38 protein-coding genes and 2 tRNA genes are annotated in these 41,953 nt (G+C 57.3%); 28 read left to right on the top strand and 12 right to left on the bottom strand.

Going from position 1 to position 41,953, the window contains the following annotated elements:
• The 6 genes from SHM7688_RS08220 to SHM7688_RS08195 all read left to right on the top strand — a co-directional run.
• Positions 1-345: EF-Tu C-terminal domain-related protein (locus tag SHM7688_RS08220; RefSeq protein ID WP_503167633.1), on the top strand; the 345-nt coding region annotated here is incomplete at its 5' end.
• A gap of 217 nt (positions 346-562) precedes the next feature.
• On the top strand, positions 563-2,128 hold the full coding sequence (locus tag SHM7688_RS08215; RefSeq protein WP_058239460.1) for an ABC transporter substrate-binding protein: 1,566 nt from the start codon (positions 563-565) through the stop codon (positions 2,126-2,128).
• 110 nt (positions 2,129-2,238) lie between these two features.
• The gene (locus SHM7688_RS08210; RefSeq protein WP_058239459.1) at positions 2,239-3,219 is read left to right on the top strand and encodes an ABC transporter permease; all 981 of its coding nucleotides are present in this window, start codon (positions 2,239-2,241) and stop codon (positions 3,217-3,219) included.
• A complete protein-coding gene (locus SHM7688_RS08205) occupies positions 3,219-4,160 on the top strand; it encodes an ABC transporter permease (RefSeq protein WP_058239458.1) in 942 nt (313 codons plus the stop codon). Before SHM7688_RS08210 ends, SHM7688_RS08205 begins: the two co-directional genes overlap by 1 nt.
• Positions 4,160-5,878, top strand: coding sequence for an ABC transporter ATP-binding protein (locus SHM7688_RS08200; protein ID WP_058239457.1), 1,719 nt, complete (start codon positions 4,160-4,162; stop codon positions 5,876-5,878). The genes SHM7688_RS08205 and SHM7688_RS08200 overlap by 1 nt, the downstream gene beginning before the upstream one ends.
• Before the next feature lie 104 nt (positions 5,879-5,982).
• A complete protein-coding gene (locus SHM7688_RS08195; protein ID WP_199556615.1) occupies positions 5,983-6,498 on the top strand; it encodes an SAM-dependent methyltransferase in 516 nt (171 codons plus the stop codon).
• A 485-nt stretch (positions 6,499-6,983) separates the two neighbouring features.
• Here the strand turns inward: SHM7688_RS08195 and SHM7688_RS08185 are convergent.
• The 6 genes from SHM7688_RS08185 to SHM7688_RS08160 all read right to left on the bottom strand — a co-directional run bounded on the left by SHM7688_RS08185 (position 6,984) and on the right by SHM7688_RS08160 (position 11,923).
• Positions 6,984-7,058, bottom strand: a tRNA-Glu gene (locus tag SHM7688_RS08185).
• Between the two features lie 44 nt (positions 7,059-7,102).
• A tRNA-Glu gene (locus tag SHM7688_RS08180) sits at positions 7,103-7,177 on the bottom strand.
• Positions 7,178-7,369: 192 nt separating this feature from the next.
• The gene (gene recJ, locus SHM7688_RS08175) at positions 7,370-9,118 is read right to left on the bottom strand and encodes a single-stranded-DNA-specific exonuclease RecJ (protein ID WP_058239455.1); all 1,749 of its coding nucleotides are present in this window, start codon (positions 9,116-9,118) and stop codon (positions 7,370-7,372) included.
• Positions 9,119-9,209: 91 nt separating this feature from the next.
• Entirely contained in the window at positions 9,210-10,184 is a 975-nt protein-coding gene (gene glpX / locus SHM7688_RS08170) for a class II fructose-bisphosphatase (protein ID WP_058239454.1), read from the bottom strand.
• A gap of 101 nt (positions 10,185-10,285) precedes the next feature.
• The gene (locus tag SHM7688_RS08165; protein WP_058239453.1) at positions 10,286-11,584 is read right to left on the bottom strand and encodes a homoserine dehydrogenase; all 1,299 of its coding nucleotides are present in this window, start codon (positions 11,582-11,584) and stop codon (positions 10,286-10,288) included.
• 96 nt (positions 11,585-11,680) lie between these two features.
• Entirely contained in the window at positions 11,681-11,923 is a 243-nt protein-coding gene (locus SHM7688_RS08160) for a hypothetical protein (RefSeq protein WP_058239452.1), read from the bottom strand.
• Positions 11,924-12,064: 141 nt separating this feature from the next.
• On the opposite strand from SHM7688_RS08160, the gene SHM7688_RS08155 reads away from it, so the two are divergent.
• Complete coding sequence (locus SHM7688_RS08155; RefSeq protein WP_058239451.1) at positions 12,065-12,652, top strand: TetR/AcrR family transcriptional regulator; 588 nt, start codon at positions 12,065-12,067, stop codon at positions 12,650-12,652.
• A 72-nt stretch (positions 12,653-12,724) separates the two neighbouring features.
• Here the strand turns inward: SHM7688_RS08155 and SHM7688_RS08150 are convergent, their stop codons facing one another.
• Positions 12,725-13,636: a pirin family protein gene (locus SHM7688_RS08150; RefSeq protein WP_058239450.1), complete on the bottom strand. Its 912-nt coding sequence runs from the start codon at positions 13,634-13,636 to the stop codon at positions 12,725-12,727.
• 217 nt (positions 13,637-13,853) lie between these two features.
• Here SHM7688_RS08150 and SHM7688_RS08145 point away from each other — a divergent pair, with 217 nt between their 5' ends.
• From SHM7688_RS08145 to SHM7688_RS08115, 7 genes are all read left to right on the top strand, one after another.
• Complete coding sequence (locus SHM7688_RS08145) at positions 13,854-15,479, top strand: long-chain-fatty-acid--CoA ligase (protein WP_058239449.1); 1,626 nt, start codon at positions 13,854-13,856, stop codon at positions 15,477-15,479.
• A gap of 3 nt (positions 15,480-15,482) precedes the next feature.
• A complete protein-coding gene (locus SHM7688_RS08140; protein ID WP_058239448.1) occupies positions 15,483-16,376 on the top strand; it encodes an alpha/beta fold hydrolase in 894 nt (297 codons plus the stop codon).
• A gap of 159 nt (positions 16,377-16,535) precedes the next feature.
• A complete protein-coding gene (locus SHM7688_RS08135) occupies positions 16,536-17,525 on the top strand; it encodes an NAD(P)H-dependent flavin oxidoreductase (protein ID WP_058239447.1) in 990 nt (329 codons plus the stop codon).
• A gap of 5 nt (positions 17,526-17,530) precedes the next feature.
• The gene (locus SHM7688_RS08130) at positions 17,531-18,193 is read left to right on the top strand and encodes a histidine phosphatase family protein (RefSeq protein ID WP_058239446.1); all 663 of its coding nucleotides are present in this window, start codon (positions 17,531-17,533) and stop codon (positions 18,191-18,193) included.
• Positions 18,194-18,228: 35 nt separating this feature from the next.
• Complete coding sequence (locus tag SHM7688_RS08125; protein ID WP_058239445.1) at positions 18,229-19,254, top strand: phosphotransferase family protein; 1,026 nt, start codon at positions 18,229-18,231, stop codon at positions 19,252-19,254.
• A gap of 1 nt (position 19,255) precedes the next feature.
• On the top strand, positions 19,256-20,032 hold the full coding sequence (locus SHM7688_RS08120) for an SDR family NAD(P)-dependent oxidoreductase (RefSeq protein WP_144432526.1): 777 nt from the start codon (positions 19,256-19,258) through the stop codon (positions 20,030-20,032).
• 63 nt (positions 20,033-20,095) lie between these two features.
• Entirely contained in the window at positions 20,096-20,515 is a 420-nt protein-coding gene (locus tag SHM7688_RS08115) for a PaaI family thioesterase (RefSeq protein ID WP_058239443.1), read from the top strand.
• 9 nt (positions 20,516-20,524) lie between these two features.
• Here the strand turns inward: SHM7688_RS08115 and SHM7688_RS08110 are convergent, their stop codons facing one another.
• Positions 20,525-21,931, bottom strand: a complete 1,407-nt coding sequence (locus tag SHM7688_RS08110) for an aminotransferase class V-fold PLP-dependent enzyme (RefSeq protein WP_058239463.1) — start codon at positions 21,929-21,931, stop codon at positions 20,525-20,527.
• A 108-nt stretch (positions 21,932-22,039) separates the two neighbouring features.
• Between SHM7688_RS08110 and SHM7688_RS08105 the strand changes: the two genes are divergently transcribed.
• The 6 genes from SHM7688_RS08105 to arsJ all read left to right on the top strand — a co-directional run bounded on the left by SHM7688_RS08105 (position 22,040) and on the right by arsJ (position 26,996).
• Positions 22,040-22,504, top strand: a complete 465-nt coding sequence (locus tag SHM7688_RS08105) for an Lrp/AsnC family transcriptional regulator (protein ID WP_058239462.1) — start codon at positions 22,040-22,042, stop codon at positions 22,502-22,504.
• A 95-nt stretch (positions 22,505-22,599) separates the two neighbouring features.
• The gene (locus tag SHM7688_RS08100; RefSeq protein ID WP_058239442.1) at positions 22,600-22,929 is read left to right on the top strand and encodes an ArsR/SmtB family transcription factor; all 330 of its coding nucleotides are present in this window, start codon (positions 22,600-22,602) and stop codon (positions 22,927-22,929) included.
• A 16-nt stretch (positions 22,930-22,945) separates the two neighbouring features.
• On the top strand, positions 22,946-23,494 hold the full coding sequence (locus tag SHM7688_RS08095; protein WP_058239441.1) for an arsenate reductase ArsC: 549 nt from the start codon (positions 22,946-22,948) through the stop codon (positions 23,492-23,494).
• Position 23,495: 1 nt separating this feature from the next.
• Positions 23,496-24,545, top strand: a complete 1,050-nt coding sequence (gene arsB / locus SHM7688_RS08090; protein ID WP_058239440.1) for an ACR3 family arsenite efflux transporter — start codon at positions 23,496-23,498, stop codon at positions 24,543-24,545.
• Between the two features lie 12 nt (positions 24,546-24,557).
• On the top strand, positions 24,558-25,568 hold the full coding sequence (locus SHM7688_RS08085) for an ArsJ-associated glyceraldehyde-3-phosphate dehydrogenase (RefSeq protein ID WP_058239439.1): 1,011 nt from the start codon (positions 24,558-24,560) through the stop codon (positions 25,566-25,568).
• 171 nt (positions 25,569-25,739) lie between these two features.
• The gene (gene arsJ, locus SHM7688_RS08080) at positions 25,740-26,996 is read left to right on the top strand and encodes an organoarsenical effux MFS transporter ArsJ (RefSeq protein WP_058239438.1); all 1,257 of its coding nucleotides are present in this window, start codon (positions 25,740-25,742) and stop codon (positions 26,994-26,996) included.
• Here arsJ and SHM7688_RS08075 read toward each other — a convergent pair.
• Together SHM7688_RS08075 and SHM7688_RS20025 are read right to left on the bottom strand one after the other, a co-directional pair.
• The gene (locus SHM7688_RS08075) at positions 26,993-28,651 is read right to left on the bottom strand and encodes an adenylate/guanylate cyclase domain-containing protein (protein ID WP_058239437.1); all 1,659 of its coding nucleotides are present in this window, start codon (positions 28,649-28,651) and stop codon (positions 26,993-26,995) included. The genes arsJ and SHM7688_RS08075 overlap by 4 nt on opposite strands.
• Positions 28,652-29,154: 503 nt before the next feature.
• On the bottom strand, positions 29,155-30,636 hold the full coding sequence (locus SHM7688_RS20025) for a hypothetical protein (protein WP_223229292.1): 1,482 nt from the start codon (positions 30,634-30,636) through the stop codon (positions 29,155-29,157).
• Positions 30,637-30,725: 89 nt separating this feature from the next.
• Between SHM7688_RS20025 and lepA the strand changes: the two genes are divergently transcribed.
• From lepA to SHM7688_RS20020, 7 genes are all read left to right on the top strand, one after another.
• A complete protein-coding gene (lepA, locus tag SHM7688_RS08065; RefSeq protein ID WP_058239436.1) occupies positions 30,726-32,528 on the top strand; it encodes a translation elongation factor 4 in 1,803 nt (600 codons plus the stop codon).
• The gene (locus SHM7688_RS08060; protein WP_058239435.1) at positions 32,525-33,301 is read left to right on the top strand and encodes a sulfotransferase; all 777 of its coding nucleotides are present in this window, start codon (positions 32,525-32,527) and stop codon (positions 33,299-33,301) included. The genes lepA and SHM7688_RS08060 overlap by 4 nt, the downstream gene beginning before the upstream one ends.
• 480 nt (positions 33,302-33,781) lie before the next feature.
• Positions 33,782-34,879, top strand: a complete 1,098-nt coding sequence (locus tag SHM7688_RS08055) for a hypothetical protein (RefSeq protein WP_144432525.1) — start codon at positions 33,782-33,784, stop codon at positions 34,877-34,879.
• 267 nt (positions 34,880-35,146) lie between these two features.
• On the top strand, positions 35,147-35,539 hold the full coding sequence (locus tag SHM7688_RS08050) for a rhodanese-like domain-containing protein (protein ID WP_058239433.1): 393 nt from the start codon (positions 35,147-35,149) through the stop codon (positions 35,537-35,539).
• A 168-nt stretch (positions 35,540-35,707) separates the two neighbouring features.
• Positions 35,708-35,992 carry an acyl carrier protein gene (locus SHM7688_RS08045; RefSeq protein ID WP_083498993.1) on the top strand — a complete coding sequence of 95 codons (285 nt, stop codon included), beginning with the start codon at positions 35,708-35,710 and terminating at the stop codon, positions 35,990-35,992.
• A complete protein-coding gene (locus SHM7688_RS08040) occupies positions 35,989-37,203 on the top strand; it encodes a beta-ketoacyl-[acyl-carrier-protein] synthase family protein (RefSeq protein ID WP_199556614.1) in 1,215 nt (404 codons plus the stop codon). The genes SHM7688_RS08045 and SHM7688_RS08040 overlap by 4 nt, the downstream gene beginning before the upstream one ends.
• A 253-nt stretch (positions 37,204-37,456) precedes the next feature.
• Positions 37,457-37,984, top strand: coding sequence for a MaoC family dehydratase (locus SHM7688_RS20020; RefSeq protein ID WP_306341261.1), 528 nt, complete (start codon positions 37,457-37,459; stop codon positions 37,982-37,984).
• 7 nt (positions 37,985-37,991) lie between these two features.
• Here the strand turns inward: SHM7688_RS20020 and SHM7688_RS08030 are convergent, their stop codons facing one another.
• Positions 37,992-38,396, bottom strand: coding sequence for a DUF3307 domain-containing protein (locus SHM7688_RS08030; RefSeq protein ID WP_058239429.1), 405 nt, complete (start codon positions 38,394-38,396; stop codon positions 37,992-37,994).
• A gap of 256 nt (positions 38,397-38,652) precedes the next feature.
• Between SHM7688_RS08030 and SHM7688_RS08025 the strand changes: the two genes are divergently transcribed.
• Positions 38,653-41,655: a cyclic nucleotide-binding domain-containing protein gene (locus SHM7688_RS08025; protein WP_058239428.1), complete on the top strand. Its 3,003-nt coding sequence runs from the start codon at positions 38,653-38,655 to the stop codon at positions 41,653-41,655.
• 78 nt (positions 41,656-41,733) lie between these two features.
• Here SHM7688_RS08025 and SHM7688_RS20015 read toward each other — a convergent pair.
• Positions 41,734-41,953: hypothetical protein (locus SHM7688_RS20015; protein WP_233486602.1), on the bottom strand; the 220-nt coding region annotated here is incomplete at its 5' end.

Here is a 41,953-nt window from a genome sequence, read left to right as displayed (position 1 = left end):
GGTGTTGACCGTGAAGCGGTTGAGCGTGGTCAGGTTCTCTGTAAGCCAGGTTCCGTGAACCCACACACCAAGTTCGAAGCAGAAGCCTACATTCTGACCAAAGACGAAGGTGGCCGTCACACCCCGTTCTTCGCGAACTACCGTCCACAGTTCTACTTCCGTACAACTGACGTGACCGGCACTGTTGAACTGCCAGCGGGCACCGAAATGGTGATGCCTGGCGACAACCTGAAGTTCAACGTTGAGCTGATCGCACCGATCGCAATGGAAGCCGGCCTGCGCTTCGCGATCCGTGAAGGCGGCCGCACCGTTGGTTCCGGTGTTGTGTCCAAAATCGTCGAGTAATCAGAGCTTCTGATACGCGAAACGAAAGAGCCGCCCAACGGGGCGGCTCTTTTGCGTTGGGACAGTTGTTTGGCATCATTCCCCTTGGTGATCTGACCGGCCGCGTTGCGGGTTAACATGTTCACAAAAATGTGTGGCGACCTTGCTTTTCACGACTTGGTGAGGTGACATGGCGCATGCCCCGTCAGGAGCGGCGGGTTGAAAACAGGGGACAACAATGAAACGCGCACTCTCTGCGGCCTTGGCTGCTGCAATCTGTGCCGCACCAGTTGCGGCCGAAGACTTCAAATGGGCGGGGACCACCGACCCGCAAACCATGGACCCGCATGCGGTGAACTCCGCGCCGGTTCTGGGCTTTCTCAACAACGTTTATGAAGGGCTTGTGCGCCGGGGCAAAGATATGTCCATTGAGCCTGCGCTGGCCACAAGCTGGGAGCCGATTGGCGCGGGCGAAGGCTGGCGCTTCTACCTACGCGATGGCGTGACTTTCCACGACGGCAGCACCTTTGATGCGGAAGATGTGTTGTTTTCCTATCAGCGTGCCTCGAGCGAGGTGTCTGACACGCGCAGCTGGTTTGCGCCGGTGTCTGAGGTCAAAATGGTGGACGCTCAAACCATCGAGATCTACACCACTGCGCCCAACCCGATTTTCCCTGACAGCATCGCCAATTGGATGATCATGGATAAGGGCTGGGCTGAGACCAATAGCGCGGCGCGGCCAGACAAGGAAAACGGCAACTATGCCACGCTCAACACCAATGGCACCGGTGCCTTTATGGTCACTGCGCGTGAGCCGGGCCTGCGCACAGAGCTGGCCCCGCATGATGGCTGGTGGGACGAAGCCACCCACAACATCACCAAAGCGGAATTCACCCCGATTCAGAATGCGGCCACCGCCGTGGCGGCGCTGCTCTCGGGCGAAGTGGATATGATCAACCCGGTGCCGATTCAGGACGCTGCGCGACTGCAAGGTCAGGATGGCGTGCAGATCATTCAGGGCATTGAGGCCCGCGTGATCATGTTGGGCTTTGCACAGGATGCTGAGACCCTGAAATACGGTGCAGACGCAGGCAAGCCGAACCCTTTCCAAGATGCGCGCGTGCGGAAAGCTGTGGCGAAAGCGGTGAATGTGGATGCGATCCTCAAAACCATCATGCGCGGCAATGCCGAACCGGCAAGTCAGTTGGTCAGTCCGGCCATGCGTGGCTATTCCGAGGCGCACTCCACACGTCCGGCTTTTGACGTGGACGGTGCCAAGGCTCTGCTCGCGGAGGCAGGCTATGCTGATGGGTTTGCGTTTGGTCTCAAGTGCCCCAACAACCGCTATCTGAATGATGAGGCGGTCTGTCAGGCGGTGACATCTATGCTTGCAAAGGTGGGGATCACGGCACAGCTTGATGCGATGCCGGTGCAAAACTACTGGCCGGAACTGCGCGCCGATAACTTTGACATGTATCTGCTGGGCTGGTCCCCAGGCACATTTGATGCAGAGCATCCCATCCGCTTCCTTGCGGCCACGCCAAATGCTGAGAAAAAGCTGGGCAGCTGGAACTTTGGTGGCTATTCCAACGCGCGCATTGATGCGCTTTTGCCGATGATCCAATCCGAGATTGATGATGGAAAACGTCAGGCGATGCTGGATGAATCGGCTCAGATTCTACAGGAAGAGACCGCTTATGTGCCGATGTATGTGCAACCTCTGGTTTGGGGCACACGGGACAATATCTCTCTGACTCAGAGACCGGATAACTTCTTTATTCTGCGTTGGGTCAACGTGCAATAATCCTGCAAATACAGAGGGCGCCGGGCAACACTCCGGCGCCTTATTTCCTTGTCTTGACCCCACCTGAAGAAGAGCGCAAGGAACGCCGATAATCATAAAAGGACGCAGTGATGTTGACGTATGTCATAAAGAGAGTCTTGCAGTCCGCCTTGGTGCTTCTGATCGTCGGACTTGTTGCTTTCAGCATGTTCCGATTTGTTGGCGACCCGATTGACAATTTGCTGGGTCAGGAACGCACCGATGCCGACATCGCCCGCCTGCGGGTGGAACTGGGGCTGGATCAGCCGTTTCCCGTACAATACTACAAATTCCTCGAAGGGGCCGTTCAGGGCGATTTTGGCGTGAGCTATCGTCAGGGGCGCCCGGTGGGGGAAATCCTGCTGGAGCGCGCACCGGCCACGCTGGAACTCGCGGCGGTGAGCGGTTTTCTTGCCATCAGTATTGGTATTGGCCTTGGGGTCTTTACGGCGATCCGCAAAGATGGGTTTCTGGCCAATGCGATCATGTCGATCTCTCTGATTGGGGTGTCTCTGCCGACCTTCCTCATCGGTATCCTTCTCATATATGTCTTTGCGGTGGAGTTGGGGTGGCTGCCCTCGTTTGGGAGGGGAGATGTGGTGCAGTTTGGCTGGTGGAGCACGGGGCTTTTGACCGCGTCGGGCCTGAAGGCCATTGTCTTGCCGGCGATCACGCTGGGGCTTTACCAGATGACGCTGATCATGCGTCTGGTGCGCTCTGAGATGCTGGAAGTGCTGCGTCAGGATTACGTGCGCTTTGCCCGCGCCCGTGGCCTGAAGGCGCGCACAGTGAACTTCCGCCATGCGCTGAAAAACACGCTGGTGCCGGTGATCACCGTCACGGGTCTTCAGCTGGGCTCAATCATCGCCTTTGCGATCATCACCGAAACGGTCTTCCAATGGCCCGGTGTGGGGCTTCTGTTCATCAACGCGATCCAGTTTGTCGACATCCCGGTGATGGCCGCCTACCTGATGCTGATTTCGGTGATGTTTGTGGCGATCAACCTGATTGTTGACCTGCTGTATTTTGCAATTGATCCGCGCCTGCGCACGGATGGTAAGGGGGCGCACTGATGTCTGACCAAACTTCAACCGCGCCGCAATCCCGTCTGGCGCAAGCCTGGGACAGCGATTTTGCATATAGTTTCCGCCGCTCGCCGGTGGCTGTGGTGTCTTTCCTTGTGGTGATGCTGTTGGTGCTGAGCGCGATCTTCGCCCCGCTGATTGCGCCATATGATCCGTTTGATCCGGCCTCGCTCGACTTGATGAACGGCTTCACCGCGCCGATGGCCGCCAATGACTTCACCGGAGACACCTTCTGGCTGGGCACCGATGATCAGGGGCGTGATGTGTTTTCCACCATCCTTTACGGCATGCGGATTTCGCTGTTTGTGGGCTTCTCTGCTGTGCTTTTTGCCATGGTGCTGGGCATCACGCTGGGCCTGATTGCCGGCTATGTCGGCGGCTGGGTGGAAACGCTCATCATGCGTGCCGCAGATGTGCAGCTGACCTTCCCCGCCATTCTGGTGGCCATGCTGATCTTTGGCATCGCCAAAGGCATCACGCCGATTGAGCATCAGGACACCATGGCGATCTGGGTGCTGATCCTTGCGATTGGTCTGTCAGACTGGGTGCAGTTTGCCCGCGTGGTGCGTGGTGCAACGCTGGTTGAAAAGGACAAAGAATATGTGCAGGCCGCGCGTATGATGGGGCGGGGCCGTGGTATTATCATGCTGCGTCACATCCTGCCCAATGTTCTGTCGCCGGTGTTGGTGATTGCCACCATTTCGCTTGCTCTTGCGATCATCGCTGAGGCAACGCTGTCGTTTCTTGGTGTGGGCGCACCACCAACCCAACCGTCACTGGGCACGCTGATCCGCATCGGGCAACAGTTCCTGTTTTCCGGCGAATGGTGGATTTTGCTGTTCCCCTCCGCCACGCTTCTGGCGCTGGCGCTGTCTGTGAACCTGCTGGGCGACTGGCTGCGTGATGCATTGAACCCGAGGCTGCAGTGATGAGCGACACACTTCTTGATATCGAGGGCCTGTCGGTCCACTTCCCGACCCGTCGCAAGCTGTTTGTGGCAGTGAACAAAGCCAACCTCGCGGTGGAGCCCGGCGAAATCCACGGTCTTGTGGGCGAATCCGGGGCTGGTAAATCTACCATCGGGGCCGCCGTGATGGGTTTGCTGGATCGGCCGGGCCATATCGCCGAGGGCACCGTTCGCTTCAAGGGCGAAGCCATCAGTGGGCGGGATGCGGAAGGCATGCGCGCGCTGCGCGGGGCCAAGATCTCTATGATCTTTCAGGATCCTCTGACCTCGCTGAACCCGCTTTTGACCGTGGGCCAGCAGCTGGAGGAAACCATCCAGTTCCACCTCAAGCTTTCCGATGCGGACAGCAAGGCCCGCGCGATTGAACTGCTGGATCGGGTGGGCATTCCCAACCCGAGCGAGCGCATCAATCAATATCCGCACCAATTCTCTGGCGGTATGCGTCAGCGGGTGGTGATTGCGCTTGCGCTTTGTTCGGAGCCGGATGTGATCATCGCGGACGAGCCCACCACGGCGCTGGACGTTTCCATTCAGGCGCAGATCCTTGATCTGATCAAGGAGCTGGCGCGGGAGCGGCAGACCGGCGTGATCCTGATCACCCACGACATGGGTGTGATTGCGGACACCACCGACAAGGTGACCGTGATGTATCAGGGTGAGGTTGTGGAAAGCGGCAGCACCGAGCAGGTGCTGGGCGCCCCGCAGCATGAGTATACCAAATCGCTCATTGCAGCCGTGCCACGCCCCACGCTGAAGGTGCATCGTTTCCCGCAGCTCTCTTACGGGGGGCGTCAGATCACCTTTGAGATCGAAGATCTTGCGCGCAACTGGAAGCGCCCGGAGCCAACCAAATCCGGCACGCTTCTGAAGGTTGAGGGGCTCACCAAAACCTTCCTGCAAAGCGGGTCGATCATTCCGTCGCGGCGCAAGTATTTCACCGCTGTGGATCAGGTCAGCTTTGACATCCGCGAAGGCGAGGTCTTTGGCATTGTGGGCGAAAGCGGCTCGGGCAAATCCACTGTCGCGCGCATGATCGCCACGCTGTATCAGACCAATGGCGGCAAGATCTTCTTTGACGATCGGGAGGTCACCAGCCTCAAGACTGCCAAGGATCTGGAAAGCTATCGCCGCCAGATCCAAATGATCTTTCAGGATCCCTTCTCAAGCCTCAACCCGCGCATGCGGGTGGATGAGATCATTGCGGAGCCCGTGCGCCACCACAAGCTGCTGGAAGGCGACGCCATTCAGCACCGTGTGGATGAGTTGCTGGAGCGTGTGGGCCTTGGCTCAGAGGCCGGGCGCAAATACCCGCATGAGTTCTCCGGCGGTCAGCGCCAGCGGATCTCGATTGCGCGGGCGCTGGCCACCCAGCCGCGCTTCTTGATCTGTGACGAGCCGACCTCGGCGCTGGATGTCTCCATTCAGGCGCAAATCCTGAACATCCTGAAGGATCTTCAGGAGCATCTGGGCCTGACCATGCTCTTCATCAGCCACGACCTGCCGGTGGTGCGACAGATGTGTGACCGTGTGGGCGTAATGCGTCAGGGGCAGATGGTGGAGGTGGACGACACCGAAACCCTCTTTGCCAACCCGCAACAGGCCTATACGCAGGAGCTTCTGAGCCTCATGCCAAGGCTTGAGGGGCTCTCCACCGAAGGGCTTGAAGGCGAGATCGTCTAACCGTCAGAAACACCCACAGAAAGCGCCGCCATTGAGCGGCGCTTTTTTATGGCGCAGGGGGCTGCTGTTGGGCAGGATGACGGCGGACAGCAAAGGAGAGCGCCATGTCTGACATCCTGCCTGACATCCTGCCTGAGACCTTGCCTGAAATGCGCGACGGGGAAAGCCTGTTGGGGTTTGACCCGCTGGGCCGCGTGGATGCAGAGCTGCGCTTCATTGGCCGCATTCACACCCCGTGGCAGCGCGGCAATTGCCCCAAGAATGTCACCCGCGCCCGTGAGAGCGGGCAGGGGGCGTCGATCACGCTGGAGCCGGGATTCGCGGAAGGTCTGACCGGGCTGTCTGTGGGGGATGGGATTTTGCTGTTTTACTGGATGCATCAGGCGCGGCGCGATCTGATCACCCAGCGGCCCCGGCATCTGACAGAGGCACGTGGCAGCTTCGCCCTGCGTGCACCCAACCGCCCCAATCCGATTTCGCTGGCGGCGGTGCGGATCACATCACTGGATCTCGCGGCGGGCCGGATCGGCATTGATGCCATCGACTGTTTTGATGGCACACCGCTCTTGGACATCAAACCCAGTGCACCTGCCGTGGATGTGCCGCCGGAACTCGGCTGATATACGTGCGGAAACGCGCTAGCGGCCTGTATTTGCCGTGGGCCGTGTGGGGGAAGTGAAAGGCCAGAGACGTCCGTTATGATTACAAGCCACCGGCGGGGTCATCTTGAAATCGCTGGTGTGATATGATGCCAGCAGGAAGGCCCCTGTGCGCCGGTGTTTCGGCGCGCGGCCTTTGTCACGAGGTACCCTTTTCAGGGGCGCGGCTTGTGGCAGAATCCAAACCGACATGTTCATTTTCTGTATCCCCATCCTTGGAAGTGCTGCTGGTGCTGCCCTTGCGACAGGCACAGGCGTCTACATCAGGTGATTCCAGTGATACCGAAAATTGGTTAATGAAATCTCATGTCAGGACTGTGGAGATCTTGCGGGGGCAGATCTTTTACAAGCGGTATTATCTGTCACACATGCGCACAGGTAGGTCCCTGCGGCACAGATCACAGGTGCGCGTATCAGTGAGCATTTCTATAAGTTGTGAGGTGAAATGGCATCCCGTAGGGGAATCGAACCCCTCTTTCCAGGTTGAAAACCTGGCGTCCTAACCGATAGACGAACGGGACGCTCTTGGGTGCGTCAGGAAGTTGCCTTCCAACCCGAACTTCACTGGCATCCCGTAGGGGAATCGAACCCCTCTTTCCAGGTTGAAAACCTGGCGTCCTAACCGATAGACGAACGGGACGCGCTGTGAAGCGTGAGGCGTATCTAGTGAATGGGACGGATGGGCGCAAGCGGAAATTTGACGCTTGCGGCGATTTTTTCAAGAAAGCTGTATGCACCTGTTTGGGGCGCCGCGTTGGGGGCTTTGCCCCCAACGCGGCGCGGCCGCGATTCCCCCAGGATATTTCAGTCAAGAGGAAGCGGAGAGGTTGGTTCAGCCCGCTTTTGCGGCGTCTTCCAGGCGCAGTTGCACAGATTGACGCCCGCCCCAGGTGTTGATTTCAAGGCGTCCGGCGAGATGGAAACGGCCCCCGCCGTGTGTTTCCAGTGCGGGCCCCAATGCGGTGTCATAAGCCCCAAAGGCTATGGCGTCGATACGTGCGCCGAAACCGTCGCCGAAAGTCAGTTTGAGGTGGCTTTCGCCGACGCGTTTGGTGAAGCGAATCTCTACGTCCGGAAAGGCAAAGCGCGGCGCTGGGGCCCCGGCGCCAAAGGGCCCTGCCTTTTCAATGTCGCTGATCAGTTCCACGGAGGCGGCGGTGGGCATCAGCAGACTGTCGAGTTTCAGGTCCGCAGGCCCCATGTCGCCAGCGCCCTGTTTTGCCATCAACTCTGTCAGGCGCTGCATGGCGGGTTCCAGTTGATCGCGGGCGACGGTGAGACCTGCGGCCATCTTGTGCCCGCCACCTTTGATTAACAGCCCTTCGGCGGCGAGTTTCTGAATGGAGACGCCCAGATCCACGCCCGAGACGGACCGACCTGAGCCCTTGCCTTCTGCGCCATCAAGGCCAATCACGATGGCGGGGCGGTTGGTGGCCTCTTTCAAGCGCGATGCCACGATGCCCACTACACCGGGATGCCAGCCTTCGCCTGCCGCCCAGACCAGCGGTGCGTCCAGACCGCGCTCTTCGGCCTGTGCCATGGCGGCGGCGCGTACGGCGGCTTCGATATCGCGCCGTTCTGTGTTGAGTTCATCCATACGGGCCGCGATGGCCTGTGCCTCTTGCGGGTTGTCCGTGGACAGCAGGCGCGCGCCCAGATCGGCCTGACCGATGCGGCCACCGGCATTGACGCGCGGCCCCAGAAGGAAGCCGAGGTGGTAGCTGTTGGGCGCGCTGTCCATGCGGCTGACATCAGAAAGCGCCACGACGCCGGGGCGTTCGCGTCGGGCCATGACTTTCAGCCCTTGACGCACCAGCGCGCGGTTCACCCCAATCAGGGGCGCCACATCGGCAACTGTGCCCAGGGCCACCAGATCGAGCATCGCCATCAGATCCGGCCCCCGTGTGCCATCGGCCTCGCGCATCTGGCGATTCGCTTCCACCAGCATGAGGAACACCACCGAGGCGGCGCAGAGATGGGCAAGATCGCCACTTTCATCCTGTCGGTTGGGGTTCACCACGGCAACGCAGTCCGGCAGGGTTTCGCCGCCGAGGTGGTGATCCAGCACAATCACATCGGCGCCTTTGGCAGCGGCGATGGGCGCGTGGCTGAGGGTGCCGCAGTCCACACAGATGATCAGGTCATGGTCTTTGGCCAAGGCCGCCATGGCAGGTTCATTGGGGCCATAGCCTTCATCAATGCGATCCGGCACATAGAGCGTTGCAGGCAGGTCCATCGTGCGCAGCCAGGTGATCAGCAGGGCGGCTGAGGTGCCGCCATCCACATCGTAGTCGGCAAAGACGGCGATGCGCTGGCGTTGGCGCACAGAGGCCAGAAACCGCTGTGCGGCGGCCTCCATGTCTTTGATTGTGCGCGGATCCGGCAGCAGGTCCACCAGCTTGGGGTCAAGAAACCCTGCGGCTTCGGCTGCGGACACGCCCCGGCGTGCAAGCACCGCACAGAGTGCTGGCGGCAGCGCCGTGTCCTGTGCCAGCAGTTCGGCGGCGCGCGTTGTTTCGACATCTGGTCCCACCCAACGTCGTCCGGTCAGGCTTTCAGAAACACCAAGGAAGTCAGTCATGGAGGGGCTTTCATCTTGTGAAAAGGCCCGCCAGAAGGCGGGCCATCAAAGGCGGGCGCGTGGCCCAGTCAATCAAGGATGCGGATCAGGTTCAAGAGGTCTGATCTACTGGCGCGCGGTAGGTCACGCGCCGGACAGAACCGGATTTGGAGCGCATCAGCAGGGTTTCGGTTTCGATCCAGCCGGGGGTGCGTTTGATACGGGGCAGCAGCGAGCCGCCGGTCACGCCGGTTGCGGCAAAGATGACGTCCTGTGTGACCATCTCGTCCCGAGAATAAATGCGATCCAGATCGGTGATGCCGGTTTTGGCGGCACGGGCGCGCTCATCATCATTGCGGAACACCAGACGGCCCCACATCTGGCCGCCCATGCATTTCAGTGCGGCAGCGGCCAGAACACCCTCTGGTGCGCCGCCGCGGCCCATATACATGTCGATGCCGGTTTCTTCCGATTCGGCGCAGTGCATCACACCAGCCACATCGCCATCAGTGATGAGGCGAATGGAAGCACCGGTGGCGCGGACTTCGTCGATCATGTCTTCGTGGCGCGGACGCTCCAGAATGCAGACGGTGATATCCGTGGTTTCGCAGCCTTTGGCCTTGGCCAGGGCTTGGACGCGTTCTTTGGGGCTCATGTCCAGGGACACGACATTTTCGGGGTAGCCCGGGCCAATGGCCAGCTTGTCCATATAAGTGTCTGGGGCGTGCAGCATGGAGCCACGCGGGCCCATGGCGATCACGGTCAGCGCGTTGGGCATGTCTTTGGCGGTCAGCGTGGTGCCTTCCAGCGGGTCCAGCGCGATGTCCACGCCGGGGCCTTCGCCGGTGCCCACTTCTTCGCCAATGTAGAGCATGGGCGCTTCGTCGCGCTCGCCTTCGCCGATCACCACCACGCCGGCGATGTCCAGCAGGTTCAACTGTTCGCGCATGGCGTTTACGGCGGCCTGATCGGCGGCCTTCTCATCGCCGTTGCCGATCAGGGCAGCGGAGGCGATGGCGGCTTGCTCGGCCACACGGGCCAAGCCAAGGGACAACATGCGGTCGTGAAATTCCGGCTTTTGAGACATTGGGAGGAGGTCCTTATATGCGTGTTAAAATACCGATTATCGTAGGGGCGCGCCGCTCACAAGTCTGCCGTGCGCCCCTTTGGGGCTGAAAATCCGTCTACTTAAATCTGTTCAATGCGCAGGGCCACCGGATCTGCGGCCATCACGCCGGTGGCGCGCATGGCTTCAATGGCAGCGTCCAGGTCGGCGCGCTGGGTTTTGTGAGTCACGATAAGCACCGGCGCATGGGCTTCAGCATGGCGTGTTTGACGCATGCGATCAATGCTGATGCCGTTGTCTCCAAGGGCTGTCGCGATCTTTGCCATGGCGCCGGGGCGATCTTGCAGCGCGAGGCGCAAATAATAGGGCGCTGGAGAATTGGAACGCGCGGCCTTTGCGGTGACAAGCGCCTTTGCGGGCACGCCAAACGTCGAGAGGCGCAGGCCACGGGCAATATCACAGACGTCGCCCATCACAGCGCTGGCGGTGGGGCCTTCGCCGGCGCCGGGACCGCGCAAGACCACCTGTTCCACCGCATCGCCTTCGATCACCACCATATTGGTGCCTCCGGTGAGCTGGCCCAGAGGGCTTTCAGCAGGCACAAGGCAGGGGGACATACGCTGTTCCAGACCGCGGCCTGTCATTTGCGTGACGCCAAGCAGTTTGATTTTATACCCGAGTTCAGCGGCCTGATGGATGTCTTCGATGGAGATGCGCTGAATGCCTTCCAGCTCAACGCCGTCAAAATCCACCTGTGTGCCAAAAGCGATGGCGGAGAGCAGGGAGAGCTTATGGCCGGCATCTATGCCGCCGACATCCAGATTTGGATCTGCCTCCAGATAGCCCAAAGCATCGGCTTCGGCAAAAACCTCATCATAGGGCAGGCCCGCATCCTGCATCCGGGTCAGGATATAGTTGCAGGTGCCGTTCATCACGCCCATGACGCGGGTGATTTCGTTGCCAGCAAGACCTTCAGTGAGGGCTTTGATCACCGGGATGCCGCCGGCCACGGCCGCTTCAAAGCGGATGACCGCGCCTTTGTCTTCAGCAGTTTCGGCCAAGGCCTGACCATGGTGGGCCAGCAGTGCCTTGTTGGCGGTCACCACATCTTTGCCCAGTGCCAGAGCCGCTTCGATGGCGTCTTTGGCGGGGCCGTTTTCGCCCCCCATCAGTTCGACAAAAACGTCCACATCGTCGCGCTTTGCCAGGGCGACAGGATCCTCCTCCCAAGCATATCCGGCCAGAGATACGCCGCGGTCTTTATCCTTGGAACGGGCGCTGACGGCGGTGATTTCAATGGGGCGGCCTGTGCGGGCGGCCAGAAGATTGGCCTTTTGGCGCACAATCTTGATCACGCCAACGCCGACGGTGCCCAGTCCGGCAATCCCAAGGCGAAGCGGAGAAGGCTGGGAGTTGGTCATGGGGCACGTCCTCAAAAAGTGGTGGTCTGGTTGATTGTGTTGATGTGCCGTGTATCGGCTCTTGGCGGGCTGCGCAACGCAGCGCAGGCCTGATCTTTACTGCAAAGCGGCGGCGCGGCGTTCGAGACGGGCGCGTCGGGCTTCCAGCTCGGCCTCGGTGGTTTCCGTGAGCCGAGGTGGCGCTGGAGTGGGTAGCTCTGAGGCGGGGAGGATATCGGGATATTCCGTGCCTGCATTGCGCTCTTCCAGTGCCGCATCGAGACCGGGAATTTGACCGCAGCTTGCAAGGCTTGCAAGCACAGCCAAAAGGCCGCTATGGCATTTCAAAAGACGGATCACCCTGTGCTCCTCATGCTGCTTTGTCGGCATGGTTATGGACTGGAGAAGAGGCGTCATACAAGTCACCAATAGCCCAGAACGTCGGTTTGCACACCGATTGGCAGGGTTTTAAAGGAACGTATGTTCAGATAGCCTGAGGAAATGGCACGAACACAAGGCTCTCATTCCGGTATCACCGGTCCTCGCGTGCGCAAGGCCGCGCTCACGTTGTTTGCGCGACATGGCTATGCGGCCGTGTCGATGCGCCAGATTGCGCGCGATGTTGGGGTGCAGGCGGGGGCGCTTTATAATTACACACCAGACAAACAGAGCTTGCTGTTTGATCTTATGAAAACCCATATGGACGAGTTGCTGGCCTCTCGGGCGGCCCTGGCGGCACCTCCGTCGCCTGCGGCAGCGCTGGAAAGCTTCACGCGCATGCACATTCGGTTTCACTCCGAACGCCCTGACGCGGTTTTTATTGCCTATATGGAACTGCGCAATCTGAGCCCTGAAAATTTCGCAGCGATTGAAGCACTGCGCCGTGTCTATGAGGACCAACTGGAAGAGATCCTGCGGGCGGGAGTGATCAGCGGGGATTTTACCGTGGCGGACCCGAAGGTCACCACCATGGCGGTGATCGCCATGCTGACCGGAGTGAATACATGGTTTCGTGAGGGGGGGCGCCTGTCTCTGGAAGAGGTGGAGCAGATCTATTGGGATATGGTGCGCAAAGCGGTTGGGGCGTGATACCTGCGATGGATCTTTGACGCGCGCTGCAAAGCCTTGACGGCTGGTGGAGGTCTGCCCCCGCCAGCTTGTTCAGTGGGCTGGTTTGATGAATGTGCCATTGCGCAGCTCAGTAAAAGCCTGTTGCAACTCCGCTTGGGTGTTCATGACAATTGGACCGTGCCACGCCACGGGCTCCTGAATGGGCTGGCCTGAAACCAGAAGAAAGCGCACGCCTTGCTCTCCGGCCTGCACGGTGACCTCGTCGCCGGATCCGAAGCGAATGAGCGTGCGGTCTCCGCTCATGTCGCGGATGTTGAGCTCTTCGCCTGCCACCTCTTTTTCGAGCAAGATGCCGGTCGGTTGGCTGGCATCGGCAAAGGCGGCATCGCCTTCAAAAACATAGGCAAAGGCTCGGCGGCGGGTGTCGATCGGGAAGGTCTTTTTTGCGCCTGATGGCACGGTGACATCCAGAAACATGGGATCCGCGGCAATTCCATCCACAGGCCCTCGTTGCCCCCAAAAGCTGCCGATGATCACGCGCACTTTGGTGCCGTCATCTTCGATGATCTCCGGGATTTCTCTGGATGTGACATCCTGATAGCGGGGATCGGTCATTTTCAGATCACGCGGCAGGTTGGCCCAGAGCTGAAAACCGTGGTTCACACCCTGTGCATTGGCGGTGGGCATTTCCTGATGCAGGATACCGCGCCCGGCGGTCATCCATTGCACGTCGCCCGCTCCCAGGTTGCCGGTGTTGCCCAAGCTGTCCTGATGTTCCACAGCGCCATCAATCACATAGGTGATGGTTTCAATGCCGCGATGCGGATGCCACGGAAAGCCTGCCTCAAACAGGCGTGGATCATCATTTCGGAAGTGATCCATCATCAGAAAGGGATCAAGCTCGGTAGGGTCCTGAAACCCAAACACGCGGTGCAGATGCACTCCGGCACCTTCCATGGCTGCGACGGCCTTGCGCTGTTCCAATACGGGTCTGATTGACATGATGTCTCTCCTTTCCCCAGCAAGTTAGGAGCGGGAAGGCTTGCGGAAAACGGACGTGGCCGCGCGGTCACTGTGTGTATGCGCACAGTGATTGGTCCCGCAGAAATGCAAAACTTTAGCGCGAGCGACGTAGCGGCATTTTGCAACCGTGCTTCCCTCTCTCATGCGCGAAGCCTATGTTTTGCAGCACATGACAATCTCAGGCAGGGAGGCCTCGATGCTAGGGTCTATGATGATGCGTCCGCTCAATATTGCGGACATTCTCAAGTTTGCGGCGGAAATTCACCCAACAGGCGAAGTGGTTTCGGTACGTACCGAAGGCGATCTGCACCGTCAGACCTATGCTGAAATGGCGTTGCGTGTGGCGCGGCTTGCCAATGCCCTTCAGGCGGAGGGTATGCAGGTGGGGGATCGTATCGCCACTTTGGCATGGAACGGTTACCGCCATCTTGAGCTCTACTACGCCATTTCCGGTGCCGGAGGCGTGTGCCATACAATCAACCCGCGCCTGTCAGCGGAACAGATGACCTATATCGTCACGCATGCCAAAGATACCATGCTGTTTGTGGACACGACCTTTGTGCCGCTGGTCAATGCACTGCGCGCGCAATGGCCTGAAAGCCTCAAAGTGGTGGTGATGACAGATCGGGACCATATGCCGGAGGGGGACTTCCTCTGTTATGAGGAGTTGCTCGCGGCGCAATCTGAGAGTTTTGATTGGCCGGAGCTGCCGGAAGATACGGCCGCAGGTCTGTGCTATACCTCAGGCACCACTGGGAACCCAAAGGGCACGCTTTATACCCATCGCTCCACTGTGTTGCATGCGATGACAGTGGGGCTCTCGATGCCGCATGTCTGTCAGCCGGGCAAACGCATTCTGCCGGTGGTGCCGCTCTTCCACGTGAACGCATGGGGGCTGCCATTTATTGCGTTGCTGACGGGCGCATCGCTTGTGTTCCCGGGCGGCGCTCTGGATGGGGCGAGCCTGTTTGACCTGATGGAAAACGAAGATGTCTATTCCGCTTGGGGTGTGCCGACGGTGTGGCTGGGCCTTCAGGGAGAGATGGCCAAGCGGGGCCGCATGCCGCATGGGCTGGGGGATCTGGTGATCGGCGGCTCCGCTGCGCCAGCCAGTATGATCACCTATTTTGAGGAAAACGGCGTCAACGTCTGTCACGCCTGGGGTATGACGGAAATGAGCCCGGTAGGCACTTTGGGCAACCTTCCCGTGCATCTGGAAGACCGCACATTGGAAGAGCGTGTGGCGATCAAATCCTGTCAGGGGCGGCGGATCTTTGGTGTGGATCTGAAAATTGTTGATGAAGATGGCAAACGTCTGCCCCATGACGGCGAAGCCGCTGGCGAGTTGTTTGTGCGCGGCAACAACATCACGGCGGGTTATTTTGAGAACGAAGAGGCCAACGCAGGGGCCTTTGATGCCGATGGCTGGTTTGGCACCGGGGATGTGGCGACCATTGATGGCCATGGCTACCTGACCATCACCGACCGTGCCAAAGACCTGATCAAATCAGGGGGGGAGTGGATCAGTTCGCTCGATCTGGAAAATACCGTGATGGCACATCCAAAGGTGGCAAATTGTGCCGTGATCGCCGTGGCCCATCCCAAGTGGGACGAGCGCCCGTTGCTGGTTGTGGTGCCGGGGCCGGACGGCACCCCGGAGGTTAGTGAACTGATGGCGCTGCTGGAAGAGCATTTTGCCAAATGGCAGTTGCCTGACGATGTGGTGTTTGTAGAAGAACTGCCGATGACGGCCACTGGCAAAGTCTCCAAACTCACGCTGCGAAAGCAGTTTGCCGACCATAAGCTGCCTGACATGGTGTAACGCTTGCGCAGCGAAACGCTCACTATCGCTGGCCATGACTTTCATGTTGTCGTGGCCGGTGATCCTGCCAAGCCTGCGATCCTAATGTTGCACGGCTTTCCGGAGTATTCCGGTGCCTTTTTTGATCTGATCCCGCATTTGCAAGATGATTTTTTCTGCATTGCTCCGGATCAGCGAGGCTATGGGCAAAGCTGGCGCCCCGCCAAGGTTGCAGATTATGCGCCAAGCAAGCTGATTGCGGATGCGGCGGCTGTATTGAACCATTTCAGCCCTGCCAAACCGATCGCAGCGGTCTTGGGGCATGATTGGGGAGCGGCGGTGGCCTATGGTCTGGCCTTTCGGCATCCGGAGCGCTTTGCGCGGCTGATGATCGCCAATGGCGTGCATCCCATCCCGTTTCAGCATGCGCTTGCGGCGGGTGGGGCGCAGTCTGAGGCCAGTCAGTATATTGACTGGCTGCGCGCCGAAGGTTCAGAGGAAAAACTCTGCGCCAATGATCATGCCCGTCTGTTGGGGCTGTTTTCTGATCAAATGGATATGTCTTGGATGACCGCAGAAAAGCGGGGTGCCTATCAGGCCGCTTGGGGCGATGCACGCCAACTGCGGGGTATGGTCAACTGGTATCGCGCCTCAAGCCTGAAAGTGGCATCCCCGGGTGTTCCGCTTACTGCGGAGGATTTGCCGAACCTGCCTGCTGAGATGCTGCGTGTGGCGATGCCACATCTCTTGCTTTGGGGAGAAAACGACACAGCGTTGTTGCCCGAAAGCTATGAGGGGCTGTCGGAGCTCTGTGAAGATCTGACACAGCGAAGCATTGCTGGCGCGGACCACTGGCTCTTGCATCAGAAACCGGGCGAGGTTGCGGAGCAGATCCGCGCGTTCTTGCGGCAAGCCTGATGTGCAGGGGCTTGGCCTCCTGTTTCAGCCGTTCTTTCGGGGATGTTTGAGGCTGCGCTCCGCGGATCTCCGATGATGTGACGTCATGTTACTTTTGCAGGCTCTTGTTTGTCCGCGTGGCAGGGGGCCTTATCCTGCCACCAAACACAGGAGTTAATCATGTCTGGTGACAGCCACCTTCCAAAGGCTCTGCAAGGTCTGCGTATCCCCGCAGTTGCTTCGCCTTTGTTTATCATTTCCGTACCCGCACTGGTCATTGCCCAGTGTAAGGCAGGCATCATAGGCAGTTTCCCCGCGCTGAACGCACGCGAAGGCGAGGGCGACCACCCACTTCTGGACACCTGGCTCACGCAGATCCGCGAAGAGCTGGACCGTCACAATCAAGAAAACCCGGACCGCCCGGCCGCACCATTTGCGGTCAATCAGATCGTGCATCGCTCCAACACCCGGCTGGAGCGCGACATTGAGCTTTGCCACAAGCATAAGGTGCCTGTCTGGATCACCTCGCTTGGGGCGCGCAAAGAGGTCAATGATGCGGCCCATGATTGCGGCGGTATCGCGCTGCACGACATCATCAACAACTTTTTTGCCAAGAAGGCGATTGAGAAAGGCGCTGATGGTCTGATCGCGGTGGCCGCTGGTGCCGGTGGGCATGCAGGTCCGCAGTCCCCCCTCGCTCTCATCAGTGAAATTCGCGAGTGGTTTGATGGGCCTCTGCTGTTGTCGGGCTCCATTGGCACAGGGGCATCGCTTTTGGCTGCGCAGGCCATGGGCGCAGATCTCGGCTATATTGGCTCGCCGTTCATCGCGACCGAGGAGGCCAATGCGGTGCAGGGCTATAAGGATATGATCGTGGATAGCGGTGCGGATGACATTGTCTATTCCTCGCTCTTTACCGGCGTCTGGGGCAATTATCTTAAGGGATCTGTGGAGAACGCAGGCATGGATCCGGACAACCTGCCTATGGGCAGTGTCAAAGATATGGACTTTGGCGGTGACAAGGAGAAGCCCAAAGCCTGGAAAACCATCTGGGGGTCTGGTCAGGGTATCGGTGCCGTCAAAGAGGTGGGGCCTGTGTCCCAGCTGGTGGATCGGCTTGAGCGCGAATATATCGCGGCTTGGGAGCGGCTTCAGGACCGTATGAAGTGAGCCAGATGTTCCACCTCATACGCCATGCTCAGGCAAGTTTTGGTGCGGCCGATTATGACAATTTGTCAGACCTCGGCCATCGCCAGTCTGAGGCTTTGGGCGCTGCTCTGAAACGTCAGGGTGTCATGCCGGATGCGGTGTTTATCGGGGCGCAGAAACGCCATCGACAGACCTGGGAAGGCCTTGAACGCGCTCTGGGCAGCGGGATGACCCCGATTGTGGTGCCGGAGTGGAACGAATTTGATTTTGGCGGGCTTTTGGAGGCGCGGTATCAAACCCGCGTCGACAAGCCCGCCGATCTGCACAGCGATCGCAAAACCCATTTTCGCATTCTGCGCGATACGGTTTTGGAGTGGCAGCGCGACGAAATTGAAAATCCACCGGAAAGTTTTGCGGCTTTCACCAACCGGGTCCGTGAGGCGCGCGCTATTGTGGCCGCCTCCGATGCGAAGACCGCACTTGCCGTGAGTTCTGGTGGTGCCATTGGCCGGACGGTTGCCGATGTGCTGGATGCGCCGGCCGCGCAGATGATCCTTTTGCAATTGCAGGTGAAAAACTGTGCTGTGGCCCGGTTTGTGATGGCCAAAGGCCAAGTCTGGCTGAATGGGTTTAATGACACACCGCACATTGAGGCAAGCAATGAAGACGAAATGCTGACCTATAGCTGAGCTATTGGGGCGGCGTGGCATGGAGCGAGGGTGCTATGGACGCAACGACATTGGATACCAAGGCTGTTGAACGGTGGTTGGAGGGGCAGCTTGAGGGCTTTTCCGGTCCGATTGAGGCGACAAAATTTGATGTGGGCCAATCCAATCCAACCTTTCGGCTGGACAGCGCGTCAGGGCAGTATGTGCTGCGCCGCAAGCCCCCCGGTGTTTTGCTGAAATCCGCGCATGCGGTGGATCGTGAGTTCCGGGTGCAAAAGGCCCTTGCGGGCACAGAGGTGCCGGTCGCCAAGATGCACATGTTGTGCGAAGACGATGATGTGATCGGATCTGCCTTTTATGTCATGGACTTCGTTGAGGGGCGCAATTTTGACGACCCACGCTTGCCAGATCTCACCACATCAGAACGCGCGGCGGTGATTGATGAGATGGGCCGCGTGCTGGCCGCGATCCATTCTGTGGATATTGCGGCGGTGGGCCTGTCGGATTACGGCCCTGAGGGAAATTACTTTGAGCGTCAGGTCGGGCGCTGGACCAAGCAGTACCGCGCCTCTGAGACCGAGGCTGTGCCGCAGATGGATGCGTTGATTGACTGGCTTGCGGCCAATATTCCCGCAGATGATGGCAAACGTACCTTGGTGCATGGGGATTACCGCATCGATAATATGCTGTTTGCCAGGGATCGCGCTGAAGTTCTGGCGGTGTTGGATTGGGAGCTTTCCACCATCGGGCATCCCTATGCGGATCTCGCCGCAGTGATCATGCAGTGGCAGATGCCGCCGGGCCATGAGGGACGGGGGCTTGCTGGCGTGGATCGTGCGGCTTTGGGGTTGCCGACGGACGAAGAGTTCATCGCGTCCTATTGTGTGCGGATGGGACTGCCGGGTATTGAAAAATTCGGCTTCTATCTGGCGTTTTGCTTCTTTCGCATGGCGGCCATTATTCAGGGGGTCAAAAAACGCGCGCTGGATGGCAATGCGTCGGATCCTGAACGCGCGGCCAAGCTTGGAAGCTTTGTGCCCATGTTTGCCATGGCCGGATTGGAGGCGACACAACGTGGATAAGATGTATCAGGACAAGGTGGTGATGATCACCGGGGCGGCCAGCGGTTTTGGTGCGATGGCAGCCAAGAGATTTGCCGCGCAGGGGGCGAAGCTGGGTCTTTCAGACATCAACGAAGTCGCGTTGCGCGATGTTGTGGTAGGGCTTGAAAGCGACGGTGTCGAGGTCGTGAGTGATGTGGTGAATGTTGCTGAGGAGGCGCAGGTTGCGCAGCATGTGGCGCATATTTCGCAGCGATTTGGGGGCATTGATGTGGGGATCAACAATGCGGGCATCGGTCATGATGTGCGCCCGCTGCAATTTCTCACCACCGACGACTTTGACGTGATGATGAATGTGAATGCCAAAGGGGTGTTCCTGTGTATGAAGTATCAGATCCCGCTGATGCAGCAGGCCGGGGTGGGTGCGATCCTGAATGTGGCCTCTGCGGCCGGACTTGTTGGGGCGGCGCATTTGTCGCTTTATGCCGCCGCCAAACATGCAGTTGTTGGGTTGACCAAAGCTGCGGCGGATGAAAACGCCACCCGTGGCATCCGTGTGAACGCGCTGTGCCCGTCGTTTTCAGCGACGCCGATGGTGGATGAAATGGCAGAGGTTGTCGGCACCCGAACAGGGCTGAACCGGGAAGACACGTTGAAACAGATCGCCAGCCGTGTGCCCATGCGCCGTGTGTCTGAGCCGGAGGAGGTGGTGCAAGCCATGTTGTGGATCAATGCGCCGGAGAACAGTTTTATGACCGGCCAAGCGATTGCCATAGACGGTGGCCTGACGGCTGTTTGACCGACATAACAGAGGGCAAGGCCCGGCGATGCCGGGCGCTGCAACTTTTAGACGGACCTGTGCATGACTTATGCCCCCTTTGATCCAGCACTCGACGAAACGCCTTATGGGTTGCAAAAGCACCTCGGATTTGAGCTCACCCATTGGGATGAGGATTACGCACGCCTTGAGTTGCCGCTGGCACCGCATCTGATGAACCGTGCAGGCATTCCGCATGGCGGCATCTATGCGACGCTGCTTGATACGGTGATGGGGTTTGCCGGGTGCTACACCGGCACAGCGGATCATAAAAAGCTTGCGCTCACGCTATCGCTGACCACGAATTTTCTATCGCGTCCCAGAGGGGGGCGGTTGATCGCGGAAGGTTGGCGCACGGGTGGCGGCGCCAAGACCTTTTTCGCAGAGGGCAGCATTTGTGATGAGACAGGGGAGAGCATCGCGCGCGGCTCGGGGGCTTTTAAGGTCCGGGCCACGACGCTTTAGGCGTTTATCTCAGCCAGCAAGGGCCTGTGGTGTTTCCTGTGCCCAAGTGTGGGCCAACTCTGTGACCGCGTTGAGAATGTAATCGACCGTCTCATCTGTCATTAGAACGCTGAGGTTGAGGCGCACAAACCCCGGTTTGCGCGCGCCCTCGCCAAAGAGAATGTCTTTGCGGATGTCGGCAGATTGCGGATCGTCGATATTCAGCAGGGCATGCACATAGGGGCCCGCGCAGGAGCAGCCGCCCCGCGCCTGAATGCCATAGCGCTCAGACAGGGCGCGGGTGAAGGCGTTGTGATCAATGCGGGCGCCATGGTGGTCACGCGGCACAAAAGACAAGATTGGCAGACGCGTGTCGCGTTGGGCTGCGAGCAGGTCGACGTGCGGGGAAGGGCCCCACGCTTCAAAAGCGCGCGCGGTCAGAGCGGCATTGCGTTCATTCATTTGGGCCGCGCCGATGACGTCTTTCACCGTCAGTGCCAACCCCACTCGAATATCACCAATGACATTGGGCGTGCCGCCTTCTTCGCGCTGTTCCAGCTGCGCAACGTAGTCGTGTTCGTGGGCGTTCACAAAGGCCACCGTGCCGCCGCCGGGGCGATAGGGGATCTCGGATCGTACCACATCTTTGCGCAGCACCAACACGCCGCTGGCACCGGGGCCACCGATGAATTTATGAGGCGAAAACACCAGTGCATCAACTTCCGCCCCTTTGGTGGGGGACATGGTCATGGGCAGGTACGGACCGCCGCCTGCGTAGTCCCAGACCATCAGGGCATCATAGGCTTTGACCAGCCGTGTGATGGCAGCCACATCCGTGCAGACGCCGGTGACATTGGCAGCGGCGCTCATGGCGACAATCACCCGCCCGTTCAGCCCGTGCTCTGCCAGCGCTTTGGTCAGGGCGGAGCGATCTGGGCCCGGAAGAACCCCTTCAGGGATTTCGATGACCTTGGCGCCGCTTTCGCGCCATGGCAGCAGGTTTGAGTGATGCTCATAGGGGCCCACAATGACGGTGTCTTTAGCGCCAATCTGCATCAGATGGACCAGTTGGTTGAGGCCCGAGGTGGCCCCGGCACCAGCAAAGATCACGGCATGGTCATCCGCATCTGCGCCGCAGTGAGTGCGCACCACCGCCCGTGCGCCTTCTCGCAGAGCGCCCATGCGGGCTCCACAAAGGGAGGCGTCTGTGTGGGTGTTGGCGTAGTAGGGCAGCACCTGTTCCATGACGAAAGTCTCTACCTGCCGCAAGGCACGCCCGGAGGCCACGTAGTCGGCATAGACCAGTTTGCGTGGTCCTGAGGGAGTATCGATGTGAATATCACCGCCAATCAGACCATCACGCAGGTCGTCAATCGCATCGGAGGCGGTGCGTAGGCTGTCGGCAAAAAGCGTGTAGGGGCGGGTGAGATCGGACATTGAGGCCTCTTTTGTAAGGGTTTGGTGAATATTACCCAAGAAATCTTTCAAAAAACTCACCTATATTTTGCATTTTTCGTTTCAATGTGGGTCATGCGATCTATAAATATGCGCAATATGGACGATCTTGATCGAAAAATACTGGATGTATTGCAACGAGACGCGGCCTTGTCGCAGCGGGAAATTGCAGAGCGCGTGGGGATGTCTCAAAATGCGCTTTGGCGCAGGCTGAAACGTTTGGAGGAAAGCGGTGTCCTGCGCGGGGCTCGGATGCGGATTGATCCTGCTGCGGTGGGCTTGGATTTGACCGTTTTTGTCATGGTACGCACGCGCAACCATTCGGTGGAATGGGCAGAGGCATTTAAAGCGCATGTGGCACGTATTCCTCAAGTTTCAGAAATGCATCGCATTGGGGGAGACTGGGACTACATGCTGAAGATCGTGACCTCCGGCATGGCAGGCTATGATGCGGTGTATCGCCGCTTGACCACCGGGTTTGAGCTCGACACGGTCACCGGATATTTTTCGATGGAAACCATGTTGGAGGATCGGCCCTTAGATGTGCATGGCTGAGGTGTGCCGCTGAATAAGGGACTGTCATTAAAATGTCATCGCTTACAGGCAATCAGGGCTTGCACTTTGTATTATATTTCCATAATTCACGATATATGGATAAAAAATCAGCTCTCGCGGCTTTTGCCGCACTGTCTCAGCCCACGCGCCTTGATGCGTTCCGCCTGTTGATACAGGCAGGAGATGCAGGATTGGCCGCCGGTGAAATTGCCGATGCTTTGGATGTGCGCCAGAACACGCTTTCTGCGAATCTCTCCGTCTTGTTGCAGGCCGATCTTCTGCGCAATCAGCGTGAGGGGCGCAGCATTCGCTATTTTGCCGATACGGAAGGCGTGCGCGGGCTGCTCGGCTTTCTGCTGGAAGATTGCTGTGGCGGTCGTCCTGATCTTTGCCAGCCGCTTATCAAAGATCTCACCTGTGGCTAATGAAGAGGGCACAGCTATGACACAAGAAACCTACAATGTGCTGTTTCTCTGTACCGGCAATTCTGCGCGTTCCATTCTTGCAGAAGCCATTCTCGAACGTGAGGCCATGGGGCGGTTCAAAGGATTTTCCGCTGGGTCGCATCCCAAGGGGCGCCCACACCCATATGCATTGGATCTGCTTCAGCGGCTCAATCATGACACCAGCTTTGCCCGCTCCAAAAGTTGGTATGAGTTTGCAATTGCCGATGGTCCGCATATGGATTTTGTCTTTACTGTCTGCGATCAGGCCGCGCAGGAAGAGTGTCCGGTCTGGCCCGGACAGCCGATCTCCGCGCATTGGGGGATGCCCGATCCCGCAGTGATGCAGGGATCTGAGGCTGAAAAGCGCGTTGCCTTTTCAGAGGCGTACCGGATGCTGCGTAACCGGATTTCGGCTTTCGTGAATTTGCCCATGGATGGGCTGAATGCTGTGGCATTGAAATCCAGGCTTGAAGACATCGGCAATCGGGATGGTGAGGATATTCTCACGGCTATTCGGAAACATAGGGAGAAGACCCTTGGGTGAAATGGTTGATCAGCGGAGTGCCGGTTTGGGCACTTTTGAACGTATGTTGTCGCTCTGGGTCGCGCTTGCAATTGCTGCAGGATTGCTGCTTGGCAGCGGTCTTCCGGCCGTGTTTGGCAGTCTTGCAGCGCTGGAAGTGGCTTCTGTCAACCTGCCGGTTGCCGTCCTGATCTGGGCTATGGTTTACCCGATGATGGTCGGCATTGATTTTGGCGCGTTGACGGATGTGGGGCGCAAACCCAAAGGGCTGGTGATCACTTTGGTGGTCAACTGGCTGATCAAACCCTTTTCCATGGCGGCGCTGGGCGTCTTGTTTTTTGAGCATGTTTTTGCGGCTTGGATAGATCCGGAAACCGCCAGTGAATACCTCGCCGGGGTGATCCTGCTGGGCGCGGCGCCCTGCACAGCGATGGTGTTTGTCTGGTCCAACCTTGTGCGAGGCGACGCCAATTACACGCTGGTACAGGTCAGCGTGAACGATCTGATAATGGTGATCGCATTTGCGCCCATCGTGGCCTTCCTGCTTGGCGTGGCCAATATCACTGTACCGTGGGAAACCCTGATCCTGTCGGCCGTGCTCTACATCCTGTTGCCGCTGATTGCCGGCTACATCACCCGCAAGCGCCTGATGGGGCAGGGCGGTGAGGCGGCGGTTGAGGCCTTCCGCAACCGCCTGCGCCCCAGCTCTGTGGGTGGCCTGTTGTTGACCGTGGTGTTGCTCTTCGGCTTTCAGGCGCAGACCATTCTCAGTCAACCTTTCAACATCCTGCTGATCGCCATCCCGCTGCTGATCCAGACCTACGGCATCTTCTTCATTGCCTATGGCGCAGCGCGGCTCTGGAAAGTGCCCTTTGAGGTCGCCGCCCCCTGCGCGCTGATCGGCACGTCCAACTTCTTTGAACTGGCGGTGGCTGTGGCCATCTCGCTCTTCGGCCTTGGCTCGGGTGCCGCACTCGCCACCGTTGTCGGTGTGCTGGTGGAAGTGCCCGTGATGCTCAGCCTTGTTGCTTTCGCCAACCGCACCCGCGGCTGGTTTCCAACACAATCCTGAAGGATCTGATTTATGACCAAAATCGCAATCAATGGCCTTGGCCGCATGGGCAAGCTGGTGATCCGCAGCTTCTTTGACCTCGGTCTGGATGCCGAAATCGTGCTGCTGAACGACCCCTCCGGCGATGCCGAGTTGCACGCGCATCTCTTGGAGTTTGATACGGTCCACGGCCGCTGGCGTGCTGACTTTGCGTATGATGAAAACAGCATCACCATCGACGGCCACCAGATGCACAAAACCGAAGCTTGGTCGATCGAAGAGCTCCCGCTTAAAGAGCTGGGCGTTGATCTGGTGGTGGATTGCACCGGTGTGTTTAAAACCAACGCCAAATTGCAGCCCTACTTTGACGCGGGTGTGAAAAAGGTCGTGGTTTCTGCCCCTGTGAAAGAGGAAGACGTGGCCAATATCGTCTATGGCGTGAATGACGCCACCTATGATGCGGCCACTCACAGGGTCATCACCGCCGCCTCCTGCACCACCAACTGCATCGCGCCGGTGGTCAAGGTGATCCGCGAAAAACTGGGCATCGAGCAGGCCAGCTTCACCACCATCCACGACGTGACCAACACGCAGACCATCGTGGACCGCGCCCACAAAGACCCGCGCCGCGCCCGCTCTGCTCTCAATTCCCTGATTCCAACCACCACCGGATCCGCCAAGGCAATCATCCAGATCTTCCCCGATATGGACGGCAAGATCGACGGCCACGCCGTGCGCGTGCCGCTGTTGAATGCCTCGCTCACCGACATTGTCTTTGACGTGAGCCGCGACACCACGGTCGAGGAGGTCAACGCCTTCTTTGCCGAAGCCGCCGCAGGCGAACTGGACGGTATTCTGGGCTATGAAACCCGCCCACTGGTGAGCTGTGATTTCACCAATGATGACCGCTCCACCATTGTTGATGCGCTCTCCACCCGCGTGGTCAACAACCGCCATGTGAAAGTCTATGCGTGGTATGACAACGAGTGGGGCTATGCCTTCCGTCTGGCGGATGTCACCCGCATGGTGCTCGCCAGCCTCTAACTCTAATGGCTCGTGCCGCAGGCACGGGCCGCGCCCGACCCTCCCCCCCCCAAGGAGGGCGCATGTGCGACGTTGCATCAACCTCAGGTGTAGATTGTTGTGTCGCCCGGGTGGCAATTCCAATTGTTCCTTGCGCCCACCTAGGCTCGGGCGCGCCCCTCAGAGGCCGCCATGACCAACGCCCAAACCCAGAAACCAGACGGCCTCGCGGCCTATATCACCGTCACCGCCGCCTATTGGGCCTTTATGCTCACTGACGGCGCGCTGCGGATGCTGGTGCTTTTGCATTTCAACGGGCTGGGCTTCTCCCCGATCCAGCTGGCCTATCTGTTCCTGCTCTACGAGGTCATGGGCATTGTCACCAACCTCTCCGCCGGCTGGATCGCTGCGCGTTTTGGGCTGACCTCCACGCTCTATGCGGGGCTCACCATCCAGATCGCCGCCCTGATCGCTCTGGCACAGCTTGACCCGGTATGGGGTGTCACCGCTTCCGTGATCTTTGTGATGTGCGTGCAGGGGGCTTCCGGCGTCGCCAAAGACCTCTCCAAAATGTCTTCAAAGTCGGCGGTCAAACTGCTCGCCCCCAAAGAGGGCGGCGAGCTCTTCCGCTGGGTGGCGTTGCTCACGGGCTCCAAGAATGCGGTCAAAGGCTGCGGCTTCTTTCTGGGTGCCGCGCTGCTGGCGCTCTGGGGCTTTCAGGCCTCGGTCTGGGGCATGGCCACCATCCTCGCGGTGATCCTTGCAGGGGTGGTGACCTTCATGCCCTCAGGCCTGCCGCAGGGCTCCAAAAAGGCCAAGTTCTCGCAGGTCTTCTCCAAAGACCCCAATGTGAACCGCCTCTCCTTGGCGCGCATGTTCCTGTTCGGCGCGCGCGACGTGTGGTTTGTGGTGGGCATCCCGGTCTATTTCAACGCGGTGCTCTCTGATGGCACCGCCGAGGGCCGCCGCGAAGCCTTCTTCATGATCGGCATCTTCATGGCGGTCTGGATCATCCTCTACGGCGCGGTGCAGGGCAACGCCCCGCGCATCCTGAAAGCCGCCAATGCCAGCACCGATGAGGTGGTCGGCAAAGCCATCAATTGGGTTGGCTACCTCACCCTGATCCCACTGGCGCTCACCGCCGCTGTGCTGATGCTTGACACCTCCGCAATGCTCACCGCCATTCTGATCGTGGGGCTGTTGGTGTTTGGCTTTGTCTTTGCTGTGAACTCCTCGGTACACAGCTATCTGATCCTCGCCTTCACCTCAGACGAACGGGTCACCATGGATGTGGGATTTTACTATATGTCTAACGCGGCTGGGCGGCTGCTCGGCACCTTGCTCTCAGGCCTCAGCTATCAGATCGGCGGCTTGTGGCTTTGTCTGTTGACAGCTTCAGTGATGTCCGCGCTCAGTTGGTGGGCGGCAAAACGGCTGCGCGCGGTTTAGAGTGGTTCGGCCTCTGGATGTAGCGCAGCGTTGATCCATGCCATTTCTTCGGGCAGGGCCAATTCGTTGATGGCGATCGAGGGCTGTTTGGGCAGCGTCGCCGCGGCCCGGCGCGCCGCCGCAAGCCCGCGCGCGTCACCAGTCTTGTGACAGGCCAGCGCTTTGAGCAATTGCAAGCCACGGTCGGTGGGACGCAGATCGGCCGCTTCCAGTGCGGTCACACGCGCCATCGCATAATCGCCCGCAGCCAGATAGACCCGTGAGGTGAAGGCGAGGCGGGTTACGCGAAACGGATCATTGCTGCTGCTCTGCACATAGCTTGCCAGCGCCTCGACCGCTTTTTGCGGTTTGCTTTCAAGCAGCGCCAATTGCGTGAGCAAGTCCACAAAGCCGAGGAACGTGGGGTTGATGCGCCGCGAATGTTCGATGTCTGCCGCCGCGCCTTTGAGATCGCGCAGCACCCGCAGGCGATAGGCCCCACGCGCCCAAAAGACAAAATCACTGTTGGGCGCTTCTGCGATGGCAACATCCAGATCCTGCCCGATTTCGGTCAGTTCCGGCTCGCTCAGCGTTTGAAAGCGAATGTTGGCCAGGTTCAGGCGACTTTGCGCGCGCATGGCCAGTGACATGCCGTCTTTTGGGCTGAGCAGCACGGCACGGTCCAGCGCCGCATAGCCCTCCTCCCAGGAGGGCAGTGTTTGTTTTAAAAACAGTCCGGCGGCGCGGGCGCGCAGTTCAGAGACGCTCAGTTGCGAATTTTTCAGATGTGCCAGCCGGTTGCCATCATATTGGATGGTCTGCATGCGCAGATCGGAACTCACCGTTGGCAGGATCTCATCCACAAATGCAAAGGGGTCATCCAGATCCCCATCGTAGCTTTCGGTCCAGAGCGTGGTCATATCCCGGCGCAGGATCAGGGAGACGGTGAAACGGGCCCGATTGCCCGCGACACGAAGCCGACCATGCACCAGAAACAGGGTAGGGGTTGCTTCAACGCTGGCGGTATCCACTGTGGTGATGCCGGTGCGTTTCATGGAGAGCTGCACCATACCATCGTGCAGATCCTGTGCCACGGCGGCGGTCTCCGACGTATCTGGGGCGGCGACAAAGCTCTCAAAGCCGATGGTGGGCAGCGTGCCTGTGTTGGGCGCCGTTGTCAGGTTGGCCGGGCGCCATTGATAGAGGCGCATGGGGGTGGCGATATTCTTGAGATTGAACATGCCCACATCGCTGAGTTCCTGCTGACGGGCCTCAGAGAGCTGGCGGAACAGATCTTCGGAGAACATGGCCCCACCGGGAGGCGCTTCTGTCTCAATGCGCTGCGCGATGTTGACGCCATTGCCGTAGAAATCCGCCTCATCTTCGACAATCTCGCCGATATGACAGCCAATGCGCAGCTTGATCACCTTGTGATCGGCCAGATTGCCCTGCACCTCTTCGGCGCAGTCCAATGCCTCTTCCACGCTGGGGAACGACAGGATCCAGCCATCCCCCATACGCTTGAGCACCTCACCGCCATGGATGGCCGCGACAGGCTCCAGATGGGTTTTGCGCAGCTCCTGAACGGAGGCCACAGCCAGCGCCTCATTTTCTCCCATGAGGGCGGAATAGCCAACCAGATCCGCACACATCAATGTGGTCAAACGACGGCGCATGGGAGAGTTCCTTGATGATTGGCTGCCAGAGCAGCATCGCTCCGGGTAGCTTAATAGTCGAAGTATGATTGGTCTAGAATCTTGGGCTTGCCGAGGGCAGGTTCAAGAGCGGCGTGTTCTATTTTCTTTCTATCTGCGTGACAAGGGCCTGTCACACTGCTCACGAAGGCATGATCGGGGTGCAGCGCAATACCCAACACGCGCTCTTTTTAGCTCGGCTCTTAACGCTACCCCTTACCCGGATCACCTGTGATCCGGATCGCACCCGACCCTGCCCCCCCAGGGCGGGTGCGATTTTGCCATGGCCGAGTGAGATAAGAGCTGGGCCTTTGCGGAGAGCGGTTTGCCAACCTGACAGCCGCCCTCGGTGCCGGGCGTGATCCTCTGTTGCCGCTCCTCAACAAAGGCCCCCTACAGCTCGGCTCCGCCGAGCCGCGCCCGACCCTCCCCACGGGAGGGCGCATTCGCTTCCTCCCAGGCTCAGGCGCGGCTCTCGGTGGTTTCTAAATCACGCCCAACATACGAAGGCCGATTTCAACTAGCTTATAAAGAAATCCGACGGCACCTGCGCCTAGGCCGACCGTAACCCCGGCTAGCCGAATGGTTTTGACGAGATCGCTGTCAAAGGCCTCCGCCCCCTTCTGAAGTCCTTTCTTAGTCTTATCGACCAACAACGCCATTTTGGAGACTCGGTTAAAAACACGCGTTGAGGCGTCTGCCCCCGGCAGTTTTGGCGCACCAGATGGAAGGGGCAGCAATGCGTCGTTGATCAACTCAGGAATGTCTTCTGCAAAATCCTCGGCCATAGCGCCTTCGCTGATCGCTGACAGAACCGGCGCTGCCTTCTCAAGTGTTTCGCGATCTTCAGGGTTCAGTTCCTTAAACGCGATTTGTGCAAGCTGTTCTCGATTTGCCGCCACCTCCGGGTGGTTCGCGCGAATGCCACGAACACCGTCCTCAACCGAGTTTAATAGCGCGATATTGTCCGAGCTGTCTGGTAGCTCGTGCGTTTCATGCAACTGCCGTCGCAAGTTTTTTGCTACGGTTGTGAGCGTCAGTTCTGCTTGCTGAGGGTCATTCCCATATCGATTCACGACCCGCCGAATTTTCCTTGCTTCACTGGAGTTTTCCGTGACGCCGTTGTGCCTAGCCATGGCGTCTTCCAAATTGTCAGAAATCTGCGTGAGTAAGGCAGACATCAAAGGCGCATTTTCGACAGGAGTAGGGGTGGCGCGAAATTTGCCTGTGTCAGGATTTAGGTCGACGGTTTCTACAAGAGGAAATTTATCTGCGAGATAGCGGGCTTGGATGCGTTCGATTTCATCAGCAACCGCCTCAGGGCCAGAATCCCAGATGTCATCTTCGATCAATGCAACGCGGCGTTGGAGTTCCCAGTCGAGCGGAGAGCGCGAGTAGAAGGCTGTATACCAGTCGCGCCAAAACCGCCATGCTGCTTGCAGGCCGCTTGCTTCAGCTAACTCTTGCCAAAAGAATGCCTCGCCGGTTGAATGGATATCCGGCAGAACAAAGTTTCGTTCAGGTCCGTCAAAGAAATCGGGGCTTGGTTTTGGTAAGTTGTCGTTTCTTTTTCCTGCGAGATCGACCATGTCCCCTAGTGAAAACTCGCCAAACGTATCCAGAATTCGCTCCAACAACAGAATTGGATTTGTGTGCGTTTGAGCGTCCAAGGCACGCTCCAAAATACTCTTACATGGCCCATCTTCCACCAAGCGAAGGTACTTCGCGGCGCTTAAGACTTTTTCGTGCGCAAAAGCATCCTGGAACCTATTGCGCACTACGGCAGTAAGCGACGCTCGAGCAATTGCCAGTCCTATGAAGCCGGCTCTAGCTGTGTCGGCATGTGTCTCGAAAGGGATGAGGTCTTCATCGAATTGCGGTAGAGCGCGTAACGCGGCTTCCGCTGCGAGATGTCGCATAACATCGTCTACAGTGTGGCTTTCGAACGGATTGTTGAATTGGTTCACCGCAAATTCTCACTTCTACCCCAAATATCCCGCCCCGCACCCTACAGCGCTGCTTGACCAAGACAAGATTCCCTATCATATCCCGGATCATGAGCACCGATCTGTCCAAAATCCGCAATTTCTCCATCGTGGCCCACATCGACCACGGTAAATCCACCCTTGCTGACCGCCTCATCCAAGAGACGGGCACGGTGGAAGACCGCGATATGAAGGAGCAGCTGCTCGACAGCATGGATATTGAGCGTGAGCGTGGCATCACGATTAAAGCCAACACCGTGCGCATTGATTACAAAGCCGATGATGGGGAGACCTATGTCCTCAACCTCATCGACACCCCCGGCCACGTCGACTTTGCCTATGAGGTCTCCCGCTCCATGAAAGCGGTGGAGGGCTCGCTCCTTGTGGTGGACAGCACCCAAGGTGTCGAGGCGCAGACGCTTGCCAACGTTTATCAGGCGATTGAGGCCGATCACGAGCTGGTGCCTGTGCTCAACAAGATCGACCTGCCGGCCTCCGATTGTGACCGCGTCGCTGAACAGATCGAAGACGTGATCGGCATCGACGCCACCGGCGCGATCCAAGTCTCCGCCAAAACCGGTCAGGGCATCCACGAAACCCTTGAGGCCATCGTCAAAGACCTGCCCGCACCGCAGGGCAACATCGACGCGCCGCTCAAGGCCATGCTGGTGGACAGCTGGTATGACGCCTACCTCGGCGTGATCGTTTTGGTGCGCATCATGGACGGCACCCTGAAAAAGGGCCAGCGCGTCAAATTCATGTCAAACGGCACCCTGCATTCTGTGGACCGCGTCGGCGTCTTCCGCCCGGAGATGCAGATGGTGGACAGCCTCGGCCCCGGCGAGATTGGCTTTCTGACCGCCTCCATCAAACAGGTACGTGACACCCGTGTAGGGGACACCATCACCAATGACCGCCACGGGACTGAGCAGGCCCTGCCGGGCTTTAAGCCTGCGCAGCCGGTGGTGTTCTGTGGCCTCTTCCCGGTGGACAGCGCGGAATTTGAAGACCTGCGCGATGCCATCGACAAGCTGGCGCTCAATGACGCGTCGTTCTCTTTTGAAATGGAAACCTCCGCCGCGCTGGGCTTTGGCTTCCGCTGCGGCTTCCTGGGCCTGTTGCACCTTGAAGTGATCCGCGACCGGATCGAGCGCGAATATAACATCGAGCTCATCACCACTGCGCCGTCGGTGATCTATCACGTCTATATGAAAGACGGCGAGATGATCGAGCTGCACAACCCCGCCGACATGCCCGACATGTCCAAGGTGGATCACCTTGAGGAACCCCGCATCAAGGCGACCATTCTGGTGCCCGATGAATACCTCGGCGACGTGCTCAAACTCTGTCAGGACCGTCGCGGCATTCAGGAAGACCTGACCTATGCAGGCTCGCGCGCCATGTGTGTCTATGACCTGCCGCTCAACGAGGTTGTGTTTGACTTCTACGACCGTCTGAAATCGGTGACCAAAGGCTATGCCTCGTTCGATTATCAGATGACCGGCTACCGCGAAGACAACCTCGTGAAGATGTCCGTGTTGGTGAACGATGAGCCGGTGGACGCGCTGTCGATGATGGTGCACCGCGACCGCGCCGAAATGCGTGGCCGGGCGATGTGTGAAAAGCTCAAAACCCTGATCCCGCGCCACATGTTCAAGATCCCGATCCAAGCGGCCATCGGCGGCAAAGTCATCGCGCGCGAGACATTGTCAGCGCTGCGCAAAGACGTGACGGCCAAGTGTTACGGCGGCGACGCCACCCGGAAGCGCAAGCTTCTGGACAAGCAGAAAGCCGGTAAGAAAAAGATGCGTCAGTTTGGTAAGGTGGATATCCCGCAAGAGGCATTTATTTCGGCACTAAAGATGGACGATTGATCTTGCCGTCTTTCGTGGTTCTTGGGCAAGAAAGAAGCGGTACGACGCTTGTGCAGACTCTCTTGAACTCGCATCAAGACTTGCTCTGCCGAGGCGAATTGTTCGACCCTTGGCAGATTGACGACAACGGGCAGAAAATAACAGACCTTTCCCTGGTGCGCGCTCGTGATGCGCTGCCGAAAGCATTTCTGACGGCGGCAATGGATGGTGCAGACTTAGCTAAGCCAGCACCGTCTCGCATTTCGCGCTTTGCTGCGAAGTTGACAAGGGGCAAACGGAAGCGGATTGGATTCAAGATGCTCACGCATCATCATCCGTTATTGTTCAAAGAGATTATCCCTGCATCACCTGATATGGCGATCATATATGTGACGCGCACCAATAAGCTGGCTCAGTTTGCCTCGCGTCAGCAGGTGAAAGAAACTGGCCGCTGGACGGAGGCGAGAGCCCAAGCCCCTGTTGCGCCCAAGCTGAAGATATCGCCGTTTTGGGCGGCCGCCGAATGCAATCGTTTGGAAAACGAGGACTTTTTGCTCAGTCACTATCTGGAGATGCTTCCCAACCCTGTGTTGCAGCTGGAGTACGCCAGCCTGTCAGAGGGTGATCTCCAAGCTGAGCTGGTTGCTTTTCTTGATGTATCTGCGCAGGGGCTAAGCAGCCCGCTGAAGAAACAGGGGCAGAATCGGGTGCTGGATCGTTTTCAGAATGCCGATGAAATCGCAACGCATTTCGCAGCGATTGAGCGTGAGGCCTGGCTGGGGCCGGAAATCTGAGAGCCGGCTGCGGAAGCGATCACACCGTGGTTCCTATAGCGCAGTAAAGGTGTTTTGTTTTCTGAGCTTACGATACGATATATGCGGTATGCTACATCTGGATCGCGCAAACGAGTGGCCTCTTTTTTGTATACTCTTCGTGTCCGTTGCGATCCCAGTATAACAAAGCCTGATCAAGTCTTCGTCTATGACTGCTGCAGTGAGCTCAAAAAGATGCTGGAGACAGCACTGCGTATGCTGCGGTCCCTTTAGTAAAGCGGCTTCATTCTGCGAATATGTAAATCTTGCGGCACGTGCCCATATCGTGTTTATAATTTTTAATTTTGAAATGATCTTATCATAGGCTCAGGAGACATTAATAATTTAGCACTGGTACGGAAAATTGATCGGTTCTGAGCCTGAGGTGGAACTGTTTTGTAATTAGGGTCTTGTTGAAGTAACGTGCAATACTGGTTGGATAATTGGTACAAGCGAAAACTCGTGGGCATTATTTTGGTCGCGCTCGGTGTTTTTTGCGGTTGGGTCGGTGAAAACAGTGAGATCATCGTTAAGGGTATTTGTGGCGAATTGGCTACTGGTTGGTGTTTGCCAGTTAGGATTGCGTTTATTGATCTTGGGTGGAATGGTCTTGCCTACACGCTGATTTCAATCGGTTGCATTCTCGCGCTTCTCTATGACTTTGTTTCCGAAATATTAGCCTCAATTTTGGCGTTTGCTTTGAACCATGTTGCAAACGCAAAACTGGTTGTGATCCGTGCGTTGGAGCAAGGCAGGATGTCACAAGCGGAAGGAGGTGAAGTGCTTGTCGAGGCCGGTGCTAGGTTGGCGGGCAAATTCGACAAGAATGGTCAATCTCTTTCGAAGTTTCTGGTAGACAGGTTCTTACATCAAGTTCACGCTGATGGCGGTTTCTGGCGCAGAGATTACTATGCAAATATCAATGTCGAGACCCTTCCAGACGACTCTCTATTGGAAAGAGATAAGTATTTGAGTTGGTCTGAAACGACGCGTTTTACTGTCGAGAATGCTTTTAAGAAGAGGATTTACAAGTATTCTTCGATAAGCGGTATCGAGCTTCCAGAGACTTCTGAAGATGAGCTTTTGGAAAAAATTCTGACCCATATCAAATATGATGTGAGAGCAGGCGGGAAGAAGGTTTTTTCCCTTGAAGAGTTTAGGTCGTCTCTGGACTTGGATGGCATTCGATCTGAGTCTGGGTTTGCGAGAAATGGAGTTCGTGTTTCTTTCAAGAACGGTCTGCTGAGCGTCTCTGTTCACCTGGATATTGAGGTGAACGATACAGAAACTGATATCGTCATTGATGAAAGCAGCTTTATCGCATTGGATGACCGAATTTATGAGTTGAGCTTCGTTGAGGCGACGAAAGGCTTGACATTTAGATTAAGTTTACCACATGGATTTAAAATCGTGCATGAGGGTGTTTCAGGACTGAGATACGGTACCAGCCGTCCTAAGGAAATCGAAGCCGTTTTTGATGGCGAAAGCCGATTAAGGGTTGACGGCGTTTCATGGTGTCTTCCCGGTATTGTTGCGGTTGTCGTTTGGCGTGAGCCCTAATTACGTTGACATCGCGCAGCCTTTCTGTGTTGATGCTGTTAAGTTACACTAAAGGAGAGCGCCCGCTATATGGCGCAATGATAGGAAAATGAAAAAGAAAATCACTGTCGTTTAAGTCAGGTATAATAACCTAAGATGGAATGTTAAGAGGCCCTTGTTATAGCAAGGGCCTCTTTGTTTCGTGATCGTCTGTACCTTGTGTCGCACTTAACAGCGCCGGGTGTGGGGGCTAGGTTGGTGTCCTAAACCACATCTAGGAGAGCCCCAATGCCCATCACTGCCGCCGATCTGTTGCAAGCTGCCCATGCGGTTGTGCCCAAAATTTCCACCGCTGATGCGCAGGCCAAGCTGGCGGCGGGGGCGCTGTTACTGGATGTACGTGATGCGCCTGAGCTAGATGCCAATGGCCGCGCCGAAGGCAGCCACCACATTCCGCGTGGTATGCTGGAGTTTCGCGCCGATCCGGCCACGCCGTTTCATGATCCAGTGATGCGCAAGGATCGTGTGGTTATTTTACACTGTGCCTCCGGCGGTCGAGCGGCGCTGGCTGGTAAGCTGCTCAAAGATATGGGCTATGTCGAGGTGCACAACCTTGGTGGATTTCAAGATTGGGTTGACGGCGACGGAGCCGTGATTGAGCCGGTGGATCCGGGCATGTGAGTGGATGGCGACATGTTGGGCATCTAGGTGGTTTCTCACTTTTGATTGCCCTGGTCGCCAGTTTCCATCTGGAAATTTGCAGGATTTCCACGTACCTTTTAGACGTCCGCTTAATTTAAGCCGGATTTATTGTGGATTTTTGTTAAATAGATTTTAGTGTCTGGAAGGATGCCGATGAATATTGATCGCGACGCATTGACCCGTGAATTGCTAGACATGGTTGCAGAAGAAGGCATGGTGGACCGTGCTGAGCTCGCAGTTGAGAAGCCGCTTGAAGAACTGGATATTCAGTCGGCAGACTTCATAATGATCCTTATGGCGATAGAGGAAAGATACGGTGCCTATGTGTCAATGGACAATGAGTTGACCGATGTGGTGACTGTGCAAGATCTGTTAGATCTGGCTATTACCAAGATTGAAGAGCATCAGTCTGAAAAGACCGCAGAAGCGTGAAGCGGGTTGTCGTCACAGGGATGGGCGCTGTCTCGGCCTGTGGCCTTGGAGCTGACGCGCTGATTGCAGCCACGCAGGCGGGTATATCTGGCGTCAAACCTGTGCAATTTGACGATCTGCCACAGCAGCGCGTTTCAACCGCAGCACGGCTAACCTTAGAAGATGTTGCTGCAATTGTAGGGCCAACGCCTCATAAGATGCGCGACCCGGTGGCGGAATATGCGCTGTTTGCTGCGCGCGAAGCGGTTGCGCAGGCTGGGCTGACGCCGGAGCATTTTGGGGAAGTTTGCGGGGTTTCCATCGGATCAGGTCAGGGCGGCGCGAAGACCCTCAATAGCAACTACATGAAATTTGGGCGCGAAGGGCCTATGCGGCTTGATCCGATGACGGTGCCGAAAATCATGAACAATGCGGCGGCGGGCTGGGTGTCCATGGAATTTGGTGCCATGGGGCCGGCTTTCTGTCTTGCCACCGCCTGTTCAGCGGGCAGCCAGTCGATCGGTCTTGGGATGCAGATGGTGGCTCTGGGCCAAGTGGACCGATGTCTTGCCGGCGGAACAGAAGCCTGTTTGGTCGGGGCCGGGTTTCGCATTTGGGAGTTGTTGCGTGTGATGACAGCAACGCAGAACCGCCCTTTCAGTAAAGACAGAAATGGCATGACTCTTGGCGAAGGCGCAGGGGTTCTGGTCCTTGAGAGTCTTGAAGCGGCTCAAGAGCGTGGGGCGGAGATACTCTGTGAACTCTCCGGGTTTGGGACGAATGCGGATGCGGGAGATCTTTTGCGGCCTGATCCGAAGCGTGCGGCGGCCTGCATGCGGATGGCGTTGAAGCAGGCGGGGCTGTCACCGGATCGCATTGAGTATCTTAATGCGCATGGGACTGGTACGGTGGCCAATGATATCAGTGAGGTCATGGCGTTACGTGATGTGTTTGGCGAAGGGCTGGATGGGCTGGAAGTGTCTTCTACAAAGCCAATTCATGGTCATGGATTGGGGGCGGCTGGCGCACTGGAGATGATTGTCGCTATCGGGGCCTTACAGCGGCAGAGCGCACCACCGACCATTAATTTCACGGAAGTGGACCCGAAGATTGGGTTAGAGCCAGTGCCAAATCAGGCGAAACCGATGTCGATTTCCGCCGTGATGTCTAACTCATTGGCGTTTGGTGGGATCAATGCGAGTTTGGTGGCGCAACGCTATGAGGATGGCTGAACGTCATGAGGAAGTCGCGCTGAACATAAGTGCGGGCATTGACCGTGCAAATTTGCAGGCGCTTGTGGCGCTTGGGCGGGCATTACTTCAGCTGCCCTCCGATCCTCCCGTGCCGACCTCTGCGATGGCGCTTTTGCTAGGAGCTCCCGCGCTTGCCTCAGTCTTGAGCCGATGTGATACGCCCAAGGGACTGTGCGTTTTGCATGAAAGCCAGAGGTTTTTGGATTGTCACCCTTCAACATCGTCTGAGTGCATGATCATTTCACTGAGGGTGGATAAGGGGTCTGATGCCGCGCACTATTACGTTTCGTTGCCTGAGACCTACGGGATGATGGAGACACGGTTGCGCTTTGCGCAAAATGAAGACGTGCGATCTGCCAAGGCACCGCATTTCCATGAGCGCTTCTGTTCAGAGGACGCGTTGCGCTTGCAAACGCTACCTTTGTCTGCCGAGAGGCTAGGCGGTTATGTGGCGCTGTCAGGGGATGCTAATCCGATTCATGTGGACCCTGCAGCTGCGAGGCTGGCAGGTTTTGAAGATGTGATCGCCCCTGGTATGATGTTGTGTATATTGGCTGAAATGGCCTGTTGCACAGTGCTTCAGCTTGGTCGGCTGCGGGAAGTGCGCGCGCGGTTTCTTTCACCTGCGGTGGCGGGGCATCCGGTCACGTTCATCTTTGAGCCGACCTTAGATGGCGTGCATGCCAAAACACGGGTTTTTGTGATTGGTCCCAGAGAAGAACTTCATGCCGTTGTTGATTTGTTTGCGGCTCAGGCTTGAAGGAAAATCAGGAGGGCATGTCCATCCAGATCACGCAGGCATAGTAGGCCCAGATCATCAAGATGTAGGTCAATTGGTGCAAAGCCTGATCTGTGCCCATTGCATACCAGTACATGGGCTGGTCCGGTGTCAGGTTCCGATCGACTGAGAACTTCGCTTTGCCCCAGTCAATATGGAAATGCACGATAAACTCCACGATAACCATTGTCATGATCATGACGGGATGGGCACCGAACACTGCCAGAATCACCGCCGAAAAGGCCGCATGAATGCCAGCATGCTGTGCGCGACCCAAATGCCAATAGCGCTCACGCCCCATGATCATCTTGGCGTTCTGCAGAAAGAAATCCGCCACTAGATGTTTGATCTGAAATGCCGCGACCAGCAAAAGTATGGTCGTGATTTGGTCCATAGACCCCGCCCCATGATGTATTTCACGCTCAAAGACTAGCCGCGAAACTCTGGCTTCGCAAACCTCAGTTTTGTGTCGCAGGTGATGACACTGGGAAAACTAGGTGCGTCTCTTTAAGAAAGCGTTTGAACAGGCGACCTATGCAGGAGTAGCATCTGCTGAAAGACTGGGCGCCGCCCAAAGCTGACCTGTGGGAGTTGGGGCCATAGAACGCTCACTTTTTTCCTTCATCTGGAAATATTCAAAACGAGACCAGATGGTATTGCTGTTCATGACAGCTTGCCTCTTTCCTTTGCAGTTTCTCACTTTGGAATTGCCCAAGCGCATCATCAACGATGCAATCGATGCGGAACAGGATTTCATCGATGTGCTCAATTATGAGATGACGCAGGAAAATTTCCTGATCATGCTTAGTTTGCTGTTCTTGCTGACGGTTTTGGGCCACGGCCTGATGAAGATGCGCATCAATACGATGAAGGGCGTGCTGTCGGAACGGATGTTGCGTCGTTATCGGTTCTCGTTGATTTCGCGCATTACGCGGTTTCCGCAACCTTATTTGCGTCGCACGTCTCAGGGGGAGCTTGTGTCGATGATCACGGCGGAATCCGAGCCGTTGGGGGGGATGATGGGGGATGCCATCAGCTTGCCTGTGATGCAGGCTGGGCAAATGCTGACGATTCTGACGTTTCTGTTTTTGCAGAATGTATGGTTCGGTCTGGCGGCGATTGCGCTCATTCCTTTGCAGGCGTGGTTGATTCCCAAACTTCAACGACAGATAAACCTGCTGAACAAAGATCGGATTCAGCAAGTGCGCCACTTGGCTGCTGAAATAGGCGAGACGGCGACCGGGACGCCAGAACTGCGTGGCAATGGTGGCTGGCGCTTTCGCATGGCGCAGATCACACGACGCCTTGGTACGCTGTTTCTGATCCGTCTGAACATCTACAAGAAAAAGTTCTTCATGAAGTTTCTAAATAACTTCATCACGCAGCTCACGCCGTTCTTTTTCTATCTTGTTGGGGGGCTTCTGGTCATCCGGGGCCAAGTAACACTTGGGGCCCTTGTTGCCGCGCTTGCGGCTTATAAAGATCTCTCGTCTCCGTGGAAGGAGCTGTTGAACTATTACAATCGCGTCTCCGACCTCTCTGTGCGCTGGCATCTGATTGGCGATCGTTTTGAGCCGTCTGGCATGGTTGATGAGGCTCTATTAGAGGACGAGCCCAAGACCATCCCGAGGCTGAGCGGGGAGATCGTCCTCAACGAAGTGTTTGTGCGTGATCATGATGGCGACTCCGTGCTGGAGAACATCACAGCCACCATACCGCAGGGCACTGTACTGGGTATTCGTTCCCAAGACGCAGAAGAGCGCAGGGCAATTGCAGAGCTTTTTACGCGTGAGATCACCCCCGTGAGTGGCAACCTTTCAATTGGGGGGCTGCGTGTCAATGACTTACATCAGAGGGTGATAGCGACCCGTGTAGGCTATGCCGATCCCGCCCCTTACGTTTTTGCAGGCACCTTTGGTGACAATGTGCTTATGCCGCTCAAGCGCCAACCTCTTGTCGATCTGCCGGATCCAATGGGCGCGGCCGAAGAGAAAAAGCGGGCTTATGAGAGCGTACGGACGGGCAACAGTTCGGACAGACTCTATTCCGACTGGCTGGATCCATATTTGGCAGATATGGCCAGTGAGGATGCGGTGCACGACTGGTGGGTTCGGTTGATGGATGCCACCGGTGCCGGCTCAGCTTTGTTCCGCCGTGGTCTGGATCAGCCCTTTACTGAAACAGAGCATCCAGAGCTGGCGCATACCATTGTGTCGTTACGCCCGAAAGTCCGCAATGCTTTGGCGGCGGCGGGGCTCGACAAGGCATATTATCGGTTTGATCCCGAGCTGTATAACCCGGCGTTGCCAGTTGCCTCAAACCTGTTCTTTGCCACGCTGCGCACAGATGCACAGGATCCGGAAACAGGCGGTGTAGGGGCCTTTTTAGATTTGCTTCATGAGCTCGGCATAGAGGACGGTATTCTGCGTATGTCGCGCGAAGTCATTGAAATGCTCAATCAGACATTTGGGATGGATGGCACAGATCACCCGCTGTTCCAGCAGCTTGGTTTGAGCGTGGACACGTTCAGCCGTAATGTGGAGCTGGCGCGCAAAAGTCGCGATGTCGGTCTGGCGCAAATGGAACGCAGCGAACTGGAACAGATGATTGAGCTGCCATTTGAAGTTTCTGCTGAGCGGATTGGTCCGGGCTTTGGAGATGATCTGAAAGAGACCATTCTGTCGCTGCGCCACAATGAGGCCGAAAAGCTCTCCGAATGGCTCTCGGCTTATTTTACGCCGTTGAGAGAAGACCGCTTTGCATCTGGTTTAACGGTTTTGGAAAACGCGATTTATGGCAAGCTGACTGCCGCAGCCGGACCACGTGGTGAGCAATTGCGCGACATCGTGGCCCAAACACTCACTGAAGCAGATGTGAAGAAAGACGTTGCAGAGCTGTTGTTCGCGGTGCCAACTGGCATTGGTGGGGCAGGGTTGCCTGGCGCCTTTGCCGAACCTCTAGCCATCAGCCGGGCGGCGATCAAGAAGCCCGATATTCTGATCCTCAATCGTTGTTTGGCGGCCTATGAAGAGGGGCAGGCTGCCGATACCGTTGCCAATCTGCGCGCGCTTCTGCCGGAGACCACAATGATCTTCCTGGAGGAGGATTTCGAAGACGCGGACAGTTTTGACATGGTTCTAGAGTTGGAACATGGCCGTTTGAAGGATGGAAAGGCGACCAGCTTTGAAGACACAGGCAATGCGGCCAGTGCTGATTTGCGTCGCAAGATGCGTGCGCTGACGTCTGCGGATATGTTTGCAGGGGTGTCCCGCCGTCAGATGCGTCTGCTCGCTTTCGGTGCTCAATGGCATCAGGCCAGCGAGGGTGATTATGTCTTTCACATGGGAGATGATCCCTCTGATGGGGCCTATCTCATTTTGGAGGGGCAGGCCGGTCTTGGGTATCGTACAGAGGATGGTAAGAGGCATTTGGTGGCCGAAGCTGGGCCGGGCACGCTGGTTGGGGAACTTGCTCTGATCCGTAAGGAAAAGCGGGCTTTGGACATGTATGCCAAGACAGATCTGGAAATGCTGCGCCTCGGGGAGAGCGAGTTTATGGCGGTGATCGAGAATGACGCCCCCACCGCATTTCGCATTTTGCAGGCTGTGTCAGGCTATGTTGGCGCCCCAAAGCAAAGCAGCGGTGACAGCTAAGAGCGAAGCGTGCTGGCTGGTTTCCTTTATCGAGATGTAATTCCTATAGGGTGCTTAGAACTTTCAAGGTGGACTCCCTTAGCGGATGAGGTGCTGTTTGGTGAGTCTGTGGGTATCGCTGTGGATAAGTCTGGGTTCTGCGGTTTTGGGCGAACAAAATGGCGGAAAGCTCATTCTAGCCATGCGATGACTTTCATCTATCCCATTGATATTGTTATATTTTTGAGATTTTTTGAAAAAAGGTGATTTTTGTTTGAAAAAGCGCTTGCGGGTTCTGCGTGATAACCTTAGAACCCCC

The sequence above is a fragment of the Shimia marina genome (genome assembly GCF_001458175.1).
GTDB classification, from domain to species: domain Bacteria; phylum Pseudomonadota; class Alphaproteobacteria; order Rhodobacterales; family Rhodobacteraceae; genus Shimia; species Shimia marina.
The sequence above is the reverse complement of the archived record's forward strand: the minus strand, read 5'-3'. Positions and strand labels throughout refer to the sequence as shown.

Coding starts and splice junctions, on each gene's coding strand:
- SHM7688_RS08215 (WP_058239460.1), top strand. CDS start 563: ATGAAACGCGCACTCTCTGCGGCCTTGGCTGCTGCAATCTGTGCCGCA.
- SHM7688_RS08210 (WP_058239459.1), top strand. CDS start 2,239: ATGTTGACGTATGTCATAAAGAGAGTCTTGCAGTCCGCCTTGGTGCTT.
- SHM7688_RS08205 (WP_058239458.1), top strand. CDS start 3,219: ATGTCTGACCAAACTTCAACCGCGCCGCAATCCCGTCTGGCGCAAGCC.
- SHM7688_RS08200 (WP_058239457.1), top strand. CDS start 4,160: ATGAGCGACACACTTCTTGATATCGAGGGCCTGTCGGTCCACTTCCCG.
- SHM7688_RS08195 (WP_199556615.1), top strand. CDS start 5,983: ATGTCTGACATCCTGCCTGACATCCTGCCTGAGACCTTGCCTGAAATG.
- recJ (WP_058239455.1), bottom strand. CDS start 9,118: ATGACTGACTTCCTTGGTGTTTCTGAAAGCCTGACCGGACGACGTTGG.
- glpX (WP_058239454.1), bottom strand. CDS start 10,184: ATGTCTCAAAAGCCGGAATTTCACGACCGCATGTTGTCCCTTGGCTTG.
- SHM7688_RS08165 (WP_058239453.1), bottom strand. CDS start 11,584: ATGACCAACTCCCAGCCTTCTCCGCTTCGCCTTGGGATTGCCGGACTG.
- SHM7688_RS08155 (WP_058239451.1), top strand. CDS start 12,065: ATGGCACGAACACAAGGCTCTCATTCCGGTATCACCGGTCCTCGCGTG.
- SHM7688_RS08150 (WP_058239450.1), bottom strand. CDS start 13,636: ATGTCAATCAGACCCGTATTGGAACAGCGCAAGGCCGTCGCAGCCATG.
- SHM7688_RS08145 (WP_058239449.1), top strand. CDS start 13,854: ATGCTAGGGTCTATGATGATGCGTCCGCTCAATATTGCGGACATTCTC.
- SHM7688_RS08135 (WP_058239447.1), top strand. CDS start 16,536: ATGTCTGGTGACAGCCACCTTCCAAAGGCTCTGCAAGGTCTGCGTATC.
- SHM7688_RS08130 (WP_058239446.1), top strand. CDS start 17,531: ATGTTCCACCTCATACGCCATGCTCAGGCAAGTTTTGGTGCGGCCGAT.
- SHM7688_RS08125 (WP_058239445.1), top strand. CDS start 18,229: ATGGACGCAACGACATTGGATACCAAGGCTGTTGAACGGTGGTTGGAG.
- SHM7688_RS08120 (WP_144432526.1), top strand. CDS start 19,256: ATGTATCAGGACAAGGTGGTGATGATCACCGGGGCGGCCAGCGGTTTT.
- SHM7688_RS08115 (WP_058239443.1), top strand. CDS start 20,096: ATGACTTATGCCCCCTTTGATCCAGCACTCGACGAAACGCCTTATGGG.
- SHM7688_RS08110 (WP_058239463.1), bottom strand. CDS start 21,931: ATGTCCGATCTCACCCGCCCCTACACGCTTTTTGCCGACAGCCTACGC.
- SHM7688_RS08105 (WP_058239462.1), top strand. CDS start 22,040: ATGCGCAATATGGACGATCTTGATCGAAAAATACTGGATGTATTGCAA.
- SHM7688_RS08100 (WP_058239442.1), top strand. CDS start 22,600: ATGGATAAAAAATCAGCTCTCGCGGCTTTTGCCGCACTGTCTCAGCCC.
- SHM7688_RS08095 (WP_058239441.1), top strand. CDS start 22,946: ATGACACAAGAAACCTACAATGTGCTGTTTCTCTGTACCGGCAATTCT.
- arsB (WP_058239440.1), top strand. CDS start 23,496: ATGGTTGATCAGCGGAGTGCCGGTTTGGGCACTTTTGAACGTATGTTG.
- SHM7688_RS08085 (WP_058239439.1), top strand. CDS start 24,558: ATGACCAAAATCGCAATCAATGGCCTTGGCCGCATGGGCAAGCTGGTG.
- arsJ (WP_058239438.1), top strand. CDS start 25,740: ATGACCAACGCCCAAACCCAGAAACCAGACGGCCTCGCGGCCTATATC.
- SHM7688_RS08075 (WP_058239437.1), bottom strand. CDS start 28,651: ATGCGCCGTCGTTTGACCACATTGATGTGTGCGGATCTGGTTGGCTAT.
- lepA (WP_058239436.1), top strand. CDS start 30,726: ATGAGCACCGATCTGTCCAAAATCCGCAATTTCTCCATCGTGGCCCAC.
- SHM7688_RS08050 (WP_058239433.1), top strand. CDS start 35,147: ATGCCCATCACTGCCGCCGATCTGTTGCAAGCTGCCCATGCGGTTGTG.
- SHM7688_RS08045 (WP_083498993.1), top strand. CDS start 35,708: ATGCCGATGAATATTGATCGCGACGCATTGACCCGTGAATTGCTAGAC.
- SHM7688_RS20020 (WP_306341261.1), top strand. CDS start 37,457: ATGATCATTTCACTGAGGGTGGATAAGGGGTCTGATGCCGCGCACTAT.
- SHM7688_RS08030 (WP_058239429.1), bottom strand. CDS start 38,396: ATGGACCAAATCACGACCATACTTTTGCTGGTCGCGGCATTTCAGATC.
- SHM7688_RS08025 (WP_058239428.1), top strand. CDS start 38,653: ATGGTATTGCTGTTCATGACAGCTTGCCTCTTTCCTTTGCAGTTTCTC.